55 protein-coding genes, 1 tRNA gene and 1 other annotated feature (1 of these 57 cut by a window edge) are annotated in these 57,671 nt (G+C 46.1%); of the genes, 37 read left to right on the forward strand and 19 right to left on the reverse strand.

Going from position 1 to position 57,671, the window contains the following annotated elements; translation table 11 throughout:
- Positions 1 to 98 precede the first annotated feature (98 nt).
- Positions 99 to 1,034, forward strand: a complete 936-nt coding sequence (locus KNQ12_RS15560; protein ID WP_214749676.1) for a hypothetical protein — start codon at positions 99 to 101, stop codon at positions 1,032 to 1,034.
- On the opposite strand, the gene KNQ12_RS15565 is transcribed toward KNQ12_RS15560, so the two are convergent.
- Positions 1,023 to 1,862: a GNAT family N-acetyltransferase gene (locus KNQ12_RS15565; protein ID WP_214749673.1), complete on the reverse strand. Its 840-nt coding sequence runs from the start codon at positions 1,860 to 1,862 to the stop codon at positions 1,023 to 1,025. The two genes, KNQ12_RS15560 and KNQ12_RS15565, sit on opposite strands and share 12 nt — an antisense overlap.
- A gap of 128 nt (positions 1,863 to 1,990) precedes the next feature.
- On the opposite strand from KNQ12_RS15565, the gene KNQ12_RS15570 reads away from it, so the two are divergent.
- Positions 1,991 to 2,254, forward strand: coding sequence for a hypothetical protein (locus KNQ12_RS15570; protein ID WP_023467206.1), 264 nt, complete (start codon positions 1,991 to 1,993; stop codon positions 2,252 to 2,254).
- Between the two features lie 88 nt (positions 2,255 to 2,342).
- Here the strand turns inward: KNQ12_RS15570 and KNQ12_RS15575 are convergent, their stop codons facing one another.
- The gene (locus tag KNQ12_RS15575; RefSeq protein WP_035398827.1) at positions 2,343 to 3,254 is read right to left on the reverse strand and encodes a hypothetical protein; all 912 of its coding nucleotides are present in this window, start codon (positions 3,252 to 3,254) and stop codon (positions 2,343 to 2,345) included.
- 144 nt (positions 3,255 to 3,398) lie between these two features.
- On the opposite strand from KNQ12_RS15575, the gene nfsA reads away from it, so the two are divergent.
- From nfsA to KNQ12_RS15600, 5 genes are all read left to right on the forward strand, one after another.
- The gene (gene nfsA, locus KNQ12_RS15580; protein WP_023467208.1) at positions 3,399 to 4,145 is read left to right on the forward strand and encodes an oxygen-insensitive NADPH nitroreductase; all 747 of its coding nucleotides are present in this window, start codon (positions 3,399 to 3,401) and stop codon (positions 4,143 to 4,145) included.
- Between the two features lie 15 nt (positions 4,146 to 4,160).
- Positions 4,161 to 5,402 carry an LCP family protein gene (locus tag KNQ12_RS15585; protein ID WP_251055879.1) on the forward strand — a complete coding sequence of 414 codons (1,242 nt, stop codon included), beginning with the start codon at positions 4,161 to 4,163 and terminating at the stop codon, positions 5,400 to 5,402.
- A 156-nt stretch (positions 5,403 to 5,558) separates the two neighbouring features.
- A complete protein-coding gene (locus KNQ12_RS15590) occupies positions 5,559 to 6,269 on the forward strand; it encodes an NAD(P)H-binding protein (protein WP_023467211.1) in 711 nt (236 codons plus the stop codon).
- 148 nt (positions 6,270 to 6,417) lie between these two features.
- Entirely contained in the window at positions 6,418 to 6,963 is a 546-nt protein-coding gene (locus KNQ12_RS15595; protein WP_214749670.1) for a TlpA family protein disulfide reductase, read from the forward strand.
- Between the two features lie 2 nt (positions 6,964 to 6,965).
- Positions 6,966 to 7,418, forward strand: a complete 453-nt coding sequence (locus tag KNQ12_RS15600; protein ID WP_214749667.1) for a hypothetical protein — start codon at positions 6,966 to 6,968, stop codon at positions 7,416 to 7,418.
- Positions 7,419 to 7,509: 91 nt separating this feature from the next.
- Here the strand turns inward: KNQ12_RS15600 and KNQ12_RS15605 are convergent, their stop codons facing one another.
- On the reverse strand, positions 7,510 to 7,719 hold the full coding sequence (locus KNQ12_RS15605) for a DUF3006 domain-containing protein (protein WP_023467214.1): 210 nt from the start codon (positions 7,717 to 7,719) through the stop codon (positions 7,510 to 7,512).
- A 259-nt stretch (positions 7,720 to 7,978) separates the two neighbouring features.
- Entirely contained in the window at positions 7,979 to 9,355 is a 1,377-nt protein-coding gene (nhaC, locus tag KNQ12_RS15610) for a Na+/H+ antiporter NhaC (protein ID WP_214749664.1), read from the reverse strand.
- 507 nt (positions 9,356 to 9,862) lie between these two features.
- On the opposite strand from nhaC, the gene argC reads away from it, so the two are divergent.
- From argC to argF, 7 genes are read left to right on the forward strand one after another with little or no spacing between them, the layout of a single operon-like run.
- Entirely contained in the window at positions 9,863 to 10,894 is a 1,032-nt protein-coding gene (gene argC, locus KNQ12_RS15615; RefSeq protein ID WP_214749662.1) for an N-acetyl-gamma-glutamyl-phosphate reductase, read from the forward strand.
- 30 nt (positions 10,895 to 10,924) lie between these two features.
- Positions 10,925 to 12,142: a bifunctional glutamate N-acetyltransferase/amino-acid acetyltransferase ArgJ gene (gene argJ, locus KNQ12_RS15620; RefSeq protein WP_035398822.1), complete on the forward strand. Its 1,218-nt coding sequence runs from the start codon at positions 10,925 to 10,927 to the stop codon at positions 12,140 to 12,142.
- Positions 12,139 to 12,912 carry an acetylglutamate kinase gene (gene argB / locus KNQ12_RS15625; protein WP_214749659.1) on the forward strand — a complete coding sequence of 258 codons (774 nt, stop codon included), beginning with the start codon at positions 12,139 to 12,141 and terminating at the stop codon, positions 12,910 to 12,912. The genes argJ and argB overlap by 4 nt, the downstream gene beginning before the upstream one ends.
- On the forward strand, positions 12,878 to 14,023 hold the full coding sequence (locus tag KNQ12_RS15630; protein ID WP_214749656.1) for an acetylornithine transaminase: 1,146 nt from the start codon (positions 12,878 to 12,880) through the stop codon (positions 14,021 to 14,023). The genes argB and KNQ12_RS15630 overlap by 35 nt, the downstream gene beginning before the upstream one ends.
- The gene (locus tag KNQ12_RS15635; RefSeq protein WP_214749652.1) at positions 14,020 to 15,078 is read left to right on the forward strand and encodes a carbamoyl phosphate synthase small subunit; all 1,059 of its coding nucleotides are present in this window, start codon (positions 14,020 to 14,022) and stop codon (positions 15,076 to 15,078) included. Before KNQ12_RS15630 ends, KNQ12_RS15635 begins: the two co-directional genes overlap by 4 nt.
- A complete protein-coding gene (gene carB / locus KNQ12_RS15640) occupies positions 15,068 to 18,100 on the forward strand; it encodes a carbamoyl-phosphate synthase (glutamine-hydrolyzing) large subunit (protein ID WP_214749649.1) in 3,033 nt (1,010 codons plus the stop codon). Before KNQ12_RS15635 ends, carB begins: the two co-directional genes overlap by 11 nt.
- Positions 18,097 to 19,026: an ornithine carbamoyltransferase gene (gene argF, locus KNQ12_RS15645; protein WP_214749646.1), complete on the forward strand. Its 930-nt coding sequence runs from the start codon at positions 18,097 to 18,099 to the stop codon at positions 19,024 to 19,026. The genes carB and argF overlap by 4 nt, the downstream gene beginning before the upstream one ends.
- Before the next feature lie 53 nt (positions 19,027 to 19,079).
- Here argF and KNQ12_RS15650 read toward each other — a convergent pair whose 3' ends face one another.
- Positions 19,080 to 19,889, reverse strand: a complete 810-nt coding sequence (locus KNQ12_RS15650) for an MBL fold metallo-hydrolase (RefSeq protein WP_023467227.1) — start codon at positions 19,887 to 19,889, stop codon at positions 19,080 to 19,082.
- A 152-nt stretch (positions 19,890 to 20,041) separates the two neighbouring features.
- Positions 20,042 to 20,115: transfer RNA gene (locus KNQ12_RS15655), tRNA-Gly, on the reverse strand.
- Between the two features lie 169 nt (positions 20,116 to 20,284).
- Between KNQ12_RS15655 and KNQ12_RS15660 the strand changes: the two genes are divergently transcribed.
- Both KNQ12_RS15660 and KNQ12_RS15665 read left to right on the forward strand, forming a co-directional pair.
- The gene (locus tag KNQ12_RS15660) at positions 20,285 to 20,830 is read left to right on the forward strand and encodes an imm11 family protein (RefSeq protein ID WP_023467228.1); all 546 of its coding nucleotides are present in this window, start codon (positions 20,285 to 20,287) and stop codon (positions 20,828 to 20,830) included.
- Complete coding sequence (locus tag KNQ12_RS15665) at positions 20,827 to 21,246, forward strand: hypothetical protein (RefSeq protein ID WP_023467229.1); 420 nt, start codon at positions 20,827 to 20,829, stop codon at positions 21,244 to 21,246. The genes KNQ12_RS15660 and KNQ12_RS15665 overlap by 4 nt, the downstream gene beginning before the upstream one ends.
- A gap of 73 nt (positions 21,247 to 21,319) precedes the next feature.
- On the opposite strand, the gene KNQ12_RS15670 is transcribed toward KNQ12_RS15665, so the two are convergent.
- Together KNQ12_RS15670 and KNQ12_RS15675 are read right to left on the reverse strand one after the other, a co-directional pair.
- On the reverse strand, positions 21,320 to 22,276 hold the full coding sequence (locus tag KNQ12_RS15670) for an alpha/beta fold hydrolase (protein WP_082663119.1): 957 nt from the start codon (positions 22,274 to 22,276) through the stop codon (positions 21,320 to 21,322).
- 16 nt (positions 22,277 to 22,292) lie between these two features.
- Positions 22,293 to 23,972 carry a formate--tetrahydrofolate ligase gene (locus KNQ12_RS15675; RefSeq protein ID WP_214749642.1) on the reverse strand — a complete coding sequence of 560 codons (1,680 nt, stop codon included), beginning with the start codon at positions 23,970 to 23,972 and terminating at the stop codon, positions 22,293 to 22,295.
- 166 nt (positions 23,973 to 24,138) lie between these two features.
- On the opposite strand from KNQ12_RS15675, the gene KNQ12_RS15680 reads away from it, so the two are divergent.
- The 5 genes from KNQ12_RS15680 (at position 24,139) to KNQ12_RS15700 (ending at position 28,385) form a co-directional block, all read left to right on the forward strand.
- Positions 24,139 to 25,026, forward strand: a complete 888-nt coding sequence (locus KNQ12_RS15680; RefSeq protein ID WP_023467232.1) for a carbohydrate ABC transporter permease — start codon at positions 24,139 to 24,141, stop codon at positions 25,024 to 25,026.
- Positions 25,023 to 25,910, forward strand: a complete 888-nt coding sequence (locus KNQ12_RS15685; RefSeq protein WP_087682156.1) for a carbohydrate ABC transporter permease — start codon at positions 25,023 to 25,025, stop codon at positions 25,908 to 25,910. Before KNQ12_RS15680 ends, KNQ12_RS15685 begins: the two co-directional genes overlap by 4 nt.
- Before the next feature lie 143 nt (positions 25,911 to 26,053).
- Positions 26,054 to 26,301, forward strand: a binding site (T-box leader).
- 66 nt (positions 26,302 to 26,367) lie between these two features.
- Complete coding sequence (gene asnA, locus KNQ12_RS15690) at positions 26,368 to 27,342, forward strand: aspartate--ammonia ligase (RefSeq protein ID WP_214749639.1); 975 nt, start codon at positions 26,368 to 26,370, stop codon at positions 27,340 to 27,342.
- A 169-nt stretch (positions 27,343 to 27,511) separates the two neighbouring features.
- Positions 27,512 to 27,733: a hypothetical protein gene (locus KNQ12_RS15695; protein ID WP_058703665.1), complete on the forward strand. Its 222-nt coding sequence runs from the start codon at positions 27,512 to 27,514 to the stop codon at positions 27,731 to 27,733.
- Between the two features lie 16 nt (positions 27,734 to 27,749).
- Positions 27,750 to 28,385 carry a DedA family protein gene (locus tag KNQ12_RS15700; RefSeq protein WP_214749636.1) on the forward strand — a complete coding sequence of 212 codons (636 nt, stop codon included), beginning with the start codon at positions 27,750 to 27,752 and terminating at the stop codon, positions 28,383 to 28,385.
- A gap of 59 nt (positions 28,386 to 28,444) precedes the next feature.
- Here KNQ12_RS15700 and KNQ12_RS15705 read toward each other — a convergent pair whose 3' ends face one another.
- Positions 28,445 to 29,905 carry a potassium/proton antiporter gene (locus tag KNQ12_RS15705; protein WP_023467237.1) on the reverse strand — a complete coding sequence of 487 codons (1,461 nt, stop codon included), beginning with the start codon at positions 29,903 to 29,905 and terminating at the stop codon, positions 28,445 to 28,447.
- A gap of 188 nt (positions 29,906 to 30,093) precedes the next feature.
- Between KNQ12_RS15705 and KNQ12_RS15710 the strand changes: the two genes are divergently transcribed.
- Positions 30,094 to 31,374, forward strand: a complete 1,281-nt coding sequence (locus tag KNQ12_RS15710; RefSeq protein ID WP_214749633.1) for an ABC transporter substrate-binding protein — start codon at positions 30,094 to 30,096, stop codon at positions 31,372 to 31,374.
- A gap of 56 nt (positions 31,375 to 31,430) precedes the next feature.
- On the opposite strand, the gene KNQ12_RS15715 is transcribed toward KNQ12_RS15710, so the two are convergent.
- Positions 31,431 to 32,723, reverse strand: coding sequence for an NCS2 family permease (locus KNQ12_RS15715; protein WP_214749630.1), 1,293 nt, complete (start codon positions 32,721 to 32,723; stop codon positions 31,431 to 31,433).
- Between the two features lie 197 nt (positions 32,724 to 32,920).
- Here KNQ12_RS15715 and KNQ12_RS15720 point away from each other — a divergent pair, with 197 nt between their 5' ends.
- From KNQ12_RS15720 to KNQ12_RS15770, 11 genes are all read left to right on the forward strand, one after another.
- The gene (locus KNQ12_RS15720; protein ID WP_214749627.1) at positions 32,921 to 34,684 is read left to right on the forward strand and encodes a sensor histidine kinase; all 1,764 of its coding nucleotides are present in this window, start codon (positions 32,921 to 32,923) and stop codon (positions 34,682 to 34,684) included.
- On the forward strand, positions 34,681 to 35,385 hold the full coding sequence (locus KNQ12_RS15725) for a response regulator transcription factor (protein ID WP_023467243.1): 705 nt from the start codon (positions 34,681 to 34,683) through the stop codon (positions 35,383 to 35,385). Before KNQ12_RS15720 ends, KNQ12_RS15725 begins: the two co-directional genes overlap by 4 nt.
- 24 nt (positions 35,386 to 35,409) lie before the next feature.
- Positions 35,410 to 36,117 carry a purine-nucleoside phosphorylase gene (gene deoD, locus KNQ12_RS15730; RefSeq protein WP_023467244.1) on the forward strand — a complete coding sequence of 236 codons (708 nt, stop codon included), beginning with the start codon at positions 35,410 to 35,412 and terminating at the stop codon, positions 36,115 to 36,117.
- Between the two features lie 100 nt (positions 36,118 to 36,217).
- Positions 36,218 to 37,600, forward strand: a complete 1,383-nt coding sequence (locus KNQ12_RS15735) for an aldehyde dehydrogenase (RefSeq protein ID WP_214749624.1) — start codon at positions 36,218 to 36,220, stop codon at positions 37,598 to 37,600.
- A 64-nt stretch (positions 37,601 to 37,664) separates the two neighbouring features.
- On the forward strand, positions 37,665 to 38,834 hold the full coding sequence (locus tag KNQ12_RS15740) for a CDP-glycerol glycerophosphotransferase family protein (RefSeq protein WP_251055878.1): 1,170 nt from the start codon (positions 37,665 to 37,667) through the stop codon (positions 38,832 to 38,834).
- Positions 38,835 to 38,851: 17 nt separating this feature from the next.
- Positions 38,852 to 39,241: a glycerol-3-phosphate cytidylyltransferase gene (gene tagD / locus KNQ12_RS15745; RefSeq protein WP_023467250.1), complete on the forward strand. Its 390-nt coding sequence runs from the start codon at positions 38,852 to 38,854 to the stop codon at positions 39,239 to 39,241.
- 66 nt (positions 39,242 to 39,307) lie between these two features.
- Complete coding sequence (locus KNQ12_RS15750; protein WP_241492354.1) at positions 39,308 to 40,438, forward strand: CDP-glycerol glycerophosphotransferase family protein; 1,131 nt, start codon at positions 39,308 to 39,310, stop codon at positions 40,436 to 40,438.
- Between the two features lie 158 nt (positions 40,439 to 40,596).
- On the forward strand, positions 40,597 to 41,310 hold the full coding sequence (locus tag KNQ12_RS15755; RefSeq protein ID WP_251055876.1) for a Crp/Fnr family transcriptional regulator: 714 nt from the start codon (positions 40,597 to 40,599) through the stop codon (positions 41,308 to 41,310).
- A gap of 221 nt (positions 41,311 to 41,531) precedes the next feature.
- A complete protein-coding gene (locus KNQ12_RS15760; RefSeq protein ID WP_023467253.1) occupies positions 41,532 to 41,645 on the forward strand; it encodes a hypothetical protein in 114 nt (37 codons plus the stop codon).
- Between the two features lie 12 nt (positions 41,646 to 41,657).
- A complete protein-coding gene (locus KNQ12_RS15765) occupies positions 41,658 to 42,128 on the forward strand; it encodes a cytochrome c oxidase subunit II (RefSeq protein ID WP_214749618.1) in 471 nt (156 codons plus the stop codon).
- A 1-nt stretch (position 42,129) separates the two neighbouring features.
- On the forward strand, positions 42,130 to 43,821 hold the full coding sequence (locus KNQ12_RS15770; RefSeq protein WP_023467255.1) for a b(o/a)3-type cytochrome-c oxidase subunit 1: 1,692 nt from the start codon (positions 42,130 to 42,132) through the stop codon (positions 43,819 to 43,821).
- Positions 43,822 to 44,119: 298 nt separating this feature from the next.
- Here KNQ12_RS15770 and KNQ12_RS15775 read toward each other — a convergent pair whose 3' ends face one another.
- From KNQ12_RS15775 to KNQ12_RS15795, 5 genes are read right to left on the reverse strand one after another with little or no spacing between them, the layout of a single operon-like run.
- On the reverse strand, positions 44,120 to 44,749 hold the full coding sequence (locus tag KNQ12_RS15775) for a response regulator (protein WP_023467256.1): 630 nt from the start codon (positions 44,747 to 44,749) through the stop codon (positions 44,120 to 44,122).
- Entirely contained in the window at positions 44,746 to 45,771 is a 1,026-nt protein-coding gene (locus KNQ12_RS15780) for a sensor histidine kinase (RefSeq protein WP_035398797.1), read from the reverse strand. Before KNQ12_RS15780 ends, KNQ12_RS15775 begins: the two co-directional genes overlap by 4 nt.
- The gene (gene liaF, locus KNQ12_RS15785; RefSeq protein ID WP_029340864.1) at positions 45,768 to 46,487 is read right to left on the reverse strand and encodes a cell wall-active antibiotics response protein LiaF; all 720 of its coding nucleotides are present in this window, start codon (positions 46,485 to 46,487) and stop codon (positions 45,768 to 45,770) included. The genes KNQ12_RS15780 and liaF overlap by 4 nt, the downstream gene beginning before the upstream one ends.
- Before the next feature lie 59 nt (positions 46,488 to 46,546).
- Positions 46,547 to 47,164, reverse strand: a complete 618-nt coding sequence (locus tag KNQ12_RS15790) for a PspA/IM30 family protein (protein WP_023467259.1) — start codon at positions 47,162 to 47,164, stop codon at positions 46,547 to 46,549.
- Between the two features lie 51 nt (positions 47,165 to 47,215).
- Complete coding sequence (locus KNQ12_RS15795) at positions 47,216 to 47,593, reverse strand: lmo0954 family membrane protein (protein WP_023467260.1); 378 nt, start codon at positions 47,591 to 47,593, stop codon at positions 47,216 to 47,218.
- A gap of 273 nt (positions 47,594 to 47,866) precedes the next feature.
- On the opposite strand from KNQ12_RS15795, the gene rsgA reads away from it, so the two are divergent.
- Positions 47,867 to 48,916 (forward strand): ribosome small subunit-dependent GTPase A, encoded by a 1,050-nt coding sequence (rsgA, locus tag KNQ12_RS15800; RefSeq protein ID WP_251055874.1) that lies wholly within the window; start codon positions 47,867 to 47,869, stop codon positions 48,914 to 48,916.
- 72 nt (positions 48,917 to 48,988) lie between these two features.
- Here rsgA and abc-f read toward each other — a convergent pair whose 3' ends face one another.
- The 3 genes from abc-f to pflB form a co-directional block, all read right to left on the reverse strand.
- Positions 48,989 to 50,689: a ribosomal protection-like ABC-F family protein gene (gene abc-f, locus KNQ12_RS15805; protein ID WP_214749614.1), complete on the reverse strand. Its 1,701-nt coding sequence runs from the start codon at positions 50,687 to 50,689 to the stop codon at positions 48,989 to 48,991.
- Between the two features lie 274 nt (positions 50,690 to 50,963).
- The gene (pflA, locus tag KNQ12_RS15810; RefSeq protein ID WP_023467263.1) at positions 50,964 to 51,683 is read right to left on the reverse strand and encodes a pyruvate formate-lyase-activating protein; all 720 of its coding nucleotides are present in this window, start codon (positions 51,681 to 51,683) and stop codon (positions 50,964 to 50,966) included.
- A gap of 34 nt (positions 51,684 to 51,717) precedes the next feature.
- On the reverse strand, positions 51,718 to 53,967 hold the full coding sequence (pflB, locus tag KNQ12_RS15815) for a formate C-acetyltransferase (protein WP_058713985.1): 2,250 nt from the start codon (positions 53,965 to 53,967) through the stop codon (positions 51,718 to 51,720).
- A gap of 339 nt (positions 53,968 to 54,306) precedes the next feature.
- Between pflB and KNQ12_RS15820 the strand changes: the two genes are divergently transcribed.
- Genes KNQ12_RS15820 through KNQ12_RS15830 form a run of 3 tightly spaced genes read left to right on the forward strand, consistent with a single transcriptional unit; the run spans position 54,307 to position 56,577 of the window.
- Positions 54,307 to 54,735: a hypothetical protein gene (locus KNQ12_RS15820; RefSeq protein ID WP_023467265.1), complete on the forward strand. Its 429-nt coding sequence runs from the start codon at positions 54,307 to 54,309 to the stop codon at positions 54,733 to 54,735.
- Between the two features lie 28 nt (positions 54,736 to 54,763).
- Positions 54,764 to 55,936 (forward strand): DEAD/DEAH box helicase, encoded by a 1,173-nt coding sequence (locus tag KNQ12_RS15825; protein WP_023467266.1) that lies wholly within the window; start codon positions 54,764 to 54,766, stop codon positions 55,934 to 55,936.
- Positions 55,933 to 56,577 carry a hypothetical protein gene (locus tag KNQ12_RS15830; RefSeq protein WP_023467267.1) on the forward strand — a complete coding sequence of 215 codons (645 nt, stop codon included), beginning with the start codon at positions 55,933 to 55,935 and terminating at the stop codon, positions 56,575 to 56,577. Before KNQ12_RS15825 ends, KNQ12_RS15830 begins: the two co-directional genes overlap by 4 nt.
- 55 nt (positions 56,578 to 56,632) lie before the next feature.
- Here KNQ12_RS15830 and KNQ12_RS15835 read toward each other — a convergent pair whose 3' ends face one another.
- A protein-coding gene (locus tag KNQ12_RS15835; protein ID WP_214749610.1) for a GGDEF domain-containing protein crosses the window boundary here: on the reverse strand, positions 56,633 to 57,671 show its 3' portion. 749 nt of this gene lie beyond the right edge of the window; the window shows 1,039 of its 1,788 coding nt (coding positions 750-1,788); its start codon lies beyond the right edge, outside the window; it ends in the stop codon at positions 56,633 to 56,635.

Consider the following 57,671-nt stretch of genomic DNA (forward strand, 5'->3'; position numbering starts at 1 on the left):
TCCTGAAACGACGGAAGATTCTCCATTTTTTGCTTTCAAGACGATAGGATATTGCGTACACTACGAAGAGATACTGGAATGAGGAGGTCGAGGGAATCATGTGGAAACCCTTTATAAAAAATCAATCAATTGCACCGGCGTTACAAGCCTTCCGGGAACTTGACATCGAAATGTTTCGGACACATGTTGCCCAACTGAACGATGCGGAACAACAGGCCTTACAATTCATTAAGCGGGCGCTAGAGCAGGATTCACCTGCTCATTTAAAAATAGCGCTTGAAATGAAACAACCACTCGTCGAAGTCGATCGTCTGTTCCAAACACTCGTCACGTGTCAAAATCGTCAGCAGTTACTCGAAATGCTGCTAGCATATGGTCTAGACGTCAATCAAGTCTATACACTTGAAGGGCATCGCTCGATTGTCCGCCAACCCCTTCACTTTCCGGTAGGTCTATATGCGGCGCGCCATTCCGAGTTGTGGGCACTTGTTGCTGAAAAGCTGGACTTTACTTATACGATGCATCTTCAACGCAGTGATCAATTCATGGAGACGCATGAATTGAGTCTACTTGATCTCGTCTTATTGCTCGATATCGAAGAGGAGTTGACGGTTCGAGTGCTGGATCAGCTGTGCGAATGCAAGGCGACCGTTGGACTTGCAGAACGATTACAACGTCCCGCTTCACCATTGTTACTAAAGACGATTGAGGCGGATGCCTATCTAGCGACGTTTGTTTATGCTAAACATTATTTCCCGTTTTATGCGCTGATCGGACGACAAACCGTACTGTTCCAATCTTTATTGAACCGTGTGATGCAAGCGTCCATTGCTTCTGAAATGATTGAAGATGCCTTGCTTGCTTTTCATAATCACCAACCTGGACTTGCCTTGACATGGGGAGATGCCTATATCGAACAGTTGTACGAGATGGGGCTAGTGCTTCGTAAAACGGGTCATGTTGATTTTCGGGAAATGGATGCGGAGTATGTGTTACCTGAATACGATGAAGTGATTGAACGATTACGTGGTTAACGATTTATTTTGAACTTGAAACGTATGCCAATGAGAAAAAAGTTGGATATCGCAAAATGTACTTTTTTGGTATAGTCTCAACACATCTAAGTTTGTGGAATGAAAAATGGTTTCGAACGTCTTGATGTTTGCTTTACACAATTTGGCTTGAAAGGTATCTAGAATTCGCCGACCGTAACCTTGATATTTCAACTCGGGCAAACACGTGATTTCAAGGAGACGAATCGTACGACCATATTTTTGATAGAGCAGTGTACCGATCACTAATTGTTGGTCGTATATTAAATAAGGTGATGTGTTTGAATGGCTTAATTGTTCATAATGTTCTTGATGATATGGAAAAAGATGATCACATCCTTTTATAGAGTGATTTCGAAGAGTGAGGTATAATTCTTGATTACGGGCATGTATAGGTTGAAAGCGTAAAGATGATACACGGTCATTTGAAATTCCGATTAAGCGAAATTGTTCAGCAGAAAGTGTATATCCGAGTGTTTTCCAAACCGATGATAGCGCACCATCTTGAGGCGGAACGACCTGTACTTTAATTTGTTGGGCACCTTGACGAACAAGATACTCATGTAAGTGTTTCGCAAGAAGGTGAAATGCGGAGATATTTGAGTAGGCACCGTTCATCAGACAAGTCATTTCATTTGAAATACGATAACCAAGAGTCGCATAGACTAGATCATGTTTGAGATAAACGAATTGATGACCTTCAAGTAATTGAAAAAAAGGAATGTCGTGTGCCCATTGATTATGTTGTAATAGTTGGTGAACATGTCGTTTTTGATTCCGTGACAGTTGATTATAATGTACGATAGACAAAATCATAGTCCTCCTTTAATTATATGAAGTTTATTCACCTATTATTTTACAGTAAATTAAAGGTATTTATATATTGTTTTTGAAACGGAAAGTAGATGGATTATTTAAGAAAATGAGGTTAATTGATTATGAAATATCTTTGGGGCGTGATTGGATTAACACTCTTTTTACTTCTCGCTGATGCGACAGTAGGAGAAGCAAAGGATTATGACGAGCCTGATATCAGTATGTCTACGACATACGGCGATTATGGAGCACAAAGTCATATTATCGTCGATCGAAAAGAACCGATCTATGAAGGATTCGATTCACCGAACGACATGGCATTCCTATTTGCTTGTATTGCATTACTCGCAACAGTTGGACTTGGCATCGTCAATGCCTCCGATTGAAATGAATCTGACTAATAAAAGGCAAGTGACGACTCCATCGTCACTTGCCTTTTATTGTCTACTACGTGTGAATAAGAAGAATCTACTCTTAGAAATGAATTCGTTTTTTTCGACCAACGCGTGCCATTCGTTCGTGTTCTTGTTCGAGTCCAGCACGTTCGAGGAGATCGAGGTAATATCGAAACGGAGTCGAGCGATGCGAAAAATATGGGATATATTCAGTGAAAAGCATCGTCTCCGCTCGATCTAACGCGCGTAGGGAAATAAGAGCATGTAGCTCTGCGAAACGAATTTCTTGATAGGTGGATAAAGCGTCTGCATCAATCCGAACATGCGACTGTAGTTTTTTAGCATGCGCATTCAAGCAATGGATATATGCTTCTTGATGTTCGGGTTTCTCGCAATGGGCAAGTACGGCAAGCAAAAGGTCACTGCGCTCGGTATCGACGTCCATCGGAACCTTCAACGCTGTATAGAGGGCGCGTTCCATCCACTCGACACCATGACTATCATTTTTATAATAGCCGACTAATTCTTGAAAAAAATCGACTTGCGAGACTTTCAATAATCGAAACGGATCATTACTTAAAAATAAAGGTTCTTCCCCGGCAGCCGACGAAAGAAGAAAGAAAAATTCCTCAAAGGCAATCCGGGTTCCGTTTTTACGATGAGCGTAATGGCGTAAATGCTTCAACAGGCGTTTTGCGGTGATATACCAATTCTTTTGTTCGCGAAGCGGTACGATCGGATTTGGCTCAAGGTACTGGAGATCGTATGCTAATTGAATAAACCGTTCCGTCTGAGCAATCGTCTGTTCGACGGTCGGTTGTTCCTGTTCTTTTTGCAAATCCTTATACTTCACGAACTGTGTCAACATGGCGTCGAACTCTTTCTCTTCGATGACTTGTCTCGGGAGTTGACGATAGATTTCGACGATGATATCGCGAAGGGTCGTATCGCCATATTGTTCTAGTAAGAGTCGCAGTTTCCGTATTCTCATGATCGCCCTCCTTCGCAAGAAAAGCACAGTACAACACTATTCAATTCCCGCTTTTTTCATAAACCGAACCTCTTCATTTGCGCTTTTTAGTCAGAGACGACTATCTTAAATAAGAAGACTCATTACAGAAGGGGACGATTACACATGAATGAAACCATTCAACATTTACTCAACCACCGGTCAATCCGGAAATTCAAACAACATCAATTAGACGAAGAGACGATTGAAACACTCATAAAAGCTGCACAAGCTGCCTCGACATCCTCTTATCAGCAAGCCTATGCGATCATCGGTGTCGAAGACGAAGGATTGAAACGACAATTAGTCGACGTTGCAAGTGGTCAACGATATGTGGCAGAAAACAGTTACTTCTTCGTCTTTTGTATGGATTACCACAAACATACGTTAGCGGCAGAACTAGCAGGAGGCGACGTGAGCCGGACGATCGAGACGACGGAAGCGCTTGTCGTAGGGGCTGTCGATGCGGGACTTGCCGCTCAAAATTTAGTCGTAGCTGCCGAGTCGCTCGGCTACGGAACGGTCTACATCGGTTCACTACGAAATGATGCTCGTCGTGTCAGCGAACTCTTACAACTTCCAGATCACGTTGTACCATTATTCGGAGTCGCGGTCGGTCTTCCGGATCAACAACCGGGTAAAAAACCCCGCCTTCCGATGGATGCGGTCTTCCACCGGAATACGTATACTGATGACGATACGATGCGTGAGTTACTGACAGGATACGAAGAGTCAACGTCATCGTATTACGGAGAACGGACCGGTGGTCAACGGACAGAAGGGTGGGTCAAACAGATGGCTGCCTCGATGCACGAACCGAAACGGACGTATCTCCGCGAGTTCTTGAAAGAGAAACAGATCGCAAAAGATTGATACGGAGGTATCTGAATGGCAGAACATCAACCACACCGCTCTCGCTTGGAGCGACGACGTATGCAGTTAGAAGAACAAGCTAGACAAGAAGAAGAGCAGGCTAGGCAAGAAGAAGCTTTTTCGAAAGCGTACGCGCCGGACGAATCATTTTCTCAAGAATCCTTTGAGAAGCAGCAAGAACCGGCTACGTACCATCGATATGTCGAAGAGCAACCGCGAGATCGAAAAAGTACATCGCGTCGTTCCGGGAGCGGCATGCTTAAACAGGTCGCACAGATGATCGGGGGTGCCGGATCACGATTGTTTGCTAATCGGGAACGCTCGAGACGCTCGAGGAAGGCGGGTCGATCAGAGCAATCGGTACAGCAGAATCCTGACGTCTCTTCACGCGAAGCTCATCCTAAAAAAATCAAGAAAAAACGTCGTTTTAAACGAAAGCTTCTTGGGCTATTTTTATTGTTGCTCATCGCATTCGTTCTTTTTGCCTCACAACCATTCACGTTCTTATTGATCGGTAGTGATGCACGACCTGGAGAGTCGTTGCGTGGATCACGTTCAGACTCCCTGTCGGTCATGCAATTCATTCCACTTTCTCGAACGATTCAACTGACGTCGATTCCTCGAGACACGTATACACCGATTTCCTGTGAGAATGGAAAGAAGGATAAAATCACACATGCCTTTGCCTTCGGTGGAGAAGAATGTACGCAAGATGCTGTTTCGGGTCTACTCGATGAAGAAATCGATGGAAAGATCGTCATCTCCTTCGATAGTTTCATCGGATTAGTGGATCAAATCGGCGGAATCGACCTTGTCTCGACAGGAACGTTCTCCGAGCAGGATGCGAGTGGGAAAGCAAATCAGTATTCATTCCAAAAAGGGAAGGAATACCATATGGATGGTGCGATGGCACTTGCCTATTCAAGACATCGAAAAACGGATAATGACGGAGCGCGCGCGAATCGTCAGTCGGAAGTCATCCAAGCCGTCGCGACACACTTGATGAAGCCGACTGGATGGTCGAAAATTCCAGCAGCGCACACGTATATGAAAGAAGAGATGAACCTCGATTTAAGCGTCCGCGAGATGGCAACGGCAGGGTTATCGATTGCCTTGATGTCAGAACGAAAACATTATGAAATCGAGGCGGTCAGTCAGCGACTGAATGGTATTTTCTATGATTTACCGAATGAGAAGGCACTGCAAGAACTACGTGATCAGCTCGATACGACGTTTTATGGCACATTGAAGAACTAAAGGGAAGGGGTTTCCTTCCGGTCATTGCGGGTATAAATTGATGTACGTTGCTCCTTTGGTGGATTGTTTTAGGTTATCTCTGAAATCGATGATTTTTGGACATGACATCACGACATTCCACGAAGGTGACTAACTTATCGAGGAGGGACCCCCCATATGAAAGTACTAGTCGTAGGTGCATCCGGTACGATTGGAGCGCGCGTCGTCAAATCGCTTGCCAAGGGTCATCAGGTCACGGTCATCGTTCGTCATGAACATCTGGTGGAACGATTCGAAAAACTCGGTGTCAAGGCGCATTACGTCGATATCGAAACAGAACTCGAAAAAGTCATTGAGCACGGAGTCGCAGGGCAGGATGCAGTCATTTGTGCGGCGACCGCAGGAGTAGACGGCGAAGCAACTGAAATAGAACTGCTGGATCGAACAGTCGCTTTGAAAACAATTGATGCAGCTAAAAAAGCGCGAGTACGTCATTTTGTGCTACTGAGCGCTTATGGTGCAGATCGACCTGAGCAATTCAAGAAAGATGTCTATCCGTTCTATGCTGCTAAGAATGCAGCAGAGGAGCAGATTGAACATAGTGGTTTGACGTATACGATCATTTGTCCGGTTGCCATCACAACAGGTGAAGGACGTGGCTTGATTGAAGCCGATGAAGATTTGAAGGACACGAAGGACGCGACGATTTCGGAAACGGATGTCGCATCGATTCTCGTTGCTTCTGTCGATAATCGATCGGTATTCAATCGACGTCTAGAAGTCAAGGAAGGGAAGACTTCCTTGAATGAGGCCTTAGGGGGAGCGGAAGCTGTCGGTAGCGTTAAAGATAACCGTCAAGTCAAAAAACAATTACCACGTTTTAACTAACCGTGTGTCTCGTTAAAACGTGAATTCTCTAAAATGAAGCGAACTCATTTCCGCATATAAGACGGAAGAGTTCGCTTTTTTGTTGATAAAAGTAGATAGTCGAAAAGAGGAAGTCTGCTACACTGAACAAAGAAGGAGGGGGTTAGATGTGAAAAAACCGTTGGTCTATCTGATCCTAGCGATTGCTATTATCGGTATTGCCTATCAAAGTTATCAAACATATGATGCGAAACAAAAAAAAGTGGAGCAACAACAAAAACAAGTATCACAAGGTGGTCTCGAAGTAGGGATGGAAGCCCCGAATCTATCCTTACATCAAGAAGGAAAAACCATCGATCTTGACGAAATCAATCATGATGTCTTTGTCATTAATTTTTGGGCAACGTGGTGTCCACCTTGTAAACAAGAGATTCCAGAACTAAATGCCTTTGCACGACATACAGATGTACCCGTTTACGGGATCAATGTCACGACATCAGAACGACGTGTTTCGGATGTTGCCGATTTTCTGAAGCAGACACCTGTTGAATATCCTGTGTTATATGATCGAAAGGGAACGTCAGAAGATGCTTATCGCCTCGTAGCAATGCCAGCGACTTATGTATTAGACCGGAAAGGAAAGATTCTTTCAAAGCACATCGGTCCTGTAACGGAACAGATGTTAAAAGAGATGGTGAAACGAACAGGAGGATGACAATGGAACTCCTATGCCACAACTGCTCCTTTCGACAAACATTCCAACTCGGTCAACTAGATGGTTGGCCGACATTTCCTGCTGTCTTGACGCAAGGGGTCGAAGCGTTCATGACAGGTCTCCCGCTTTGGTTCGTTCCGTCGATGCATGAACCGATTTTACAGCGGACGTATGTAGACGACTGGAATCGATTTCGATTAATTCAGCACTATCAGCTTTATCAGGAGGAATTAGCGGATGATTGGGTACCGTATCAATTGGATTTATACCACTGTCCGACTTGTCACCGATTTTCGAATCGGTTTTGGTGTGCCCTATTTTTACAACTAGATGTCGTTCAACCACTTTACGAATGCCCACATGATCAGACGATACTAGAGCGAATCGAAATATCCGATATCGATCACTTTTCCTGCCCATCTTGTCATGGTCACTCCCTATATGTGCGTAGATAAAGCGAAAAAGCCATTCATTTCATGAAAGACTGATGAGAGAAACTCCTTCTCTATAGTCAATTCATGGTACTGAATGGCTTTTTATCGATCATCAACCCATTTGCCGAAACGAAAATGTTTGAAAGGAAGAGGGTGATGAATTACTGACATCTAACGTATAGGTTGTACCGTCAAAAATAATCGTATCGCCTAACCTTGCTTCAGGTGGTAAATAACGTCGTGGAATGAAACTTGAACCATTTTCCCATAGCAGGACAGCATATTTGCCGTCAAGTCGCTCCAGCGTACCACGTTTGATCATATTAACTCCTCCCACAAATTACATCGAAGTCATCCCTTGGTCGATCAGGAACGTACTCTCTCTCTATCATTCTTTGTAATTTTTAATCTTATGTTTGGTATATTCCCAGTTCATTTCATCTTTACACATGATTCTTTAAAAAAACGTGATTCCAAGCCGTTTTCGTCTTAAATCTGACGTATTTAACAGGAAATAAAGGAGATACTGGTAAGAAAAAAAGACCCGATAGGACATATCGGATCTTTAATATGAAATAGACTTAAGAAGCGAGAGATTGTTTTGTTTCGATTTTCGTTGGACGAAGAAATGCGAGTAAAAACGTAAACAATGGTGAAAGGAGTAAAAAGAATGCGAACGGGATGTATTCAGTTACCGGGACACCAAGAGTAGAAGCAAAGAATGCTCCAGAAACTCCCCACGGAATGAGTGGGTTGACGAGTGTTCCTCCATCTTCGAGTGAACGAGAAAGGAAACGCGGATCAATCTGACGCTCTTCAAAGATTTTCTTAAATGCTTGACCCGGAAGCAAGATGGACAAGTATTGCTCTCCAGCCATGAAGTTAACACCGATCGATGATAAGGCAACCGATGAAATGATGCTGCCATCGCGCTTCAATCGGGAAACCGTTCGTTCAATGACGACATCGATGACACCGATACCACGCAAGACGCCACCGAAAGCGAGCGCGAGCATGACGAGTGAAACGGACCACATCATCGATTGCAATCCACCTTTAGTAATGATTGCCGTGACGGTCTTACTAGACGATTCTAATTTTAATCCGTTCTGAATGACTGCCATCCAGTTCGAGATGTTCCAGTTTCCTTGTACAAAACCTGTTAACAACAATCCACTTAAAACGCCAGCAACAAGTGTTGGGACGACCGGCATCTTACGTAATGCTAACACCATGACGAGCAATGGTGAAAGCAATGTCCAAGGTGACAAGTCGAACAAACGAGCTAACTCTTGTTGTGTCGTTTGAACAGCTGACGAATCGACATTTCCACTACTACGTCCGAAGATGAAGAATAAGATGAATGTGATCGTGATAGCGGGAATCGTCGTCCCCATCATGAAACGAATATGATCGAATACGGATACGTTGACGATTCCTGGTGCGAAATTCGTCGTATCTGATAAAGGTGACATCTTATCTCCGAAACAGGCTCCACTGATGATAGCGCCTGCTGCAAGTGCTGGATTAACGCCTAGTGCGATTGCAATTCCCATCAAGGCAACACCAACCGTACCGATCGTTGTAAACGAACTACCTGTAAAGGTCGAGACGACCATCGCAATCAGAAGAGCGCTTGGTGCGAACCAAGTCGCTGAAAGTGTAGATAAACCAAAATGGAGAAGGGTCGGCACTGCGCCACTCATCATCCAGACCGCAATCGTCATACCGACGAGCAACATGATCAGGATCGGTTTGATGGCTTCCCGAATACCTTGAATCATATGGTGTTCGACATCCTCGAACTTAAAACCCCGGTAAACGGCATATCCTGAGACGAAAATAAGACTGGACAAGATGGCAAGATGCGGTTCGGCTTTAGCACCGAATAACGCGGACAATAAGATGATGATACTGATTCCTAGGATAGCTGCGGATTCACGGAATGACATGCGCATGCTTCCACCTCCTTATATGAATATGAAAGTATGTTGACTCTCTGTTGCTAACACGCTTTTATGCACAAAAGCGTTGAACAAACGTAATATTAACGAATATTCTGGAGGACGTCAACCATAAGAGTTTCTATGAAAAATATAAAAAAACGAAAATGTGACGTTTTTTTGTCGTAAACGCTTTCTTTTTTAGCTCAAATCTTGCACAATAAGAAGTATCAAATGACATTTTTGTGAACGATGAGGAGGATACATATGTTTACATTGATTTTTGTAGTAGTCGTCGCGATTATGGGTGCAGGCGTATTTGGGATTGATCATCTCGTAGCGCAACGTGCGGAAAAGCGTTAAGGAGGTGCGTATAAAAGAAGCGTTGAAGGGACTGTCTTATAGAAGACAATCGCTTCAACGCTTCTTTTTTTGTATAAAAACTAATAAAAATTCAATTGACAGTATAAATATACATATGTTTAAATCGGTATAACATTCTTTGAAGGGGAGCGTACAGATATGAAATGTACCATCATCGGAGCAACAGGATACACCGGAATTGAACTGATTCGCCTACTAGAGTCACATCCTTCATTTGAGATCATCTGTTTGATGAGTGACTCGATGGCAGGGGAATCCATGCATGACGTATTCCCATTTATGAATAAAAAAACATATTCCTCGTTATCTTCCTTTTCGGTGGAGCATTTGATGGAAACCGATACGGATATGGTGTTCTTAGCGACACCGAGTGGGATTTCAAAGCATTACTTAGAACAACTTCAAAACTGGTCCGGTTACGTCATTGATTTAAGTGGCGATTTGAGACTTCCAGCTGAAGCATATGCAACGTGGTATGACAAGGAACCCATTGATGCCCAGTTGCAACAAAGAGCAACTTATGGATTACCAGAATGGAATCGTCAAGCTGTTACTGCGAGCAAATGGATTGCGAATCCAGGCTGTTACGCGACAGCAGTTTTGCTTGGACTAACACCATTCTTAAAAGAGAAAAAAATCGATCCATCTCAAATCATCATTCAAGCTTCTTCTGGTCTGACGGGAGCAGGGAAAACGTTGACGGCACAAACGCATCATGTCCATTCAAGCGAAAACGTTCGCTTGTATAAAGTGAATCAGCATCAGCACATCCCGGAAATTGAGCAGGCGCTTTTCGAATGGACCGGATCATCGCATCCGATTACGTTCTCGACCCAACTACTACCGATCAATCGAGGCATCATGGCGATTATGACGGTTCAGCCGTTGATCGATTTATCGGAAACGGAGTGGCGATCTTGGTTGACGGACCAGTATGCAACGGAACCATTCGTCCGAATCCAACAGGCTGATCCGGAAATCAAATCCGTCGTCGGGAGTAATCACTGTGATTTGACCGTTTATAAGGATGATCGGACAGGGCGAGTGACCATCGTTTCAGTCATCGATAACATGCAAAAAGGAGCTGCCGGACAAGCCGTTCAAAATGCCAACATTCTAGCTGGTTTTGATGAGACATCCGGTTTAACGCAACAGCCGATCTACATTTAATCAAGAGAAAAAGAAAGAGGAGGAACGCCTGTGTGGCAAGTACAAGTAAAGACCCCATTGACGATCACGACACCGAAGGGATTTCAAGCATCGGGAATACATGTGGGTCTGAAACGAAAGCGGAAGGATTTAGGTCTGATCTGGTGTGAAGTAGGAGCAAGCGCTGCAGCTGTCTATACGACGAATCAGGTGCAAGCAGCACCAATCACCGTGACGAAACAAGCGATTCAGGCGTCACAAGGTCGTATTCATGCCGTCCTCGTTAACAGCGGGAATGCGAATGCGTGTACAGGGGAACTAGGGTTATCCCATGCGTATATGTCGCAACAAGCGATGGCGAAAAGTTTAAATGTTGCTCCAGAACAAGTCGCGATTGCTTCAACAGGGATCATCGGTCAACCGTTAGCCATTGATACGTTACTGGCAGGTATTCCACAGCTGATGCCTACAAATGACAAGGATGCCGCGGATGATTTTGCTCATGCGATCCTGACGACCGATACTGGTACGAAAACAGCTGGTCAACAATACATGCAAGGGGATGTCCAAATTTCAGTATGTGGCGTGGCGAAAGGATCAGGGATGATTCATCCGAACATGGCGACGATGCTTGGTTTCTTGACGACCGATGCAACGATTGAACCGGATGTCTTACAGACGGTGTTGCGTCGGACGATTCATCGGACGTTCAACTGCATTACCGTAGATGGAGACAGTTCGACAAATGACATGGTCATGATTTTAGCGAGCGGAGCTGCAGGGGGCGCAACGATCGTTGAAGGCACGGACGAAGCGTTGGCATTCGAACAGGCGATCGAAACGGTTTGCCAAGATTTAGCGAAACAGATTGCGCGGGACGGGGAAGGCGCGACGAAGTTGATTGAGGTGACGGTAGCGGGAACACAAACCGATGAAGTAGCACGAATGATCGCCAAACAAGTCGTCGGATCGTCTCTCGTCAAAACAGCCATCTTTGGGGAAGATGCGAACTGGGGACGAATCATCGCTGCTGTCGGAAGTATTAAGGAGCCACTCGATGTATCAAACGTTGACATCAAAATTGGTTCGCAGTGGGTGTTGCAACAGAGCATGCCTGTCTTATTCGATGAAGCAGTTGCATCGCAGGAACTGGCAAAGCAGGATGTCCATATTCATATCGATTTGCATGATGGAGTAGGACAAGGACACGCTTACGGCTGTGACCTGACGTACGATTACGTCAAAATCAATGCGAGTTACCGGACATGACGAAACGAAAAGTCATCAAACTAGGTGGTAGTGTGTTGGAGCAACTGGATGCGCGGTATTTCGAGGAATGGAAAGCGTGGGTCGAAACCGGTAACGAATTATTGATCGTCCATGGAGGTGGTCCTCTTCTATCGAGTTACTGTGAACAAGAGGGAATCAAACCCGTGTTTCGAAACGGTGTCCGTGTAACGACGGATGGTGTCTTACTCGGGGCACGACGGATCTTAGCAGGGGAAGTCCAATCCGGGATCGTCCAGCAGTTGAATCAAGCAGGGATTCCTGCCGTCGGGATGAGCGGGTTAGACGGAGCAAGCGTCCATGGTAAAACGATCAAAGGACTCGGGGCAGTCGGTCAGATCACGCACATTCATCCACGATTATTCACGGTGTTGAGTACGAATGGCTATGTGCCTGTCGTCACATCCCTTGTCACAGGGGAGCAAGGTGTATTGAACAGTAACGGGGATGCGTGTGCGATTGCTGTCGCGAAGGCTTGGTCTGTCGACCGATTTGAATTGTTGACGGATGTCGAGGGTGTAAAAGTAAACGGTGACTATCAATCAGAAATCACGTCTGCAGCCATCGAAGCTGCGATAGCGTTGGGAGAAATCTACGGGGGAATGATTCCGAAGGTCGAAGCGATGATGCAGGCCACTCAGCATGGTATTCCAGAGGTCGTCATTCGGTCTGGGAAAAATGCGTTAGCTGCAGGGACACGAATCAAGGAGGAATTACATGAGTGCACTACTACCCACTTATCAACGTACTGATGTGGAATTGGTCAAAGGACAAGGGTCGATCGTAGAAGATGCGACAGGCAAGACGTATCTGGATTTCATCATGGGAATCGCTGTATGCAACACAGGACACCGTCATCCTTATATTCAGCAACGGCTAGAGGAACAATTGAATCAAATTTGGCATACGTCGAATCTGTTTCAAATCGCGGCACAAGAGCGGGTCGCCGAGCGACTGACGGAAGACAGTCATCTCAGTCATGCCTTCTTTTGTAACAGTGGTGCGGAAGCAAACGAGGCGGCGTACAAACTCGTTCGAAAATGGACAGGGAAAACGGAAGTCGTCACGTTTAAACAATCTTTCCACGGGCGGACATTTGCGATGATGGGCGCAACAGGACAGGAGAAAATCAAGGCGGGATACGGGGAGATGGTAAATGGCTTCAAACATCTACCGTTTAACGAGATGGAGAGCTTATCAGCGATTACGGAACAAACTGCTGCCGTATGGCTCGAAATCATTCAAGGAGAGGGTGGGGTCGTCGTCGCCGACGATGCGTGGCTCGAAGCGTTGATGAAGAAGGCGCAACAATACGATGTCAAAATCATCGTCGACGAAGTACAGACTGGCATCGGTCGGACGGGCTCTCGTTTTGCGTTTGAGCAGACACCACTCGTACCGGATATCATCACTCTTGCGAAAGGACTTGGGAGTGGACTCGCGGTCGGTGCGCTACTCGCGACGGCAGAAGCGGCAGAAGTATTTACACCTGGATCGCATGGTTCGACCTTTGGTGGGAATCCACTCGCGATGACAGCTGCGGAAGCCACACTTGACCTTTTGTTAAGTGACACTGTCATGGCAGACGTTCAAGGAAAAGGCGAATATTTACGTCAGCAATTAGAAAAAAAATTACCTAAGTCGATCGTGAGTTCTATTCGTGGACGTGGATTGATGATTGGTATCGAGTGTGTGATGCCTGTTGCACCGCTGATTGACGCCTTACGTGAGAATGGTCTTCTCGTCGTATCGGCTGGTCCTCATGTCATTCGCTTATTGCCATCATTGTTCGTAACGGAACAGGAACTCATGGACGCCATCGAAAAAATACAACTCGTTTGTCAACAGGAGGTCATCGTATGAAACAATCCGGAAAACTAACGCTTGCGAACGGAACGACGTTTACCGGTTCGTGGCAAGGAACAGCTCCAGTCAAAGGAGAGGTCGTCTTTTTTACAGGAATGACAGGATATCAGGAAGTCTTGACGGATCCATCTTATCAAGGACAAATTCTTGTCTTCACATACCCGTTGATCGGTCAATACGGTATTCAAGCGGAGGCGTCAGAAAGCAGCCAGATTCAAGTCGCTGGTGTCATCGTTCAAACTTTGGCTGAGGACGGGGAAGGAACATCACTCGCGAGCTGGTTGAGAGAAGCGAATGTGCCGATTTTGTCGGGAGTCGATACGCGTTCTCTTGTGCATCTATTACGAACGGAGGGCGACCAATTCGGTGACATGGTGCAAGTGGATATGAGCGTCACTGCGTCAATCGACACAGCATACATCGCTTCTGTATCGACGACTTCAAACGTCGAATACGTACCGGAAGTCGAACAGGGGCACATCGTCTGTATCGATTACGGCGTGAAACAATCGATGATCGATGCTTTGCTTGAACGCCATATGCGTGTAACGGTCGTGCCATATGATGCGACACCGGAACGGATTCAAGCGCTGGCGCCAGATGGTCTACTGTTTTCCAACGGACCTGGTGATCCGACGCAACTAGACCCGTTCCTTTCAGGAATCCATGAACTGGCGACGAGCTATCCGACACTTGGTATTTATATGGGACATCAGGTTCTCGCTCATGCGTTTGGTTGTACCTTATTAAAACAACATCATGGACACCGAGGAGCGAACCATCCCGTACGTCATCTAGCATCCGGGCAAGTGTTCATGACATCTCAGAATCATGGTTATGCCGTTGATGTTAAAAGCATCGAAGCGTCTGAGATGGAACTTGCGTACGAACACATCAATGATGGGTCCGTTGAAGGATTGATTCATCCGGCTCTGCCAATCATGACAGTCCAGTTTCACCCAGAAGCGAGCCCAGGACCAACAGAGGCGATGGTCGTCTTCGATCAATTCGTAAATAGCGTATTACATCAGGAGGTAGCATATGTGGGATAAACAGAAAGTACTCGTTATCGGTTCGGGTCCAATCGTCATCGGGCAAGCAGCAGAATTTGATTATTCCGGCACACAAGCCTGTCAGGCGCTTCGAGAAGCGGGATGCGAGGTCATCTTAATGAATTCGAATCCGGCTACTATCATGACGGATCCGAGCACGGCAGATCATGTCTATATTGAGGCGATGACTCTTGAAAAAGCAACGGCCATCATCGAACAAGATCGACCATCCCATCTCCTAGCGACGGTCGGCGGTCAAACGGCACTCAATCTTGCGATGTCACTCGAAGAAGCAGGCGTACTTGAACAATACGGTGTCGAACTTCTAGGAACTTCGCTTGAGACGATCCGAGACGGAGAAGATCGTGAACGATTCAAGCAAAAGATGATCGAACTCGCGCAACCGCTCCCGGAAAGTCAAACGATCGAGTCGTTAGCAGAGCTTGAGGAATTCATGGCAGTACACGGGGTACCACTCGTCATTCGACCAGCCTTTACGCTCGGTGGAACGGGCGGCGGAATCGCAGTGACGAAGGACGATGCACGTCTGTTAGCGCAGAACGGCTTACAAGCGAGTCCAATTTCACAGTGTTTAGTTGAAGTGAGTATCGCTGGCTATAAAGAAGTCGAATACGAAGTCATGCGTGACAGCGCAGATACGACGATTATCGTTTGTAACATGGAAAACATCGATCCTGTCGGTGTCCATACCGGGGACTCGGTCGTCTTTGCACCGATTCAGTCGATTTCGGATCGAATGAATCAACAATTGCGGACGGAAGCGCGTAAAATCGTATCGCATCTCGGTGTCATCGGTGGATGCAACATACAATTCGCGATCCATCCGACGGAAGAACGTTATTTCGTCATTGAAGTCAATCCGCGTGTCAGTCGTTCTTCGGCACTTGCTTCCAAGGCGACGGGATATCCGATCGCAAAATTAGCGACACGTCTTGCGCTCGGTGAGCGACTCGACGATTGCATCAATCCTGTCACGAAAGAGACGATGGCGAGTTTTGAACCGACGATGGATTATATCACGGCAAAAGTGCCTTGTTTCCCATTTGATCTATTTACCGGCAGTAACCGGACGCTTGGAACACAAATGAAGGCGACGGGTGAGAGCATGGCGATGGGGAAGACGCTAGAAGAAGCGTTACAAAAGGCGTGGCGCGGTGCGGGAGTCGAGCAATCGCCTCTTTATCCGACATGGATGAAAACAGCGGAATCGGATGCGTTGTGGAAGGAAGTGATGGCGCCGACGGATCGTCGCTTGCTTGCGATGCTCGCGCTACTCGATCGCAAGGAGACGACCGTCGAATCACTCGTCGAACAGACGAAAGTACAAGCTTTATTCGTCAAAGTACTTCAACGCCTTGTCGATCAGCAACAAAACATCGATGTATCGAATGAAAGTTCTCTAAAGCAAACCAAAATGATGGGCTTCACGGACGAACAAATTGCGCTTCTGACAGGTGTTAGTGCTGTAGAGATCGAGCACTTACGTAAAGAAAAAGGCATCCTCCCTGTCTATCATATGATTGATACATGTGCAGGAGAGTTCAAGAGTGCGACACCTTATTTCTACGGAAACTGGAGTGGTCAAACGGAAGTCACAGCATCGACGAAAAAGAAAGTTGCTGTCATCGGTGCGGGACCCATTCGAATCGGTCAAGGAATCGAATTTGATTATTGCTCCGTTCACGCGGTACGTGCATTGCAAGCATCCGGTTATGAAACGATCATGATTAACAATAACCCAGAGACCGTCTCGACCGACTTCGAAGTCGCAGATCGCCTGTATGTCGAGCCGTTGACACTTGAAGACGTCATGCATGTGCTAGAAGCAGAGGATTGCCAAGACGTCCTAGTCCAGTTCGGAGGACAAACGGGAATTGCGCTGGCGTCTGGTTTGGAGAACGCCGGTTATCATCTTCTCGGAACGACGGCAGATGTCATTGACCAAATGGAAGACCGTGAGCGGTTCTATCAATTTTTAGATGATATCGGTATCGATCGTATTCCAGGACAAGAAGTGGCGACGCATGAACAAATGACAGAAGTTGCAACAACGATCGGTTATCCGGTTATGATTCGTCCTTCCTATGTCATCGGAGGTAAGGGAATGCATATCATCCACGATCAAGAGCAATTAGAGACGATCGTGTCTGAATTGGCATTCCCTGTCCTCGTGGATGCCTACCTCCAAGGAAAGGAAATCGAAGTCGACTGTATTACGGACGGCACAACGACGTACGTTCCGATTTTGATGGAGCAATTGGAACGGGCAGGGGTTCACTCTGGAGATTCAACGATGATTCTGCCACCTGTATCGCTCAGCGCTACCGTTCAGAGCGAAATCGAGCGATTTGCACAGATGATCGGGCAACGAATGGATTATAAAGGAGCGTACAATATCCAATTCGTCTTGCATGACGATCAAGTCTACGTGCTAGAAATCAATCCACGTGCCTCCCGCACGTTACCAATCGTCGCCAAAGTAACCGGTCAACCGATCTTGCAGTGGGCAGTCCAAGCAGCGGTCGGTCAAGCGGTCGCACTACCAACGGAACAGACGAAACTTGATTTCCATGCCGTCAAGACCCCTGTTTTTTCAACGTTGAAACTACAAGGCGTCGATCCGAAAACAGGTCCCGTCATGCGTTCGACAGGTGAAACGCTGCAATGGACGACAGACGGACTGGCGCTGGAACGTTTCATTTTCGACGAGACGACAAAACGACATTTGACGACGAGAGACATCATCGTTGCTGGAGCAGATACAGAGGCTTTCGAAACGGGTGTAGCATTAGATGAAACGATTGACTGGGCACAATGTGCGATTTTCTATTCGCACGTGATAGAAGAAAAAGCGAGTCGCGAAGCAGCGCTTGCTGCCGGGGTACAAGTCCTGACAGAACCTGAATTAGCGCATTATCATCTACAAGCGATAGAAAAGTCCCCTTATGCTGTGAAGCCACTTCATACATGGACAGAGCCGATCAAGGAGGAAGTAAAATGAAGACGATGCAACAATTAAAGCATTTCTTGACGATGGCGGAACTGACGCCGGAAGCACTGACGGAGCTATTGGCACTCGCGAAAGACATCAAGCATCAGCCGAGTGTCTACCAAAACGCATTAAGCCATAAAAAAGTGGCCTTATTGTTTGAAAAGGCATCGACGCGAACACGTCTATCGTTTGAGGTGGGTGTCGTCGAACTCGGTGGACATCCGATCGTGCTAAGTGGAGCAGATATGCAAATCGGGCGGGGGGAGCCGCTCTCAGATACGATTCAAGTCATGAGCCGTTACGTCGATGCCCTGATGATTCGGACGTTCGGTCATGAGATCGTCGACACACTTGCGGCACACGGTACGATTCCAATCATCAATGGATTGACGGATCTACACCATCCGTGCCAAGTCCTTGCTGACTTGCTGATAATCGAAGAGACATTTGGAACACGATCTGGAAAGATTTTGACATATATCGGGGACGGAAATAACATGGCCCATTCGCTGATGATTGGTGGAGCGCTCAGTGGAATGGAAGTTCGCATCTGTGCGCCGGAGGCGTATGCTCCTGATCCACAAATCGTTCATGAGGCACAAGTCATTGCGAAGGAAACGGGTGGAAACATCATCGTCATGACGGATCCTGAGGAAGCAGCGAGTGATGCAGACGTCGTATATACGGATGTCTTCGCGAGTATGGGACAAGAAGAAGAAGCGACGATGCGTCTGCAAGCATTTGAAGGATATCAGGTTAATGCCAATATCATGAATCAAGCAAATGATGAAGCTATTTTCTTGCATTGCCTTCCGGCGCATCGCGGGGAGGAAGTCACGGCGGACGTCATCGATGGCAAGCAATCGGTCATCTTCGATCAAGCTGAGAATCGCCTCCACGCACAAAAAGCGTTGCTCGTCACATTACTTGGATAACCCTAAAAGACTCGGTCACCAATTTGGCGACCGAGTCTTTTAGTTGAGCGAAGTTAATCATAATGGCGTCGGGCTAATCGTTCTTCTTGTTCTTTTTTGACTTGTCGCTTATTTTTTTCATGCAGACGTTTCATAAAAGGAGTCGTTTGCCAAGATGGAGCCCAGTCGGATTCTTTTCCGGCACGGAGGGCAAGAATATAATCATAGCTCTGATGAAGTCGTTCGATCATCTCTGTTCGGATATCACAAATGTGACCGTGTCCGGGAATCAAGAGTTTGACTTCATATTCATAAATGAACGACTCGAGTAACTCGAGCGTCGTCAAATACTCAGAGGAATCGTGTTCGATCAAGGGGATTTCAACGTCTGAAGCGTAATCGCCGCAGACTAACAAGTGAAGTGGCATGACGATGAAGGAAAGATGAGTCGCTTCATGACCGGGCGTCAAAAAGAAGATTAACTTCGTTTGTCCGATCGTTAAAATCGTCTCAGACTCATGGATGACATGTGTCACGTCTGGGAAAAGGACGGGAGAATCGATATAGAATTCATCATTAAAATCTTGTACGGCTTGGAGCGCTTCTTGTCGGTCGACATCGATGAACGGTTTAGAAGCGATGACGATGGCATCCGTAAAGGCATAGGCTCCTAAAATATGATCGAAATGGGCATGCGTATAGACGACGTATAATGGTCGTTCGCGACGCACGATTTCGACGTCTCGACGAATCGTTGCAATCTCATCGGGAAGCCAGCCAGGGTCGACGACGATCAGACAATCAGGCGTCTCGATTAATGTCGAAGTCGTTTTCATGAGTGTACTTTGATAGATCGTCACGCCGGGCATTTTCATCTGAATCATACGAATCCTCCTTTACGAATCTCTATCTATATCGTTGTATACCCATAAATTCGTTGGAATCATCAGCAGAATCAATAAAAAAGACGACTCGCACGTCGCGAGTCGCCTGCCCTCTAGAGGGAAATGGTCCTAGACCTATGTTATGTCATAATTGGAGCGGGTGAAGAGAATCGAACTCTCGTCATCAGCTTGGAAGGCTGAGGTTTTACCATTAAACTACACCCGCGTATTGGCTACATGAAATATAGTAGCATAGCAAAGAGGGCATTTCCATAACTTTTATGAAAAAAAGCAATTTCTTTTAAGATTCGGTGTACAATAATACTAGTTAATCGTTTCCAATGGTAATCTTGATTTGCAATATGGGTAAAGTTGGGTAGAGGAGAGAGTGTCTGGTGAATGAAGTGCGAGTTTGGAGCGAACAGCCGATGGGAAAAGGATGGAAGGCGATCTGTCACCATCAATTCGATCGTCATCGCTTATTGATAGGAGAGTGGTTCCATAACGTAGGTGTACTTGCTTTTTCCATCAATCAAGATGCGGATTTGCTACCGGATGTCCTTCCAAACACATTCGATCTGCCGCTCGTCTCGGAACGTGTGCAACGCGTCATTGCAGCATACGCGCCTTTTTCTGTACAATGTCTCAAGGTACATCTTGAGACGAAGGACGGAGTGGTTCCGTACTATCTTCTCAATCTCTTATCTGTCAGTCGGATCGAACATCTACATACGACGGATGTATTCCGTCCGGTCCCGAGACGACGCGTCTATTTTTTGACAGAGCGACGAATCAGCGATTCGATTTGTCCGCATCATCTTATGCGAGATGAGCGCACGCATCGCATGTTCGTCTCTGCTCAACTCGCTCGACAATTCGAGCGTATGGCTGTGACGGGTATCCGCTTTGAAGAGATACAACGAATGGAGGAATTCAAATGAAACAGTACACAGTCGATCATTGGATCACGCTAGAATATCCAAAGGTATTCGAATATCAAGAAGAAGAGACATATGTCAGTTTTTATTCGACGGATGAAAATGCAATGGGTACGCTCCAATTATCCATTTATGAGTCCGATTCAGAAGAATTGACACCGTATGAGGCGGCGGAACAAGAAATCAATCTGTTGGTGGAAGAGTTCGGCATCGAACTAACAGGAGCACTTGAAGTCCGTCGTAATTCAACAAAAGAAGCGTTGCTTGCAGTAGATGGGAAAGAAGAAGATATCTTCTTACGGATCTACGCGTATTCGGACGGGGAACGGTTAGTCTTATTGACGTACTCTGCAGAACGCGAGACGCTTGAAATCGAAGAAATCGAAGCGATGATTTCTTCACTGACTTGGATTCAATGAAGGATACGATAGAAGTGCAAAAGGCAACGGATCACAAGGATCCGCTGCCTTTTTTTATATCGATCGATGTGGCTTAAGAAGAACGGGAAGATGACTGTTTAGCTGCAGGATTGACTTGTTTATTCAACCAGCTCGCGATATCGGCAAAAACGCGGATGCGTTCGAACTCATGGAAGAGCTCATGACGTAACCCTCGATAAATCGTCAGCTGTACAGCATCGACACGGACACGATTATACATATCAAATAAATGATGGATACCTTTTCCGTCGAACGCGACCGCGTCATCCCCACCAGCAAGCAATAAGAGAGGTAAATGACGTGGATGCTGATAGATGGAAGCAAGTGCGTTGACGAGTTTCGTTGCATGTAAGAGTTCGTGGAAGAACCCAAGCGTGACTGTTTGACCGGACAATGGATCTGCATCATAGCGCATGACGGATTGTGGATCCGAAGAGAGCCAAGCATTTTTAGAAAGTGCTGGGAAGAAGCGTAAGTTATACCGCCCGAACACGAGTTGTCCGAACCGCTCAGCAGGGTGTGTTGCTGACAGCTGATGGATTTGACGTTCGACGAGTTTTTGGCTGACATCACCGAGTAAGCCTGTGCTAGTCGGAGGGCCACTCGCGATGATTCCAGCTACTGTATGACCGAGTGTTTGACCAATCCGGCGAGCGATCAACGAACCAAAACTATGACCAAAAATGAACACCGGCAATGTCGGATAACGCTCTTTGATGTCAGAGACGAGTTCTTCTGCGTCCTGCATCAATTGTTTAAACCCTTGATTCGGCTCGAGGTGTCCGAGCGTTCCGAGCTGAGCTGCTCGGGTTCCGAAACAGCGTAAGTCTGCGATGATCGTGTGGTAATGATGCGCATAGAGGAATTCTGCGAATTCCTCATACCGTGCGCCATGCTCCATCATCCCGTGAAAGACGATCACGACTCCTTTAGGATCATGGGCTTCGAGGCTATGCAATGTCGTAGTATAGCCGTCAGAGGCTATCCAATGTGAATGATCAATCGTCATGTAACTCATCCTCTCATCAAGAAAGTCCGAATACCTGTCCGTCTTCCGAAACGCCCATATGGAAGGCGGCAGGAACTGCGGGTAATCCTGGCATCGTTAATACATTCCCAGTCAATGCAACGATGAACCCTGCACCAACCGATGGTCGGATTTCGCGGACCGTGATCGTGAAGTCTTCGACACGACCATAACGAGCAGGGTCATCGGTTAAAGAAAATGGTGTTTTTGCCATACAAATCGGTAACTCATTCAATCCCATCTCCGTACACCGTTCGAGTTCGCGAAGCGCTTTGGCTTCAAAATGAACGTCAGCTGCACCGTAGACACGCTTTGCGATACGCTCGATCTTTTGACGAAGCGGTAAGACGTCAGGATACAGTGGGCGGAACTGGCTCGGTTCCTCAAGAGCTTGCATGACTTCCGTGACGAGTGCTTCGCCGCCAGCCCCCCCTTTACTGAAGACATCACTTTCCGCGACACGAATATTACGATCCTGACACCATTCTAGGATCATGTTCCGTTCTGCTTCCGTGTCAGTGAAGAAACGGTTCAAGGCAACGACGGCAGGGACGCCGAACAGACTCATCGTCTCGACGTGTTTTTCAAGTAACGCAAGACCATCTGTTAAGGCAGCGAGATTTTCTTCGCTGAGTTGCGTTTTGTCGACACCACCATGCATCTTCAAGGCACGAACCGTAGCGACGATGACGACGGCATCCGGGTGGAGTCCGCCAATTCGTGATTTGATGTTGAAGAACTTTTCGGCACCTAAATCAGCTCCGAATCCTGCTTCTGTGACAACGTAATCACTTAGCTTCAGTGCAGTTTGCGTTGCAATCAAAGAGTTACAACCATGTGCGATGTTCGCGAACGGTCCACCGTGAATCAGTGCCGGTGTTCCTTCGACGGTTTGAACGAGGTTCGGACGAAACGCATCTTTTAGAAGCAACGTCGCAGCTCCTGACGCCTGAATATCTTTGACCGTAACCGGCTGTTGATCGTACGTATACGCGACGACGATGCGACTCAAGCGTCGTTCGAGATCCGTGATCGAGTCTGCTAGACAGAGGACCGCCATGATCTCGGAAGCGACCGTGATATCGAACCCATCTTGACGCGGCACGCCATGCGCAGGACCACCAAGACCAATCGTGACTTGGCGCAAGGCACGGTCATTCAAATCAAGAACGCGTTTCCAGACGATACGACGCGGATCGATGCCAAGGATGTTACCTTGATGCAGGTGATTGTCGAGCAAGGCACTGATTGTATTATGGGCAGATGTGATCGCATGCATATCGCCTGTGAAATGAAGATTGATCTCTTCCATCGGTAGGACTTGGCTATAGCCACCACCACATGCGCCACCTTTTAAGCCCATCGTCGGACCGAGTGAGGGTTCCCGTAAACAAATCATCGTCTTGTGGTTTGCCCGATGCAACGCCTGTCCGAGTCCGACAGTGACGGTTGATTTTCCTTCACCAGCGGCTGTCGGATTGATGGCAGTGACAAGGATCAGTTTACCGTCAGATTTCGTTGCCAATCGGTTCAACATTCCGTCTGTCAACTTCGCTTTATACTTTCCGTACGTATCAAAATCCTCTTCTTGCAAACCAATCCGGTCCGCAATTTCTCGAATCGGGCGTAAGACGGTTTGTTGTGCGATTTCTAAGTCCGAACGAATGGTCTTTTCCATGGTATCGACTCCCTCTTTGATTGGATCTCTCTTTTTTCTAATAGTAGCGTATCTAGTGCGAACGCGCCAAAGGAAAACGTTCAATATTTTCCACCCAATGGGTCAAATGGTGACGTGTTCAAGTGCTAGAGAAAGACGTACTGTAGAGTGGAGGAGGGATGAAACAATGACATCTGGACAAAAGAAGTGGAAACGCGGTCTTGATTTTTGGCTCTTCGTCGGACCGGTCTTTCTTGTATTCGCAGTGATCGTGCTTGTACCGTTTTTCAATGGCGTCATGTATTCGTTCACGGATTGGAACGGTGTAACCGGAGAATTAAATTGGATCGGCTTTGATAACTATGTCCGTCTCTTTACGAGTGACGAGCAGTTCCAGCAGTCATTTTGGTTGACGACGAAATATACGGTCGTTGCCGTCATCTTAACGAATGTCGTCGGTTTCATCTTGGCGTTCTTATTGACACAAAATATTCGCACGCGTAATTTCTTACGAACGATTTTCTTCATGCCGAACTTGATCGGTGGGTTGATCCTCGGATTCGTTTGGCAGTTCATCTATGTCAAAGGCTTCGCATCGATCGGTGAATTGACAGGGTGGAGTATATTTGAACTTCCATGGTTGGGAGATGCCCGGACAGGATTCTGGGGTATCGTCATCGTTTCGATTTGGCAAGGTGGCGGTTACATCATGGTCATCTATATCGCAGCTCTACAAAACGTGCCACAAGAGCTGATTGAAGCAGCAAAAATCGATGGTGCCAATCGTCTCTCGACGTTACGGAACATTACGTTGCCACTGATTATGCCGTCGGTCACGATCTGTTTGTTCTTGACGATTTCATGGTCCTTCAAGTTATTCGATACGAACTTATCCCTAACGAATGGTGGACCATTCAAATCGACCGAAATGCTTGCTTTAAACATTTATAAAGAATCGTTTACGAACAATAATCTTGGACTCGGGTCAGCTAAAGCGATCATCTTCTTCGTTGTTGTCGCCGCGATTACAGTCACTCAAGTCTATCTGACGAAAAAACGGGAGGTGGAAGCATGAGTACGGCACAACCGTTACCCACTCCGCAAGAGGAGAAACCGAAGCGCTCCAAAAAGACGAGAGGTCGTTATTCACTCCGTCTTGGAACGGTCGAACTGGCAGCCTTATTGATGGGGCTTCTGTATATGATTCCGTTTTATTACGTCGTTTCGAATTCATTCAAGACGCAGGGAGATATCTTTACGAATACATCTGGCCTACCAAAGGAATGGATGACGTCCAACTATTCAGAAGCATGGGAAGCCATGAACTTCGGAAAAGTCTTTTTAAACTCCGTCATCATTACAGTCGGCGCTAACGCGGTCATCATCATCTTTTGTTCGATGGCAGCTTGGAAACTCGTCCGGACGAAAACACGCTTGTCAACGATCATCTTTTTCTTATTCGTTGCGGCGATGATCATTCCATTCCAGTCGATCATGATTCCCTTATCGAAACTGTCTGGTGATCTCGGATTGCAGAACAGTTATTGGGGATTGATTCTGATGTATCTTGGTTTTGGATCTGGATTATCAATCTTCTTATACCATGGATTCATGAAGTCGATTCCTGAAGAAATCGAGGAGGCAGCCATCATTGATGGTTGTTCACAATGGGGTGTGTTCTGGCGCATCGTGTTCCCATTACTCAAGCCGATCACGGTCACGATCATCATCTTGAACACGCTTTGGATTTGGAATGATTTCCTACTGCCATCGCTGATGTTACGAGACGTCGATTTACGAACGATTCCACTCGCGACGTTCTATTTCTTCGGTCAGTATACGAAGCAGTGGGACTTAGCACTTGCCGGACTCGTCCTCGGGATCATTCCGTTATTGCTGTTCTTCTTTGCCTTGCAAAAACAGATCATTCAAGGAATTACGAGTGGATCCATCAAATAATTTTTGTAAGCGCGTTCTCGATTCTGCGAGAACGCTTTTTTCATGTTTTACACGTCAGATTAATCTGACAACTTTTATTTTTTTTAAAAAAGGTCTTTTCAAACACTTGCGACCTGTTGTACGATGTTCTCAATTCAATTGTAACAACGACGTTGAAGGGAAGAGTAACACCTTGTACGACCGTATAGCGATCTGGGGATGGTGAGAGCCCAGTCGGAAGCAAGATGCGAAGAACCTCCCGGAGTCGCTACCCGAACCCGAATGTCAGTAGGCGTAGCCGGAGTTGCCTGTCCGTTATCATAAGGCCGAAGATGAAGTGATTCGTCTTTTGAGTGAGCAACATCGTTGCTAACATGGGTGGTACCGCGGAACCGAGTCTTTCGTCCCATATTCTTGGGAAAGAAGGGCTCTTTTTTATGGCTTCTTTTTCAAAACACAATTGAGGAGGAACACCACCATGACAACACTCGTATCGATGAAACACACACAGGAAGCGATCACACTCGTAAAGAAACGCTTTGAAGAACGCTTTTCGACAACACTCGGATTGACACGTGTCGAAGCACCATTGTTCGTAGAAAGTACACTCGGTGTCAACGATCATCTCAACGGCGTAGAGCGAATCATTCGTTTCGATGCTTTGGATCACACAGCAGATCTTGAAATCGTACAATCTCTTGCGAAATGGAAGCGTCAAGCGCTTCATACGTACGGATTTGAAGCGGGAGAAGGATTATACACGTTGATGCATGCGATTCGTCGCGATGAGATGCTGGATGCGACACACTCCATTCACGTCGATCAGTGGGATTGGGAACGGATCATTACGAAAGAACAACGGACGAGTGCTTATTTACAAGAAACGGTACAAGCGATCTATGCAACGATTCGCCAAGTCGAACAAGAAGTAGAAGCGGAGTATGGTATTTCAGCGATCTTACCGGAAACGATTCATTTCATGACGACGCAAGAATTAGAAGATGCGTATCCAACACTTTCGGCGAAAGAACGTGAAACAGAAGTCACGAAAGCATATGGTGCAGTTTTCCTCATGCAAATCGGTGGCGCACTGGCTTCAGGTGAGAAGCATGATGGTCGAGCGGCTGACTACGATGACTGGACACTCAACGGTGACATTTTAGTACACCATCCAGAAATCGGAGCATTCGAATTGTCTTCAATGGGAATTCGCGTTGACCGTGAAGCGTTGTTGAAACAGACTGCGATTGCTCAAGAAGAGGATAAATTGGCGTTCCCGTTCCATCAAGGTGTGCTCGAAGAGCGTCTACCGTTAACGATGGGTGGAGGAATCGGTCAATCCCGCATGGCGATGTTCTTATTGAAGAAACGTCACATCGGTGAAGTCCAAGCTTCTGTCTGGTCAGAAGAGACGCGTAAAAGTCTTCAAGCGGAAGGCGTCCACTTGCTCTGACATATATATATAGTAAGAAAGCGTCAAAACAGGATGTTTTATAAAGCAAAGGGCATGCTTCGATTCAGAAGCATGTTCTTTTTTTAGGTTCGTAAGACCTCAGGCGGAGGAAAGACGTGTCGATTCCTGATAGAATGGGGATAACAATAAATAAGAAAGAGGTGAAGACATGTCTTCTTTATTGATCGTAGGATTACTCATCCCTGTATTATTCCTCGTATTCCTTTGGTTCAACATTAAAGGGTTACGGACTATGTGGCGGGATTATAAACAGACAGGCTCAATCGTTGCACTCGGTTTCTTCATTGTCGGGATTATCGGAATCTTCACAGGCGTCTGGACGACGTTAGTCGTCATCATTTATTATCTCCTCCGTCCAGCGAGAGGATGAACGGAGGATTACTCGTATGTTGGAATGGTTGTTTTCAGCCGGAGAATCCAATCTCTGGCTGTTTTTAGGAATTATGATCGTTGGTCTTGGAACAGAATTGATTCCGGCAGAAGTGGGCTTACCGTTGCTCGGTCTATATGTGTCGAACGGAACGGTCAGCTGGACAACTGCTGTTCTGGTCGGTTTTTTAGGAAGTCTGATGGGAGCGACGGTCTTTTATCTTCTAGGTCGTTATGCAGGTCGTCCGATACTTATCCGGTACGGCAAATGGTTACTGATTAAAGAAAAAGAAATTGAGAAAGGGGAGCGCATCGTAGGGAAATACGGAACATGGTCTGCTTTGTTCGGACGCTTTTTCCCCGTCGTGCGCTCGGTCGTCTCGATTCCGTGTGGTTTGTTTGGTCTTTCGTTCAAACGCTATTTACTCGCTTCAAGTATTGGACTTTTTCCGGTTTCCTTCTTTTACATCTGGGTCGGTGAACGATTCGGAGTAGAACGTGCTGAATCCATGCTAAAAGGATTAGAACAGGAGTTATGGTGGATCTTAGGTGGAATCGTCGTGATTCTTGGTGGATACGTTCTCTACCGTCGTGCTAAAGCGAAGCGTAAAGAACAGAAGCAAGACACACAAACGAAACAACAAGATACATGAATATGTAAAAAAACAACGCAGTGGATCCTGAAGATCCACTGCGTTGTTTCATGAACAGATCAAGCGGGAGGAAACAGGAATCGCTTCAGTGTTTTGATGCGATGTTTTGGTGTCAGCAATAACAGCTGATCATTGCCTTCAAGGGCAGTGTCGCCACGCGGTGTGATGATTTGATCATCACGAATGATGGCAGTGATCAAAAATTCTTGTGGCAAATCAATCTCTGAGATCGTCGTTCCAATGAATGGATGGGACATTGGTAACGTTAACTCAATAATTTCGGCGTTCGGTTTACCAATCGACATGAATTCAATGACCGTATGAATAGCAGAAGTCTGTGTTTCGTTCAGTCGTAACCGCTCGGAAAGAAACGTCAACATACTCCCTTGAATTAGCGTAGATAGTAAGACTGTGAAAAACACGATATTGAAGATCATCGATGCATTCTCGATATCCGCAACGAGAGGGTATGTCGCGAGAATGATCGGTACCGCTCCTTTTAGGCCAGCAAAGGAAATGAAGACCTTCTCTTGCCACGAATAACGAAACGGAAGAAGACTCACCCAGACTGACAAAGGACGAGCGATGAAAATTAAGATCAGCGCCAGCGCAATGGAAGACAGGATGACCTGGACATCGAGCAATTGTTTCGGAAAGACAAGCAGACCGAGCACGATGAACATTCCGATTTGAGCAAGATGCGCCATACTCATCGTAAAGCGAACGAGTGTCTGTCGATAGACGAGTTCATGATTACTGATGTAGATCGCTGTGACATAAACGGCTAAAAATCCACTGGCATGGAACGTATCAGCTAAACCGAAAGACAGGAAAGCAAACGACATGAGCATGATCGGATAAAAGCTAGAAGAGGACAAATCGATCCGATTGATCAAGGTCGAAGCTGCCCATCCGATGAACAAACCAATCAGAAGTCCCATCGCCATTTCCCAAACGAGTGATCCAAGTCCCGATAAGAGCGATGCTTCTTCAGGGTTTGTCACGAACTCAAGGAACAAGACAGTCAAAAAGACGGCCATCGGGTCATTCGTACCGGATTCAACTTCGAGTGTTGATCCGACTTTCCGTCGAATCGGCTGACCACTCAAGACAGAAAAGATAGCAGCGGCATCCGTCGAACCAACGATTGCCCCGAGTAAAAAAGCATTCGCCCAACTAAAGCCCAGAATATAATGGGAAGCAACGGCAACGATGGATGTAGCGATGAAGACCCCGAACGTCGCAAGCGAGAGGGAAGGGGCTAATTCATGACGCACTTCCTTCCAAACCGTTTGCAGACCACCCTCGAATAAGATGATGATGAGGGCGACGGTTCCAAGAAGCTGAGCCAGTTCTGCATCGTCAAAACGAATGAACCCCGTAATGTCGCTTCCGGCAATCATACCAAGGGCGATAAAAATCAGTAGAGCAGGAATATTCAGACGACTTGATAACTTCGTCGTCCAGACGGCGGCAAACAGCAATATACCAATCAATAAAATCGTGAGTTGCAAGGACATGGCATCAAACTCCTATTCATAAAAGAATCTTTAGTTTCATGATACAACAATTCCGATGAAAAGACTCGGATAACGATTGTTCAATATTTTCCACCACACCGGACAACTTTCTCTCTCTTCATTGCAAGCGTTTTCATTTATTGTGAAGATGTAGCACGAAATGAAACGAAATCAGGGAGGGAATCCGAATGCGTAAAAGAAGATGGGCAGCATTACCTGTCGTCACGACGGCGATGGTCGTCGCTTTGGCAGCATGTGGTGGCGGTACATTGAATAGCGATGACTCGAAAGATAGTGGTTCAAAAGACGGTAAGACGCTCAACGTATTCCAATTCAAGGCTGAAATCGCAAAAGACATGGAAAAGATGGCAAAAGCGTATGAAAAGGAAACCGGAACGAAAGTCGTTGTGCAAACAGTCGGTGGTGGATCGGACTATGGCGCGGCTCTGAAATCACAGTTCGCTTCAGGTAATGAACCAGATGTCTTTAACAACGGTGGCTTTACGGAAGCAAAGACATGGCAAGATAAGTTAGAAGATTTGTCAGATGAAAAGTGGGTCGGTGATCTAACGGAGCTATCAAAAGAGCCAATGACGATTGATGGTAAATTGTATGGTATGCCAATGAACCTTGAGGGGTATGGCTTTATCTACAATAAAGATATCTTCAAAAAAGCCGGTATCACGGAACTTCCGAAAACATTAACGGAGTTGACGGAAGCTTCTAAGAAGCTGAAGGCAGACGGAGTGACGCCATTCTCGATTGGGTACGGGGAGTGGTGGATTCTCGGTAATCACCTGTTGAACATTCCGGTCGCACAGCAGGATGATCCAGATCAGTTCATTGCGGATCTTAACTCTGGAAAAGCGAAGTTCGAAGATAACAAACAGTTCAAGGATTTCATGAATCTATTTGATTTAACGATTGAGTACGGTAATAAAAATCCGTTAACGACGGATTACAACACACAAGTCTCTCAGTTTGCTGAAGGTAAGACAGCGATGCTTCAACAAGGGAACTGGGCACAACAATTGATTACGGACGTCAATCCGGACATCAACATGGGCTTCATCCCGATGCCGATCAATGATGATAAAGAAAAAATGGATCGTCTTCCTGTCGGCGTACCAAACAACTGGGTCGTCAATAAGAACTCGAAGAACAAAGCAGAAGCGAAAAAATTCCTCGAGTGGATGGCGACGTCTGACACAGGAAAAGACTACATGGTCAATAAATTTAAATTCATCCCTGCCTTCAAATCAATCGAAGCGAAGGATTTAGGACCGCTTGCAGATGATATTCAAGCGTACTCGAAAGACGGAAAAACGATCTCATGGAACTGGTTCAAGTATCCGGATGGTGCTGTAAACGAGTTCGGAGCGATTATGCAAGCATATGTTGGTAAGCAAAAAACAGCTGACGAGATGCTGCAGGATTTCACGAAGACATGGGATAAAATGAAGAAATAAGAACTGATTCAAAAAACATGCCTGTTCCGATTAACTGACGGAACAGGCATGTTTTTTTATGATAAGAAGAATAATTGGATGAAGAAGAGAAGCGCGAACACATAGATGAGTGGATGGACACGCTCTTTTTGGATAGCTTTCATGATTGGATAGACGATGAAACCGAATGCGATACCGGTTGCGATGCTACCGGATAATGGCATGATCAAGATGACGAGGAAAGCCGTGAAAGCTTCGCTGAAATCATCCCATGGAATCTGTTTGATGTTTTGAATCATGAAGGCACCGACTAAGATCAATGCGGGCGCAGTAATCGCAGGGACGCTCGAAATCGATTGAACGAACGGTCCAAAGACGGCAGATAATGCGAATAGAATCCCGACCGTCACGGATGTGAGTCCAGTCCGTCCACCAGCAGCGACACCTGCTGCAGATTCTACGTAAGCGGTTGTGGGACTTGTTCCGAACAATGAACCAGCGACCATCGCAGTCGAATCAGATAATAGGGCACGTTCGCTGTTTTTCAATGATCCATCTTCTTCAATCAATCCAGCCTGTTCTCCGACAGCGACCATCGTACCTGTCGTATCAAACATCGTCACGAGAACGAAGGAGAGGACACCGCTGAACAGACCGTATTGGAACACGTCTTGAATGGCGTTGAACGGATTCGTGATGATCAATCCTTCTGGTAACGTCGGTAACGCAACGAAGGAATCGGAAAACTTCAATTCACCTGTCAGGAATGCAATCAATCCAGAGAGGATCATGGCATACAAAATAGCACCTGGTACACGTTTGATCGTCAAGATGGCTGCAACTAATAGTCCGATGAGTGTGATCAATGCTTCTGGTGACGTCAATGCGCCAATCGTGACGAGTGTATCTTCACTAGCGACGAGAATTCCTGACATCTTGAGACCGAGTGAAGCAATGAAAAGACCGATTCCACCTGTGATCGCAAGCTTTAATGTCATCGGAATGATTTCAATCAGCTTCGTACGAATCGGTGAGAGGGATAACAATAAAAAAATGACACCAGCGACGAAGACAACTGAGAGTGCTGTCTGATATGGAATTTTCTCACCAACGACAAGTGTATAAGTAAAATACGCATTGAGTCCCATTCCGGGTGCGACTGCAATTGGTAGATTCGCATAAAGCCCCATCAGGAGCGTACCGATCAATGTCGCGATGATCGTCGCAGAAAAAGCTTGGGCTTGGGGGATACCGGCATCTGCTAAAATCGTTGGGTTGACGAGCAGAATATAGGCCATCGTAATGAACGTCACGAATCCAGCTTGGATTTCACGTTTTACGGTTGTTTGATGTGCAGCAAGTTTAAACATGGGTAAAAGGACCACCTTCATAACAAATTGATTAAAAAACGAACATTGATGATATTATAGTAAAATTCATTCGGAATCAAGTCGAAACAAAAAAGAATTTTTTATAGGAATCATGAAAGAGAATATCAGGAAATGATGTAAGCGGATTCAAGGTTATGATACGATTGATTACAAGAAAAAGGATGGGGGCGCCTTTCATGAAAAGTATCCGGACGCGTTTGATTCGTCTCGTCGTCCTGGCGATCTTGATTCCGACTGCCCTCGCGACATCGATTTCCTATCTGTATGTGCGGCACCATAACATTGAACAGGCAGAACGTTCTAGCCTGAACGTATTGACGCGGGGAAATACACAGGTGACCCATTATATAGAGGATATCCGCCGTCTATCGACGAGTCTGTACGCGAATCGTTCGTTGATGAACATCATGCGCGTCGGGGCAGATCAGGAACTAGACGAATCCGATGGAGTCGTTTCGCGGGCGATGTTAGGTCTGTTTTTATCACGTCAGGATATCGAGCAGTTACATTTCGTCATTTTAAATGGTTATTCGGAGTATTCGGTCTATAACATGAAAACAACGAGTCGAGGAAAGTTTGATTGGATGCAAGAAACGGATTATTTTCGATTGATGAAACAAAAAAGCGGCTGGTTGATTGACGAAGCGCACACGATTGAACCATATAATGTGCACACGATGATTCTTGATGAAAAACAAGTCGTTAGTTTTCGTTATCGCATCGATCGTGTCGAAACAGATGAGCCACTCGGCTTCCTTTCGGTGGATATTCCCGTCCGTGTATTTGAACAACAGTTAAAACTGTTCGAGAATGATCCGGAAGAGTCGTTATGGTTGATGACAGAACAGCGTGTGTTGGCACAGACTGGGGCAGAGATGGAACTACCGGTCGATCGATTCACTGGGCAGAGTGGGAGTTTACGTGTCGGAAAATCGTTCATCGTCTACTCAAAGACGATGACGAATGGCGTTCCACTCATACTTGTCAAACGGATTCCGTATGCGTCAGTCATCCAAGGGGCGAATGAAACGGCATTGATTCTTGTTTTGATTGGTCTCGTCTCACTGTTCGTTATGATCATTGCCGCAAGTCTCGTTGCCATGCAGATCACGAAGCCAATCAAACAGTTGACAGCAAACGTCTGGCGAGTCGAACAAGGGGATTTATCAGCACAATTCGTTGCGACGACGAATGACGAGATTGGATTACTCAACCGTCAGTTCCAACGCATGATTCAACGGATTGATCGTTTAATCAAACGGGAGTATCGACTGGCACTCGAAAACCGGACGAATGAGCTACGGGCATTACAATCTCAGCTCAATCCGCACTTCTTATTCAATGCCTTACAATCGATCGGAACGACGACGTTACAAGGAGACCGGAAGATCGCGTACCGCTCCATCACCGGATTATCACAAATGATGCGCTACTCGATGAATAATGAGCAGACGATCGTGACGTTAAAACAAGAAGTCGATCATCTTCAAGCGTATATTCGTTTGCAACAGCAACGTTTTCCGGAACGTTTCCGTTATATCGTTGACGTCCCGTGGCATCTCAATGACATTGAAGTGCCGAAGATGATCTTGCAACCGTTCGCTGAAAATTACTTTAAACACGGCTTTCGACAGCAATTAGCAGCGACGGAGAACTATCTTGCTTACAAAGTCCGGACGGATGGCGGACGCCTCATTATTCAAATCGAGAATAGCGGTGCCGTCCTCGAAACAGGACGACTTGAAGAGATTGATCGTAAAATGCGCATGCATCGTAGCCCAGAGGATCTCGAGACGAGCGGCATTGGTCTCCATAATATTTATGAACGGCTCTTGATTTTTTACGGGGAACAAGCAAATATGACGCTCTCTTCTTCAGCTGTAGAGGGCGGATTCAAAATCGTGATTCGGATTCCATATGAGAAGGGGGACTTGGCATGAACGTGTTGATCGTAGACGATGAACGACATGTACGGGAAGCGGTCAAATTGCTCGGGGAATGGGACAGTTGGCAGGTCTCACATATTTACGAGGCGGAACATGGGGAAGAAGCGAAACGATTACTGGATACTGGAACGATCGATTTAATGCTGACAGATGTCGAAATGCCTGGACTCGACGGATTAACATTACTAGAATGGACAAAAAATCATCATCCAAAGGTCGTCACGATCGTGCTGACAGGGTATGATGATTATACGTATATGCGACGTGCCATTTTGCATCAATCCTTTGATTATTTATTGAAGCCGGTTGATCCAGATGTACTCAATGATGCCTTGTCCCGCGCGATGGAATGTATCCATCCGGTAGTGGAATCAGGGGAAGCGATTGATCAAATCGCCAAATACATCGAAACGCATTATGCGGAAGAATTGACACTGCAATTCATGAGCGAACGGTTTTACTTGAGCCGAGAGTATATATCACGACGCTTCAAACAGCGTTTTTCTGTTAACTTATCTGATTACATCCAAACGATTCGCTTGAATCGGGCGAAGGAATTATTGAGTGAGACGGAAGCACGCATCTACGAAATCGCACTTGAAGTCGGATATCAGGACGATAAGTATTTTCGGAAAGTGTTCAAAAAACAATTCGGTATGACACCGAATGAGTTTCGTGAATTGTTGTCGATTTAAACGACTATCGAGGAGGAATCGTACATGAGTGTACACATTAACGCAGCTGAAGGACAAATCGCCGAAACGGTCTTACTTCCAGGAGATCCGTTACGTGCTAAATACATCGCTGAGACGTTTTTAGAGGATGTTGTTCTTTATAACGAGGTTCGAGGCATGTATGGCTTCACAGGTACTTATAAAGGGAAAAAAGTTTCGGTTCAAGGAACAGGTATGGGTGTACCATCGATGTCGATCTATGCGAACGAACTCGTTCAGTCATACGGTGCGAAGAACTTGATCCGTGTCGGAACTGCCGGTGGGATCACGCCAGACGTTAAAGTTCGTGACGTCGTCATCGCGATGAGTGCTTCGCATGACATGGCACAGAACCGTGTCCGTTTTAATGGACTAGACTACGCACCGACAGCTTCTTTTGATCTGCTGCATAAAGCATATACAGCAGCTAAAGAACAAGGTATCGATGCAAAAGTCGGTCAAATCTTCACGACGGATCAGTTCTATCAAGATGATTTCCATCACTTCAAAAAATGGGCGGATTTCGGATGTCTCGCAATCGAGATGGAAGCGGCAGGTCTTTACACACTTGCAGCAAAACATAAAGTAAACGCACTGACGATCCTGACGATTTCAGATCATCTGTTGACAGGTGAAGAAACGACATCGGAAGAGCGTCAGACGACATTCAACGATATGATGAAAGTTGCGCTTGAAACAGCGATTCAATTATAAGAAGTAAGACGGAGAAGCCTCTCCGTCTTTTTTCATAGTCGAAAAGAGATATGGTAAGATAAAGGCAGTGTTATAGATCAGTTAAAGGGGAGATTCTCGGATGGAGACAACGATGACAGAGACAGTGCTTTCAGAGCGCCTTGAGACACAGCGTCACTTTTTCCAAACAGGTGCAACACGTAGTCTAGCTTTTCGCTTAAGCATGCTGACATTCTTACGCCAAGCGATTGAAACGCATGAAGCGGCGATCTATGAGGCATTAAAACAAGATCTCAATAAACGACAGCATGATGCTTTTACGACGGAAATCGGTTTCGTTTATGGGGAGATTCAACGGATGGAGCGACAACTCCGTCGACTGGCACGCCCGAAGCGTGTCGCAACACCGCTTCTGCATATCGGCTCAAAAAGTGAAATCCAGTATGAACCCTATGGCAACGTTCTTGTCATCGCGCCATGGAACTATCCTTTCCAGCTGGCACTTGCTCCGGTCATTGGTGCGATTGCAGCGGGGAATACGGTCGTCCTTAAACCATCCGAGCTGACACCGAACGTCTCTCGTGTATTACGAGAAGTTTTTGAAACGGCATTCCATGAACGATTCGGAATCGTCATAGAAGGAGATGCTGAAGTCAGTAGCGCTTTATTAAACGAACGCTTTGATTATATCTTCTTTACGGGTTCCACACGCGTCGGAAAAATCGTGCATCAAGCTGCAGCGAAGCATTTGACACCGGTCACACTTGAACTGGGTGGTAAATCACCGACAATCGTTCACAAGGATGCGGATCTTCGTCTAGCAGCGAAGCGGATCGCATGGGGAAAATGGCTGAATGCCGGACAGACATGTATCGCCCCGGATTACGTATTGATTCATGAGGACGTTAAAGAACGTTTCTTGCAGTTGATTGAAGAAGAAGCCTTCAAACAGTACGGGAATGGCATCGGCGTCTCATCCTACGTCAAAATCGTATCGGACGATCATCTGAATCGCCTCAGCAGTTACTTGTCGCAAGGGACGATCGAATTCGGTGGACAAGTCGATCCGGAAACGCGTAAGATGGCGCCGACCGTCATGACGAATGTAGCGGTGGATGCTCCAGTGATGCAAGACGAAATCTTTGGACCGATCCTACCGGTGTTGACCTACCGTGAAATCGAAGAGGTCATCGCGTTCGTCAATGATCGTGACAAACCGCTTGCACTTTATCTGTTCACAGAGAACAAAGCCGTCGAACATCGTATCCTTGAACGGATTTCATTCGGTGGTGGATGTGTCAATGACACATTGATGCACGTCGCACAACATCACTTACCATTTGGTGGAGTCGGGGCGAGTGGCATGGGTGGATATCATGGCAAATATAGTTTCGAGACGTTCAGCCATCGTAAAGGAATCGTCAAAAACACGACGGCGTTCGATTTACCTTTCCGCTACATGCGAACAAATAGCAATTCCAAATGGATGCGCTTTTTGTTATGATGAGCTGTATTGAATACGTGGTATGAGAGGGATTTTGATTGTGAAGAAGAAATTAATTCGACTCATGAAAAAAACAGGTATGGTGGAGCAAAGTCTTCGGGTCATGATGCGAATCTTCACCTTATTTCCGGTACGGAAAAATCGTGTCATGTTTGAAAGCTTTTTGGGCAAACAGTACAATGATAGTCCTAAAGCCATCTACGATGAGTTGAAAAAGATGAACGTTGACTTAGAATTGATCATCAGCAAACAACGCGGTGTTTCTATGACGGATGAACAGGTGACATCTGTGAATCGGATGACGATCAAATGGATTTTTTTATTAGCTACTTCTCGCGTTTGGGTGTCCAATAGTCGCCTTCCTTCATGGCTAGTAAAACGAAAAGGTACTCTATATTATCAAACATGGCACGGAACGCCACTCAAAAAATTAGCGCTTGATATGGTGGATGTCCGAATGGCGAACACATCAACTGATCAATATAAAAAAGATTTTGTAAAAGAATCAGCAAAATGGGATGTCCTTCTCTCTCCGAACGCATACTCGAGTGAAATTTTCAAAAGAGCGTTTGGATACGAAGGAAAAATGTTAGAAATCGGATATCCTAGAAACGATGTGCTGTACCAAAATGAGAAACATGAAAGTATTATTGAGCGGGTAAAGGCACATTATCAAATAGAAACCGATAAAAAGATTATTTTATATGCTCCAACATGGAGAGATGATGATTACGTTGAGCAAGGAAACTACTCATTTACGTTACCTTTCTCCATTGAACGATTTGAGGAAGAATTTGGAGATGAGTATACAATGTTTGTACGACTCCATTATCTTGTTGGCGATCAATTGGATTTGAGTGCTGTCTCAGCGATTAAGAATGCCTCTAGATATCCGGAAATTTCTGAGCTATACTTAGCGGCAGATATCTTGATAACGGATTATTCCTCAGTGATGTTCGATTATGCGCACTTAAAACGTCCGATGCTATTCTACACCTATGATCTCAAACATTATCGTGATCATCTAAGAGGATTCTATTTTTCTTTTGAGGAAGAAGCACCGGGTCCGTTGATTCAAGAAGAGCAAATTCTTTTTGAAGAAATCAGACAGATCGAGTCGTGGGAGCGACGATTCGATTTGAAAAGTGAAGCATTTCGTCGTCATTATTGCGAATGGGATGACGGTCACGCAGCACAAAGAGCTGCGCTGGATATCTTAGAGAATATTAAATAAACGGGGAGTGTTTTTAGATGAAGAAGGTCATTACGTACGGTACATTTGATTTGTTACATTGGGGACATATCAATATTTTACGTCGCGCTAAAGAAATGGGAGATTACCTCATCGTGGCAATTTCGACAGATGAATTCAATCGTCTTAAGCATAAACAAGCGTACCATAACTATGAGAATCGTAAATTAATCTTAGAAGCAATTCGTTATGTGGATGAAGTCATTCCAGAGAACAACTGGGAACAAAAAGTAGAAGACGTTCAAAAACATAATGTTGATGTATTCGTTATGGGTGATGACTGGAAAGGTGAATTCGACTTCTTAAAAGACCATTGTGAAGTCGTTTACTTGGAGCGCACTGAAGGAATTTCAACTAGCCAAATTAAGAATGAGCTAGGCTCGAATTAATGGATGAAGAGACCTCGCGGGAGTGAGGTCTCTTTTTTAAGGGAGTCACTAAATATGCGTTCAATGATGATTTCGATCTATTTATTTATCTTTCGAATAGTCTATCAACTATTTTGTTTTTTACCTATTCAAGAAAAGACGTTATTTTGGATGAGCTATGGTGAAAATGCTATGCCAATACATCTTCGCTTAAATCAACGAAACAACCAACAAAAGCAAGTTCTTATCTTCGACGAACGCTATATGCGGGCGACAGATTGTTGGAATGTCAGTCGCAAAATTGCTTATCATCCAATGCGATTAATTACGATTTCTTATCATTTAGCTACTTCTCGTCATGTTTTTTTAGATAATTATATTGGAGAATTCAGCGTTTCCTCTACTCGAAAAAATACAAGGCGGATTCAATTGTGGCATGCCGCTGGAACGTTAAAACAGTTTGGGCTGACCTCATCGAAAACTCGTTCGATGTCCACGTCGACACAGAAACGATTTCGACGTGTCTATCAAGAATACGGAGATTTTATTGTTCCAGGAATGCGGTGTGCTGAACAATTCATGATGCCGCACGATTTAGAACGATCCCACTTTAAAGCGTTCGGCATGCCACGAACGGACTATTGGTTTGATGAGGAGCAACGAAAACAGAAAACAGTGGAATTAAGAAAACAATACGCAAAGACTGATCGTCGGATCTTATTGTATGCACCGACATACCGGGAATACAAAGAAACAGAAGATCATACGATTCAACAGTTTGAAAAACTTGCTCAAGCGGGGTGGACGATTCTCGTTAAATTGCATCCGACGATTCGAGCGCTTTCGACCTATCGTTCTAGCCATATCCATCTTGTGGACGATACGTATTCAATCAATGATTACTTGCTGATCACAGATGTGCTCGTAACTGATTATTCCTCCATTCCATTTGAAAGCTGTCTCCTCAACATTCCGGCGTTCCTGTATACACCGGATATCGATACATATCGACAACTACCAGGTCTCGTCGATCAGTATCCGAAACCATTGCCTGTGCGACAGACGGAGCGAATGGAACAATTGATGGATTGGATCATGTCTGAGACGATACTAGAAGAGTGCCGTCAGTACATGGAGGAATTTCAAACGAGTTGGTATGATCATCCTCCTGGTCAAGCAGTGGAACGCATCGTTGATCATTATTACGGAGATATATGATACTCAATCTGACGATTGCTTTAGTTTTAGAAAGCGATCGTCAGATAAATTTCCGAAAATAAATGTGAAACATTGAACAAAGTTTGACAATCTTTTGAAAATCCATTCTTTTCGACTGTGATGTTCTATACTAAAAGCAGAAGAAGAGGAGAGGAGAAATGGATATGCTAACTTGTGGAACGACTGAAGCCAATACGTTCGTTTTATCACCCGAAACGCGAACGTTGCTTGAGAGCTTCATGACAGAAACGACGTTCAAAAAGGATTCCATTGTCTGTTGGGAAGGGGAAATGAACGATAAGTTGTTTTATGTGAAACAAGGAGGCGTCAAACTATCGAAGTTGACGAAAAAAGGCAGTCCATTACTCATGTTTTTATATTTCAAAGGAGATTTGTTTGGCGAATTTGATGTAGGAGAAGCTTTTCCAAGTTCCTACAGTATTGAAACGATGGAAGATAGCATCATCGGATTCTTATCAAAAAACCAATTAGAAGAGCTTATGAAAAAAGACGGTGCCTTTGCCCTTGAGATCATGCGATGGCAAGCATTAATGCGGAAGCAAACGGAAACGAAATTACGTGACTTACTACTGTTTGGAAAACCAGGGGCATTAGCTTCGACGTTACTTCGCTTGATTGCGATGGAAGGGGAACAAGTGGGAGAAACGTATCGTCTTGCGAAGCGACCATCCGACGGTGAATTTGGTCAATTGATTGGTGCACCACGTGAAACGGTTAATCGTATGTTTTCTCAGTGGAAAAAAGAAGGGATCATTTCGATGACGGCAAAAGAAATCATCATTCACGATCCGCAATATCTACGGGATCTGTGTCATTGTGAAGGGTGTCCAGCAGGTGTTTGTCGAATTTAATAAGATGTACGAATCATCCCGACGCGAAACAGGACTTTCCTGTCTCGCGTTATTTTTGTGTATAAAAGTTTTTTCTACGCTCGTTTAGATGTGAACTTTCTGTGTGTTTTCGAAATGAAAAGTGCGGAATTTTCATATTTAAAGTGATATTTATCACAGTTTCCAGACTTGCTGAATTCTTACAATAAAGACAAGTTCAGAGTAGGAAAGGAGTAATCACGATGAGTCAAAAGACAGAATCGAACCTAAAAGGAACATTCGTTGCCGTCCTGATCGTAGCAGGTGTCATCATCGGGATGTGGAGTTCAATCTTTCTATTGTTCATATCACGTTAAGGGGGAATCACGATGCACATTCATCGTTTAGAAAAAATCTGGCTGATCTTCGGAGTAGCGATGCTCGCGGTCTTCTTGACCATCATCGGTGTATCCGCTTTTGCATCCGGAAATCAACCGCCATCCGATGCGACATTGATTGATCCGACGAAAGTCGATCAGACGAAACCGTTTGATAAGCCAGGACTAAAGAAAATTGATGACAACCGATACGAAGCGGTCATCGTTTCACAAGCTTTTCAGTTTACACCAAAAGATATGGTCATACCTAAAGGGGCGACAGTCGATTTTCTCGTGACATCGAAGGACGTCGTTCATGGATTTGAAATCGTTAAGACGAACGTCAACATGATGGTCGTTCCCGGACATATTAATTCGATTGAGTATACGTTCAAGGAAGCAGGCGAATATCTCGTCGTCTGTAATGAATATTGTGGTAATGCCCATCATATGATGGCAACGAAAATCAAGGTGGTGGAATAAGATGAATGCTATATCAAATAAACTAAGACAGTTCGAGATGGAGCGTGGTCTACCCGCTACCGTCATCGGAGTCAAGGAAGCGAAACTGGCCTTTGCACATGTTAGTTTTTCACTTGTCGCCTTATTGATCGGTGGTCTATGTGGATTACTACAAACGATGGTACGGACAGGTGCCATTCCAGAAATCGCTGGAATCGGATACTATGAGCTTCTGACTGCTCACGGATTGATGCTTGCAATCGTCTTTACGACGTTATTCATTTTCGGATTATTGTTCTCATTTTTAGGTCAATCGTTCGGACGCTTCGAAGAGTTTCCGCGACGTCTCGGATGGGTCGGGTTCTGGTTCATGATTCTTGGTGTCGTCCTCGTCACGTGGATGGTGCTTGCAGGTGAAGCATCCGTCCTCTATACGTTCTATGCACCACTCAAGGCACATCCTGTTTTTTATATCGGACTCGTCATCTTCGTCGTCGGAACGTGGATCGCGTCTGGTGCCATGTTCCGAATGTATGCTGATTATAAGCGGGAACACCCTGGTGTTCATCCACCGCTTCAAGCCTACATGAGCATTATGACTGCCTTGTTATGGGTGGTTGCGACACTCGGCGTAGCGGCAACGATTCTCTTTCAACTTCTTCCTTTATCTCTTGGTTGGACGGATAAGGTCGGGATCGAGCTATCTCGGACGCTATTTTGGTACTTTGGTCATCCGCTCGTCTATTTCTGGTTGTTACCTGCCTACATCGTCTGGTATACGGTCATTCCGAAAATCGTTGGTGGGAAGATTTTTTCTGACGCGTTAGCACGCATGTCGTTCTTGTTATTCCTACTCTTTTCATTCCCTGTAGGTTTTCACCATCAATTGTTAGAGCCAGGGATTTCTGCATTTTGGAAGTATGTCCAAGTCGTCTTGACATTCCTCGTCATCATTCCATCATTGATGACTGCCTTCTCGATGTTTGCGACATTTGAGCTAGCAGGTCGCCGTAAGGGAGCAACTGGCATATTTGGTTGGGTGAAGAAAATGCCATATCGGGATGTCCGGTTCCTTGCACCGTTCATCGGGATGTTGTTCTTCATTCCAGCAGGTGCAGGTGGTGTCATTAATGCATCGCATCAGCTGAACATCATCGTTCATAACACATTATGGGTTACGGGACACTTTCATATCACGGTCGGTGCTGCTGTCGCACTAACGTTCTTCGGAACAGCCTACTGGCTTGTCCCGCTCTTACGTGGTCGGACGTTAACAGCGGCAATGAATCGTCTTGGACTTATTCAAACGGCTGCCTGGACGATCGGAATGCTCTTCATGTCGACTGCGATGCACATCTCAGGATTACTCGGTAATCCACGACGGACGGGACCAGCCACCTACTTCAAGGATTCAATCGTCGCTGACTGGATTCCATATCATGTCGCAATGGCGATCGGCGGAACGATTTTATTCATCTCGATTCTGCTATTCCTCTATGCGATGTTCCAACTGGCCTTCCGAGCGCCAAAAGGAACAGAAGAATTTCCGATTGCTGAAACGGAAGAAGAGGCGATGGCAACGCCACTCTTCTTTGAAAATTGGAAGCTATGGATTTTCGTGACGTTCGCTTTGATTGCGTTTGCGTACACGGTACCGATTTGGCATATGATTGAAAATGCCCCTCCAGGAGCTCCCGGATGGAGACTCTGGTAAGACAGTGAAGAGGGGACTGACTCAAAAAAAGAATGACGCGTCATTTCAAGCCCTTTCCTCAGGCGAGACAAAGCCCCCCCTTTCCTACTTCATTTAAGCAAGAAAGGGGGGCTTGTTTGTCTCTGACAACGCATAAATGCGCTTTTCCTGTAGGAGTTGCGTGTGACGCGTCATTCTTTTTATTACGAGATAAGGGAGGCAGATCATCAATCTGCCTCCCTTATCTTTGTAGAGACTGACTTTTGAGTCAGCCCCTTATTTGCGTGAGCTTAAGGAATAAGTAATGAAGGGCTAAATCTTATTTGACGAGATTATGCTTGAAGGCATAGACGACAGCTTGTGTACGGTCTACGACATCGAGTTTCGATAAGATGTTCGAGACGTGTGTCTTAACGGTTTTTAAGGAAATGAATAATTCGTCTGCGATTTCTTGGTTCGCCATACCACGAGCCATCAATTGAAGAACTTCCTGCTCACGTTCCGTCAAATCGTCATGCAAGTGTGTCGTAGGACGACGAAGACGTTCCATCATTTTACCGGTCACTTGTGCTGCCATGACAGATTGACCGTTTGCCGTCTTGCGAATCGCTTCTGCGATGTCAAAGGCACTAGCCGTTTTTAAGACATAACTCATCGCACCGGCTTCAATGACAGGATAAACTTTCTCATCATCAAGAAAACTCGTCACGACGAGAATTTTTGCTTCCGGCCAGTCTTTGCGAATCAGTCGCGTTCCTTCGACGCCATCGACTGGCTCCATCACTAAATCCATCAAGATGACATCCGGTCGGTGTTCAAGCGCAAGCAAGGCTCCTGCTTGACCATCCGACGCTTCGGCGACGACCTCGATGTCTGGTTGTGTGGAAAGGAAAGCAGACACACCGGCCCGGACCATCTCGTGATCATCTACTAATAATACGCGTATCATACTTGCACCATCCGATCTTTTCTAAGTTTGACTTCGATTTGGGTTCCTTGTCCTGGAACACTGACGAGACGAATCGTTCCACCCATCTCAGCCGTTCGTTCCCGCATCGAATTAATGCCATAAGAGGCAAGTTTTTTTTCATCAACGACGAATCCAACACCATCATCATTCATGCTCAGAATGATCGTTTCGTTGAATTGTCGGAGCTCGATATCCATATGAGACGCTTTCGCGTGACGTAATGCATTCGTCAATCCTTCTTGGACGATCCGGAACAACTCGTTTTCGATTTGTCGTGGAAGTGTCATCTCTTCTAACTTCCAACTCAACTGTGTGGACTGCTTTCTAGATAATTCTTCGAGCAGTTGCGAAAGTCCTTGTTGTAACGTCATCCCTTCTAGTTCGACAGGGCGAAGCTGAAGTAAGAGGGAGCGCATTTCAGACTGCGCCGTTTGCGCCATCGTCTCGACCATCTCGATCTGTTTGGCTGCAGCTTCAGGTTGAGACAGAATCGTCTGTTTAGCTGCTGTCGTCATCATGGAGATGGCATAGAGCTGTTGCGAAACGGAGTCGTGTAAATCACGTGCGAGTCGCTTTCGTTCCTCCGTGACGGCTTGAACTCTTACTTGTTCAACGTGTTGCGGACGTGTACTGATTTTTTGGACGGTCTCGACTTGTTCGTCGATACGTTTTCCAATCCGCGACAAGCGCGTCAACGTATGAAAGTAGGGACCCGGAACGATCGTCACATCTTTTCCTTGTTCCAGTTCAATGATGGCAGTCGTGACACGTTTGAAGTCACGTCGCAAGAAAAAGTAATGCATGCTACCGATGGCAAGCGGTAGTAATAACGAGAGTCCGATGACGAGTAGAAGGACAGGGAAATCTTGTTGACGGACGAATAGGACATGCCAATCGACTTGTCGTGTACTTAAGAATAACAACGTCGTCATGACGGCAGTCAAAAAGCCTGTCATGACTTGGAGTGCAATGACACCAAGCGGGAATTGATCACGCTTCATATCGAAGACACCTCCACGTTGCCAATACCGAGCATGACATGAATGCGAACCTTCCGCGTCGCTTCGCCGTATTCCGGTGCCCGGAATTGAATGCGTCGATTAAAGAAGGTCGGAATCCGGCGGATATCTGTCTTGACGCTTCCGAAGCCGATTGACGTGTCGAGTGTATAGTCGTAGCCGGACGGTAAAAGAATTCGGACGTCCCCGACGACACCACTGACGACGATCAAGGTCTCGCCTTCTGGAACATAGGCGTGCGTCAAATCGATTTCTAAATCCTTGACGATGAACTGTTCGCTCAAATCCTGTAAGACGTACGGTGCATCGGCTTGAGTCGAGAAGGAATAAGCGGGTTGAATCTTGATCCCTTCCTCTTCATATTGATGCGGAGCAATCCGTGAAAATAAAAATTCGCGGACAGAATGTCGTGTCACGAGAATGATCCCAAGATAGAGCAAGATACCAGCAATGACAAAACCGATGGCAGCCGAACTAAGGACGACGCCAGCAAGAATGATCGTACCGACGATGTAGAAGAGGATTGCTAATTTTTCATGATTGCGTCGCCGGAAATGAATCCCGACATAATACAGCAGGAACGGAAATAAGACACCAAACAATACATTTCCTGCACCGGACAATAGGTCATAGAACAGACCGAGGGCGAACAGGATCGATACGTAACCGACCAGTTGTTTCGTACTTAATCGTCGCACGATCAATCTCCTTTCTAACATGACAAAGGGAGGCATACGCCTCCTTCATCATTGACTGCTTATTGGTGAATGCGGCGTTCGAGTTCAGCGATACGCGCATCGATATCATCTTCATCAACGGCTGGTTGTTTTGCTTCAGGCTCTTCTGCCGTGAACGGATGTGCTTCTTCTTTTATAGTAGCATTTGGTTCGCGATCTAGCACCTGGTTCATCTTGTTTTTTAAGTTCGAGACGTTTTCGCGCATCATCCATTCGTACCGTTTGTTTTGTAGATCTTCGAGCTTTAACTTCAATTCGAGGGCTTCACGTTCCAATTCGTTCAGCTCGCGTTTCGTCTCAGCGACGAGTTCTTCAAAGAACCGGTACTGCTCCCCGTAATGCTTCGATTCGATGGCTGCACGCTCAGCCAGTTGTTGTTCACCGGCTTCGTTCGCGATTTCGACTTGCTTGAAGCGTTTATCGGCTAAATCCTTCGCTTCTTCCTGTTTTTGTGTCAGTTCCAGCAGCAATGTCCGTTGACGCTCGAGTAGTCGATCAATCTCTTTTAAATCAGCTTCTGTTGATCGGATATGACGAACAAGTTTCTTAGCAGGTACTTCGCCCTGTTCAGCAGCTTTTTTGACTTCTGTCATCATTTGTGTCGCAAAATCGTTGAGTTGATCAAATACGTTTTTCATGAAAAAATTCCTCCTTGGAAGTGGCGAATGATATCGGGTCACACATTTTGATTAGAAACGTTTTTCGTCTAGGTCTTTCCAGTCTGCTTCGAAATGTGTCGTTGATGTACGGCGACGGTTAAAGAGATCTTGAACATTGACACGTTGTAGTTTCATACGCATGTAACCGACGTACAATGCGATGGCTGCTGCGATTCCGATGACTGCCCAGATGTTCGAGAGGGCAAGCCCGATTCCGATGGCTGCTAGGAATCCGAAGCCGAGTTTCGCTGGCCATTTGTTCGACTGCATGAACTTACTGATCGAATAGAACGCGAGTAACGCCCCTAAACCAAGTCCGATCATATGCGGTAATGTTCCGATGACGACGGCAAGTAACGCCAGTCCGGCGAGAATCATCACCAGTTGTTTTCCTTTCGATTGCTTCATGAGGAAGCCTCCCTTGTGTTGATACCTTTATGATACGGGAGTCCTTCTATTCCTACGACACTCTTTGGACCGTATTTGCTCTCGGGCTTAAGGCGGAGAGAAGGTCTGACTTTAAGGGAAGCGCTATCAGCACCAATGATTCATGTGATACTCTATAAGGGAATCGAATCGAGAGGAGTGATGTTGATGAGTGCAACAATCAACGTAAACCAAGTAACATGTGTCGGAAACCAGGGAGGGGTTTCCCTCCCTTAAATCAGAGGAGGAAACCATTTGAACGAATGGGGTACACCACCTGTCTACGAAACGACAGGAACAGAACGATTAGGACGGATCATAGCCGTCTATCAAACACATTATCGCGTCATGACGGAAACAGGAGAATCGCTGAGCGAACTGTCTGGTAAATTGCGTTTTCAATCGGGAACGAAAGCTGAATTGCCAGCGGTTGGTGACTGGATCATCCAAACAGAGAGAGAGCAAGGCAAAGGACGGATCGAACGTGTCTTACCACGATCTTCTCAATTTTCCCGAAAAGCGGCAGGAACGGAGACCGAGGAACAAATCATCTGCGCGAATGTCGACGTTGCCTTGCTCGTCATGGCTTTTGGACATGACTTCAACGTCCGTCGACTGGAACGTTATTTAACGGTTGCTTGGGATGCAGGGGTGACACCAATCATCGTCCTGACGAAAAAAAGTCTGATGCCGTCGATTGAAACGGAACTGCAGGCTGTCGGAGCAATCGCGTTCGGAACACCAATCCTTGCCGTTGATTCTTTAACTGGTGACGGATTAGAGGAGTTGCGTGAACAGTTACAAATCAAGCAGACAATCGTGTTAGTCGGATCGTCCGGCGTCGGGAAGTCGACGCTCGTCAATGCTTTAGCTGGAGAACAGTTAATGGAGACGGGTGGCGTACGAGAAGACGATGAACGTGGACGTCACACGACGACGCATCGCGAACTGAAACGACTATCGAACGGTCTATTGCTTGTTGATACACCGGGGATGCGAGAATTGGCCTTATGGGATGGCAGTGACGGTTTATCGTCGACGTTTTCCGATATTGAGGAGCTTGCTGAAAACTGTCGTTTCCGAGACTGTGAACATGATAAGGAACCGGGATGTGCCGTTCGGATAGCTTTAGAAGATGGCACACTAACTGCTGAGCGCTGGAACAGCTTCGTCAAGCTAAAACGAGAAATCGCTTATGCGGAACGCAAGCAAAATGTGGCGTTGCAGGCAGCGGAGAAAGAAAAGTGGAAAAAAATCCACAAGCAGGCCCAAGCGCATACGAAAGTGAAGTATCAAAAGCGATAATACGACTGAAATATGAAAAGCATCTGCAACGGAAAAAGGAGTCTCTTTTTCTATGCAGATGCTTTTTTCTCGTTATTCTTTTGAAAGGAATTCATTTGGTTCTGTATGGAACGGCACGTTACCCGTCAAAGTATCAAGACGATGTAAGTCGGATTGAATCGCTTCAGGGTCACTTCGGCGCGCGTTTCGTACCGTGGCCGTTCCGACCGGATGATCGTTGAATCCAGTCGTTAAATCAAACGTCCGATTCGACAGCCGATCGGTAAAATAACGATCGTGAGAGACGAAGAGGAGCTCACCAGGGAAAACATCGAGGGCGGCTTCGATTTGTTCACGAGTCGCAAGGTCCAAATAGTTCGTTGGTTCATCGAGAATAAGCAAGTGAGCACCAGAAAAATACAGGCGTAAGAAAGCGATCCGACATTTTTCACCCATACTGGCGTCGGAAATCGACCGGTAAACATCATCGCGACGGAATAAAAAACAGGCGAGCAACGTCCGGGCGTCCGTCTCACTCATCGTGCCGTACTCAAGTAATGCCTCTAACAACGTACCTGATGTCGGTAAGTGGGAAAGGGCTTGTGAAAAATAGCCGGTCTTCAATCGAGGATGACGGATTATGTTCCCTTGATGAGGAACATATTCGCCCTCGATGAGACGCAGTAAGGTCGTTTTCCCGCTTCCATTCGGTCCGATGACAGCAATTCGGTCGCCACGTTCTACCGTAAACGAAACATCCTTTAGGATCGGTTTCGTCTCATGCCTAAACGAGACACGTTCGAACGAAATCAGTCGTTTCGCACGAATCGCTTCATGTTCGAATGCGACGTGAACAGTCGGTGCAACTTGTGGTTTTTGTACACGATCCTCGAGTAGACGCTCGAGTTGCTGCTCTTTTGCCTTGACCTTCGTCGCATGTTTAGCAGCCTTCTTTTTCGCATACGGATCCCGTTCACTCGCTTGATTCGAGGCTTTTTGATGCCATTGCCGGTATCCTTGAATCATGCGTGTCAGCTCTTTGCGGGTGCGTTCTTGTTTTTCGTACGCTCGTTGTTGCGACAGAGCTTGATGTTCCTTTTGTTCTTTATAGGACTGATAGTTTCCGCTGTATCGCGTTGCCCCTGATTCAGATAATTCAATGACGGCATCAGCTGTTGCGTCGATGAAGAATCGTTCGTGTGAGACGTAGAGAATCGAGGTCCGTGACATGTTGACCCATTCCGTGAGCCACTCGAGCGTCTCTTGATCCAGATGATTCGTCGGTTCATCGAGAATGATGAAATCAGGTCGTGACAGAAGCAGGCAGGCAAGTTGGAGGCGCGTCTGTTCACCACCGCTTAGACTGGATGCTTTGTGTGTCCAGAGTGCTTCCTCTAATTTGACTTCTTTTAAGACGCGTGCTGCATCTGCTTCAAGCGAGAAGGCGTCCTGATCGAGTGCTTGTTGATAGATCGTCAAGTCACCATTCATAGCATTAGCGCGAAGTTGATAACGAACCGCATCCGCTCGTTCGACGACATCAAGAACGGTGTGATCGCCCGCTACGAAGTGTTGTGATAGTAGACCGAGTTTTTTGTAATGACGCTTGATCGAACCGTCAGTCGGCTGAAGTTGGTCAGCGATCAAGTGTAACAGTGTCGTTTTTCCGATGCCGTTCGGACCGATTAAGGCGACATGTTCACCGGTATGAATATGAAAAGAAACGTCCGAGAAAAGGCGTCGTTCGTCGTAGTCCATCGATAGGTGTTGGATCGTAAGTGTTTCAGTAGGCATAAAAGCAGCTCCTTTAGTGTTCATTTCCGATAAGATGAAATGAAAAACACACCATCCGAAGCGAGCGGATGGTGTGCCGGAGTGTAACTCAAAGAAGGTGCTGGCCAGAGGTTGGTCACACCGAAAAAGAGCAGACTCGTAGCGTCAGACATCCGCAACTGCATTGCGAAAGAGATGATTTCATTCATCAAGCGACGTGTACGAGTGATTGCTTCATTTCGGTGTTGTACCTCCTGTTCATAGTCTATGCCGTCATTGTAACAAAATGGAAACGTTAACACAAGTACGATTCAAGTAAGGTTTGCGCAGTATCCGTTTCTTCTGATGAAGGGGGAAGCACATCAGTTAACGGATATGCGAGACCGAGGTTTTCCCACTTATAGACACCGAGTTGATGATAAGGGAGTACTTCGACGCGCTCGACGTTTCCGAGCGTCCGGATGAACTCGCCGGTCTGACGGAGGAAATGTTCTGACATCGTAATACCTGGAACGAGGACGTGGCGAATCCAGACGGGAATGTTTCGCTCGGCTAGGCGTTTTGCGAAGGCGAGTGTATTGGCGTTACTCCGTCCAGTCAAGACGCGACAAGCGGCATCGTCGATATGTTTGATATCGAGTAGTACTAGATCCGTCGCATCGAGAATCGCATCGATGTTTTTCGGGACGACGGATCCCGCGGTATCGATGACCGTATGCAGTCCATGGCGTTTTGCTTCTGTTAAAGCAGCCTCCAAGAATTCTGGCTGAGCGAGCGGTTCACCTCCAGAGAAGGTGATTCCGCCACCCGTGGCCTCGAAAAAGGAGCGATAGCTGATCGCTTCTTTTACGACTTCGTCTGCTGAGACACGCCGTCCGCAACCGAACTCCCATGTATCCACGTTATGACAGTATTGACATCGTAGTGGACATCCTTGCGTAAAGACGATGAATCGAATGCCAGGACCATCGACTGTTCCACATGATTCAACGGAATGGATCATACCATAGGTCATCCTGCTCACTTCCTTTCACATACTACACATCATTTTAGAGAGAACCGTGGAACGTTCGATTGATGACATCGATCTGTTGTTCACGCGTCAGTTTAATGAAGTTGACTGCATAACCGGATACCCGAATCGTTAACTGTGGATATTGTTCTGGATGCTCCATGGCATCGAGTAACGTCTCACGGTCAAAGACGTTGACATTCAAATGGTGTCCTTTTGAAGTCGTACCACCCATATATCCGTCAAGTAATCCGACTGTATTGCGAATGCGTGTGGCTTCATCCTTACCAAGTGCTTTTGGCACGATCGAGAACGTGTAGGAAATCCCGTCGAGCGCATGTTCATATGGTAATTTTCCGACAGATGTCAGTGCGGCGACAGCTCCTCTAGTGTCACGTCCATGCATCGGGTTAGCACCAGGTGCGAATGGTTCACCCGCACGGCGTCCATCTGGCGTATTTCCTGTTTTTTTACCGTAGACGACGTTTGAAGTAATCGTCAGGACAGACTGCGTCGGAAGGGCATTGCGATACGTTGGATGTTTACGGATTTTCTCCATGAACAGTGTGACGAGATCGACCGCCATCTGATCTACCCGTTCATCGTTATTCCCGAACTTCGGAAACTCGCCTTCGATCTTGAAATCAACTGCAATCCCATCCGCATCTCGGATTGGACGAACTGTTGCGTAACGGATGGCAGATAGACTGTCAGCGACGACCGATAAACCAGCGATACCGCATGCCATCGTCCGTAAGATTTCTGGATCATGTAAAGCCATCTCAATCCGTTCGTAGCTGTACTTATCATGCATGTAGTGGATGACATTCAGTGTGTTGACGTACAGTTCTGCGAGCCAATCGAGTTGACGATCATAAGCCGCCATGACGGTTTCGTAATCGAGTACTTCATCAAGCATCAATGGACTTGCTGGGGCGACTTGGATTTTGAGCTTCTCGTCCATTCCGCCATTGATCGTATAAAGTAATGCTTTTGCCAGGTTTGCTCGCGCACCGAAGAACTGCATCTGTTTCCCGATCTTCATCGCGGAGACACAACAAGCGATGCCGTAATCATCTCCATAAACCGGTAACATCAAATCATCGTTTTCATATTGAATCGAGCTTGAAACGATCGACATCTTCGCACAGAATTCCTTGAATCCGCGTGGAAGCTGAGTAGACCAGAGAACGGTTAGATTCGGTTCCGGTGCCGGACCAAGTGTCGAGAGAGTGTGTAAGAAGCGGAATGAACTTTTCGTGACGTTTGATCGTCCATCTTCACTCATTCCACCGATTGATTCCGTTACCCACGTCGGATCACCTGAGAATAGATCGTTGTAGTCTGGTGTCCGTAAGAACTTAACGATCCGAAGCTTCATGACGAAATGATCGACGAGTTCTTGTGCAGTCTCTTCCGTCAAGCGACCAGCCGCAAGATCACGTTCGACATAAATATCAAGGAACGTCGAGACTCGACCGAGTGACATGGCTGCCCCGTTTTGCTCTTTGATGGCAGCAAGATAGGCAAGATAGACCCACTGGAATGCTTCTTGTGCTGTTTCTGCAGGGCGGGAGAGATCGAAACCATAGCGAGCTCCAAGCTCGGTCAATTCCGTTAATGCGCGCAACTGTTCATTCATCTCTTCACGGTCGCGAATCATCGATTCAGATAAGAACCCGCCACGTGCCTTTAAATCCTTCTTACGTTCTTCGATCAAGCGTGCCGTTCCGTACAAAGCAACACGACGATAGTCACCGATGATCCGTCCGCGACCATAAGCATCAGGTAATCCGGTGATAATACCGGCTTTACGTGCAGCGCGCATTTCAGGGGTATAGGCATCGAAAACCCCTTGGTTATGTGTCTTCCGGTACTCGCTGAAAGTTTTCGTGACGGTCTCGTCTGCTTCAAAGCCATACGCAGCTAGGGCATCATTCACCATCCGAATCCCACCGTTCGGATGAATCGAACGTTTAAACGGTTCGTCTGTCTGTAAACCGACGATTTTTTCAAGTGAGCGATTCAGATACCCTGCATCATGCGAGAGGATCGTTGATGGTGTTTTAGCATCGACGGCATATACACCACCACGTTGTCGTTCTTCATTCGTCAGCTGTAGAATTTGTTGCCAGAGACGTTCCGTTGCTTGCGTCGGACCGACTAAAAAGTGATCATCTCCTGTATATTCCGTGCGATTGAGTCGGATGAAGTCTGCGACATCGATCGTCTTTACCCATTCACCAGACGTAAAGCTTGCCCAGGCACTTGTTTTTTCTAATAACATGGATACCACTCCTTTAATATTGAGCTAATCATCAGTTCCTTATGTGAATAGTGTAACAAAAGGAAGGGGTGATTCCCTTTACGTTCATGTGAATGTTTTAACAAGTGGACAAACGTTGATATGACGGGCTTTCTTTATTTCTGTATTCATATGAAAATAGTTTTAAAAAAACAGTTTTAGATTGCTAATTCAAGGTTTTTTGGAAACTGTATGAGTTGATTTGAAAAAGATTCACTAGAACAGTTGAAACTGTGAGGAATGTCACGCTACGGTGCCTTGTATTTTTAAGACGTATCGTTGACAATGAAAAAGGGAATATAGAACGTGGAGGTGTGCCAAATGGAGTATGTATCATTAACACAACAAGGAGAGTATCAGTCGGGAGACTGGGTCTCGCTGAAAATCGGATCGGACGGTTCAACGCGAACGGGAATGATCACGGAATTCGAAAATGATGGATTCTGGATTCGATTTGAAGATGATTTTGATTATGAAGACTTTATCGGCTATGATGAATCGTATTGGATTGCGCTTGTTCGTCGTCCGGTTGACGTAAAAGCGACGTATGCGAGTCTTGCGGAGTACCCGGCACTCGCTGCAGAATTACAGGATCGTGTCATCCAAGGATTCGAGATTTTAGAAGAAGAAGCCGGTGAAAGCGAGATTCGATTCCACATTCGATTGCTCGACGCAGGAAATGAATATACACAGACATTACGGGGATACCGTGATGCATCAGGAGATCATGTCGAATACGTAACGGCATGATGGAATTAAGAGAGTAGGAGAAATCGTTATGAACTTTACAAAACCATTTTTACAGGAAGCATGGGAACGGGCGCGCTTTACCGAGTTGATGCCTGTTCAAGAACAAGCGATTCCGTTGTTGCGCGAAGGAAAAGATGTCCTGGCTGAAGCGCCAACAGGAACAGGGAAGACGCTTGCTTATGTCATTCCAGCTTTAGAAAAGATTGAAGTAGAAGAACCACACGTGCAAGTCGTGATCACGGCACCAACACGGGAACTCGTCATGCAAATTCATCAAGTCATTCAATTGTTTGCTCAAGGAAGTGGTATCAAATCCGGTGCATTCATTGGTGGTGTTGAATTAAAACGACAATATGAACGATTGAAGAAAAAACCACAAATCATCGTCGGAACGCCAGGGCGTCTCGTTGAGTTGATCGATTCGAAGAAGCTAAAGATGCATAAGGTGAAATTGATCGTCTTGGACGAAGCGGATCAAATCTATGAGAGTGGTATGAGTGACTCGGCGACGCGAATCGCAAACAGTGCACTACGCGATCGTCAGTTAGCATTCGTCTCCGCGACATTGCCGGAACGGACAGCAGAATGGGGACGGACGCTTGCAAACAACCCTGAGACGATTCGGGTTGAGCGTGCCGTCAGCACACAAGTGACATTCGGTTATTTGGAGACTTCACGTCGTCAGAAGCCGGAATTGTTACGTCGCCTGGCGAACATGCAAGGATCAAAAGTGCTGACATTCATCAACAACCGCTCCTTCCTCGGACCATTAAATGGTGAGTTGAGTAAATTCTCATTGAAATATCGGATTTTGGATGCTGAAAAAGGAAAACGAGAGCGAATGGAGACATTACGTTCTTACAAAAAAGGAGAGTTTCCTTTACTCGTCACGACAGGTCTTGCGGCACGTGGTCTAGATATCGAAGCAGTCACGCATGTCGTCCATTACGATTTACCGGAGTCGCTTGACGATTTCGTACACCGTTCAGGTCGGACGGGACGTGGAAATGCGAACGGAATGGTACTTGCTCTTGTTACGGATCAAGACTTAAAACACTTAAAAACACTTGCGAAGCAAATGGGCGTCGAGATGGAAGCAATGGAAATTTACCGTGGGGAAGTCATTCCAAAACGTGAATTCACAGCACCTCAGACGATTAAACGACCGGCTACTCCTCACCGGAAAGGGCGATCGAAATGAAGAACGATCGAAAAGTAATTCCGTTTCCGACGACGGTTTCTGAAGCGGAAATGAATGCAGCCTTGAAGAAGATGTATCAAGAAGCAGCGACAGCACGTAGTACGGATTGGGTCGCTTTCATAGAAGAGATTGCAACGGAGGGACGTTGGTATTTAAAAGATGCTGAGTTGTTCCGGGACTTATTCGTAGATTGGGCCATCTTCTATGAGACGGATGATCAAGGAAAAACGCCGCACGGTCGTTTTCTTGAGCAGGTCAAAGAAGAGTTATCGCCTAGCCTCTATCGTGCCTTGCGTGGATTAGCGGACCCGATGCCCTCGCTGTTTCAAGTCGAGGCGGATGGTGTCGTTGATTTGATGTCAAAACAGACGTATCAAACGGATTTGTCTGAGATTGAAGTCGAACCAGGTGATTTGTTGATTGGAAAACTGCTCTACATTTCTGGGAAATGGCGCTTTGCGATTGCCTACATGAAAGTAGCGCGCGCACTGGTACCAGAAGTCCTCGCCTTGTTGACAGATTTCGTGGATGAAGTAGGAGAAGACGCGTTGCTTCGCCAGTACCCTGAGTTTTGTGCGGAATTGATCGACTTACTCCTCGATATCGAAGAAGGCAACATTGCGCCGAGACCAGAAGAATAATCGAAAAAACCTAGGACACATGACCGATTATGATCAATGTGTTCTAGGTTTTTTTTCAAGAATCTGCTCGATATAGGGCGACATCGTTTTTATCCCGATGTTTCACGCGATACATGGCAAGGTCGGCTTGCTTTAAGCATGTTTCAAGATCAGCTTTATGACACGCGGTCACACCGATGCTTGCAGAAACGAATAAGGATTGTCCTTTATAGACGTAAGGACGTCTTAAAAAGTGTAAGAAGGATTTACATTTTCGACGTAAGGACAGTTCATCATCGGCGTGTAAGAGGATCGCGAACTCATCTCCACCCAGTCGATACACCTGTTCTAAAGAATTCGTATGCTCGCTCAATCGTTTCGCGACCTCGATCAATACGTAATCACCTGCTTCATGACCATACGTATCATTGACTTGCTTAAAACCGTCTAAATCGACTACCGCAAGATAATTCATCTCGAGGAGATGATTCGAAAAATCTCGCTCTAACGAACGACGGTTTCCGATACTTGTCAAGGCGTCATGGTAGGCGTGGTATTCGATCCGTTTTTGCCGGAGCTTTCGTTCAGTGACGTCATGTAAAATCGTGAAACGTCCCTTCGAGGTGGCAGCAATTTGAATCGGAATATCAATGATCTCATATCGTCTATGTTGTTCATCTTCATACTCATCGATATCTGTCTCAAGTGTTTCTAATAGGTGACGCATCGTACGAGGAATATGTTCAATCGTCATGTCGGGTAAATGAAACAGACGTTGGGCAGCTAAGTTCGCGTATAGTGCCGTTCCGGATTGATCGAGTCGAATCATCGGATCAGGGTGACCGAGAAAGAGTGGGATGACTTGCTGTTCGCTATCTTTAATTTGTTGTTTTCGATGTTCGATGCGTGAAGCGAGTTGTTCATTCCGTTCGTGTAATTGTGCGACGATCAACCCATGCTGACGAGCAATCAAGATTTGTCGAATGATTAGTAAAACTAAAATGATAAAGATATCGAGTTTTCCGCCTTCTCGTTCCACCATGTAATGAATGAATAAAGGAACGGCCAGTAGAGGGAGCCAGGAACGGGGAATGACCGTCGTTCGAGTGGTTCCT

Source organism: Exiguobacterium sp. s11, assembly GCF_018619015.1.
Classification (GTDB): domain Bacteria; phylum Bacillota; class Bacilli; order Exiguobacteriales; family Exiguobacteriaceae; genus Exiguobacterium_A; species Exiguobacterium_A indicum.

Coding starts and splice junctions, on each gene's coding strand:
- KNQ12_RS15755 (WP_251055876.1), top strand. CDS start 40,597: ATGGATATGCTAACTTGTGGAACGACTGAAGCCAATACGTTCGTTTTA.
- KNQ12_RS15720 (WP_214749627.1), top strand. CDS start 32,921: ATGAAAAGTATCCGGACGCGTTTGATTCGTCTCGTCGTCCTGGCGATC.
- KNQ12_RS15685 (WP_087682156.1), top strand. CDS start 25,023: ATGAGTACGGCACAACCGTTACCCACTCCGCAAGAGGAGAAACCGAAG.
- KNQ12_RS15570 (WP_023467206.1), top strand. CDS start 1,991: ATGAAATATCTTTGGGGCGTGATTGGATTAACACTCTTTTTACTTCTC.
- KNQ12_RS15725 (WP_023467243.1), top strand. CDS start 34,681: ATGAACGTGTTGATCGTAGACGATGAACGACATGTACGGGAAGCGGTC.
- KNQ12_RS15750 (WP_241492354.1), top strand. CDS start 39,308: ATGATTTCGATCTATTTATTTATCTTTCGAATAGTCTATCAACTATTT.
- abc-f (WP_214749614.1), bottom strand. CDS start 50,689: ATGCCTACTGAAACACTTACGATCCAACACCTATCGATGGACTACGAC.
- asnA (WP_214749639.1), top strand. CDS start 26,368: ATGACAACACTCGTATCGATGAAACACACACAGGAAGCGATCACACTC.
- KNQ12_RS15795 (WP_023467260.1), bottom strand. CDS start 47,593: ATGAAGCAATCGAAAGGAAAACAACTGGTGATGATTCTCGCCGGACTG.
- KNQ12_RS15780 (WP_035398797.1), bottom strand. CDS start 45,771: ATGAAGCGTGATCAATTCCCGCTTGGTGTCATTGCACTCCAAGTCATG.
- nfsA (WP_023467208.1), top strand. CDS start 3,399: ATGAATGAAACCATTCAACATTTACTCAACCACCGGTCAATCCGGAAA.
- KNQ12_RS15670 (WP_082663119.1), bottom strand. CDS start 22,276: ATGACGATTGATCATTCACATTGGATAGCCTCTGACGGCTATACTACG.
- deoD (WP_023467244.1), top strand. CDS start 35,410: ATGAGTGTACACATTAACGCAGCTGAAGGACAAATCGCCGAAACGGTC.
- nhaC (WP_214749664.1), bottom strand. CDS start 9,355: ATGCGCATGTCATTCCGTGAATCCGCAGCTATCCTAGGAATCAGTATC.
- KNQ12_RS15600 (WP_214749667.1), top strand. CDS start 6,966: ATGGAACTCCTATGCCACAACTGCTCCTTTCGACAAACATTCCAACTC.
- KNQ12_RS15710 (WP_214749633.1), top strand. CDS start 30,094: ATGCGTAAAAGAAGATGGGCAGCATTACCTGTCGTCACGACGGCGATG.
- KNQ12_RS15650 (WP_023467227.1), bottom strand. CDS start 19,889: ATGATTCAGATGAAAATGCCCGGCGTGACGATCTATCAAAGTACACTC.
- argC (WP_214749662.1), top strand. CDS start 9,863: ATGAAATGTACCATCATCGGAGCAACAGGATACACCGGAATTGAACTG.
- KNQ12_RS15830 (WP_023467267.1), top strand. CDS start 55,933: ATGAAGAACGATCGAAAAGTAATTCCGTTTCCGACGACGGTTTCTGAA.
- KNQ12_RS15675 (WP_214749642.1), bottom strand. CDS start 23,972: ATGGAAAAGACCATTCGTTCGGACTTAGAAATCGCACAACAAACCGTC.
- KNQ12_RS15665 (WP_023467229.1), top strand. CDS start 20,827: ATGAAACAGTACACAGTCGATCATTGGATCACGCTAGAATATCCAAAG.
- KNQ12_RS15735 (WP_214749624.1), top strand. CDS start 36,218: ATGGAGACAACGATGACAGAGACAGTGCTTTCAGAGCGCCTTGAGACA.
- KNQ12_RS15590 (WP_023467211.1), top strand. CDS start 5,559: ATGAAAGTACTAGTCGTAGGTGCATCCGGTACGATTGGAGCGCGCGTC.
- argF (WP_214749646.1), top strand. CDS start 18,097: ATGAAGACGATGCAACAATTAAAGCATTTCTTGACGATGGCGGAACTG.
- argB (WP_214749659.1), top strand. CDS start 12,139: ATGACGAAACGAAAAGTCATCAAACTAGGTGGTAGTGTGTTGGAGCAA.
- KNQ12_RS15820 (WP_023467265.1), top strand. CDS start 54,307: ATGGAGTATGTATCATTAACACAACAAGGAGAGTATCAGTCGGGAGAC.
- KNQ12_RS15825 (WP_023467266.1), top strand. CDS start 54,764: ATGAACTTTACAAAACCATTTTTACAGGAAGCATGGGAACGGGCGCGC.
- pflB (WP_058713985.1), bottom strand. CDS start 53,967: ATGTTATTAGAAAAAACAAGTGCCTGGGCAAGCTTTACGTCTGGTGAA.
- KNQ12_RS15790 (WP_023467259.1), bottom strand. CDS start 47,164: ATGAAAAACGTATTTGATCAACTCAACGATTTTGCGACACAAATGATG.
- KNQ12_RS15740 (WP_251055878.1), top strand. CDS start 37,665: ATGAAAAAAACAGGTATGGTGGAGCAAAGTCTTCGGGTCATGATGCGA.
- KNQ12_RS15770 (WP_023467255.1), top strand. CDS start 42,130: ATGAATGCTATATCAAATAAACTAAGACAGTTCGAGATGGAGCGTGGT.
- KNQ12_RS15775 (WP_023467256.1), bottom strand. CDS start 44,749: ATGATACGCGTATTATTAGTAGATGATCACGAGATGGTCCGGGCCGGT.
- tagD (WP_023467250.1), top strand. CDS start 38,852: ATGAAGAAGGTCATTACGTACGGTACATTTGATTTGTTACATTGGGGA.
- KNQ12_RS15575 (WP_035398827.1), bottom strand. CDS start 3,254: ATGAGAATACGGAAACTGCGACTCTTACTAGAACAATATGGCGATACG.
- KNQ12_RS15605 (WP_023467214.1), bottom strand. CDS start 7,719: ATGATCAAACGTGGTACGCTGGAGCGACTTGACGGCAAATATGCTGTC.
- KNQ12_RS15760 (WP_023467253.1), top strand. CDS start 41,532: ATGAGTCAAAAGACAGAATCGAACCTAAAAGGAACATTCGTTGCCGTC.
- KNQ12_RS15700 (WP_214749636.1), top strand. CDS start 27,750: ATGTTGGAATGGTTGTTTTCAGCCGGAGAATCCAATCTCTGGCTGTTT.
- KNQ12_RS15715 (WP_214749630.1), bottom strand. CDS start 32,723: ATGTTTAAACTTGCTGCACATCAAACAACCGTAAAACGTGAAATCCAA.
- KNQ12_RS15635 (WP_214749652.1), top strand. CDS start 14,020: ATGAAACAATCCGGAAAACTAACGCTTGCGAACGGAACGACGTTTACC.
- KNQ12_RS15705 (WP_023467237.1), bottom strand. CDS start 29,905: ATGTCCTTGCAACTCACGATTTTATTGATTGGTATATTGCTGTTTGCC.
- KNQ12_RS15680 (WP_023467232.1), top strand. CDS start 24,139: ATGACATCTGGACAAAAGAAGTGGAAACGCGGTCTTGATTTTTGGCTC.
- KNQ12_RS15695 (WP_058703665.1), top strand. CDS start 27,512: ATGTCTTCTTTATTGATCGTAGGATTACTCATCCCTGTATTATTCCTC.
- KNQ12_RS15630 (WP_214749656.1), top strand. CDS start 12,878: ATGAGTGCACTACTACCCACTTATCAACGTACTGATGTGGAATTGGTC.
- KNQ12_RS15765 (WP_214749618.1), top strand. CDS start 41,658: ATGCACATTCATCGTTTAGAAAAAATCTGGCTGATCTTCGGAGTAGCG.
- KNQ12_RS15585 (WP_251055879.1), top strand. CDS start 4,161: ATGGCAGAACATCAACCACACCGCTCTCGCTTGGAGCGACGACGTATG.
- pflA (WP_023467263.1), bottom strand. CDS start 51,683: ATGACCTATGGTATGATCCATTCCGTTGAATCATGTGGAACAGTCGAT.
- KNQ12_RS15560 (WP_214749676.1), top strand. CDS start 99: ATGTGGAAACCCTTTATAAAAAATCAATCAATTGCACCGGCGTTACAA.
- carB (WP_214749649.1), top strand. CDS start 15,068: ATGTGGGATAAACAGAAAGTACTCGTTATCGGTTCGGGTCCAATCGTC.